55 protein-coding genes (1 of these 55 running past the window's edge) are annotated in these 56,177 nt (G+C 64.7%); 29 read left to right on the plus strand and 26 right to left on the minus strand.

Features of this window, described 5'->3' with window-relative positions; genetic code table 11:
- The 9 genes from KTQ37_RS08010 to mutM form a co-directional block, all read right to left on the minus strand.
- Window positions 1-2,345 (minus strand): hypothetical protein (locus KTQ37_RS08010; RefSeq protein WP_218629989.1); only part of this gene is annotated, 2,345 nt, incomplete at its 3' end.
- 604 nt (window positions 2,346-2,949) lie between these two features.
- Window positions 2,950-5,400 carry a DNA topoisomerase (ATP-hydrolyzing) subunit B gene (gene gyrB, locus KTQ37_RS08015; protein WP_218629990.1) on the minus strand — a complete coding sequence of 817 codons (2,451 nt, stop codon included), beginning with the start codon at window positions 5,398-5,400 and terminating at the stop codon, window positions 2,950-2,952.
- Between the two features lie 82 nt (window positions 5,401-5,482).
- Window positions 5,483-5,920, minus strand: coding sequence for a VOC family protein (locus KTQ37_RS08020; RefSeq protein ID WP_218629991.1), 438 nt, complete (start codon window positions 5,918-5,920; stop codon window positions 5,483-5,485).
- Window positions 5,917-6,978 carry a DNA replication/repair protein RecF gene (recF, locus tag KTQ37_RS08025; protein ID WP_218629992.1) on the minus strand — a complete coding sequence of 354 codons (1,062 nt, stop codon included), beginning with the start codon at window positions 6,976-6,978 and terminating at the stop codon, window positions 5,917-5,919. Before recF ends, KTQ37_RS08020 begins: the two co-directional genes overlap by 4 nt.
- Window positions 6,979-7,024: 46 nt before the next feature.
- Window positions 7,025-8,143, minus strand: coding sequence for a DNA polymerase III subunit beta (gene dnaN / locus KTQ37_RS08030; RefSeq protein ID WP_218629993.1), 1,119 nt, complete (start codon window positions 8,141-8,143; stop codon window positions 7,025-7,027).
- 114 nt (window positions 8,144-8,257) lie between these two features.
- The gene (gene dnaA / locus KTQ37_RS08035; RefSeq protein ID WP_218629994.1) at window positions 8,258-9,631 is read right to left on the minus strand and encodes a chromosomal replication initiator protein DnaA; all 1,374 of its coding nucleotides are present in this window, start codon (window positions 9,629-9,631) and stop codon (window positions 8,258-8,260) included.
- 477 nt (window positions 9,632-10,108) lie between these two features.
- Complete coding sequence (gene rpsT / locus KTQ37_RS08040; RefSeq protein ID WP_218629995.1) at window positions 10,109-10,375, minus strand: 30S ribosomal protein S20; 267 nt, start codon at window positions 10,373-10,375, stop codon at window positions 10,109-10,111.
- A gap of 164 nt (window positions 10,376-10,539) precedes the next feature.
- Window positions 10,540-11,316 (minus strand): enoyl-CoA hydratase, encoded by a 777-nt coding sequence (locus KTQ37_RS08045; RefSeq protein WP_218629996.1) that lies wholly within the window; start codon window positions 11,314-11,316, stop codon window positions 10,540-10,542.
- A gap of 83 nt (window positions 11,317-11,399) precedes the next feature.
- Window positions 11,400-12,245: a bifunctional DNA-formamidopyrimidine glycosylase/DNA-(apurinic or apyrimidinic site) lyase gene (mutM, locus tag KTQ37_RS08050; protein WP_218629997.1), complete on the minus strand. Its 846-nt coding sequence runs from the start codon at window positions 12,243-12,245 to the stop codon at window positions 11,400-11,402.
- A gap of 75 nt (window positions 12,246-12,320) precedes the next feature.
- On the opposite strand from mutM, the gene ubiE reads away from it, so the two are divergent.
- Window positions 12,321-13,073, plus strand: a complete 753-nt coding sequence (ubiE, locus tag KTQ37_RS08055; protein ID WP_218629998.1) for a bifunctional demethylmenaquinone methyltransferase/2-methoxy-6-polyprenyl-1,4-benzoquinol methylase UbiE — start codon at window positions 12,321-12,323, stop codon at window positions 13,071-13,073.
- Between the two features lies 1 nt (window position 13,074).
- Complete coding sequence (gene ubiB, locus KTQ37_RS08060) at window positions 13,075-14,604, plus strand: 2-polyprenylphenol 6-hydroxylase (RefSeq protein WP_218629999.1); 1,530 nt, start codon at window positions 13,075-13,077, stop codon at window positions 14,602-14,604.
- On the opposite strand, the gene KTQ37_RS08065 is transcribed toward ubiB, so the two are convergent.
- A complete protein-coding gene (locus KTQ37_RS08065) occupies window positions 14,601-15,263 on the minus strand; it encodes a flagellar hook capping FlgD N-terminal domain-containing protein (RefSeq protein ID WP_218630000.1) in 663 nt (220 codons plus the stop codon). The two genes, ubiB and KTQ37_RS08065, sit on opposite strands and share 4 nt — an antisense overlap.
- A gap of 14 nt (window positions 15,264-15,277) precedes the next feature.
- On the minus strand, window positions 15,278-16,102 hold the full coding sequence (locus KTQ37_RS16870) for a flagellar hook-length control protein FliK (RefSeq protein ID WP_218630001.1): 825 nt from the start codon (window positions 16,100-16,102) through the stop codon (window positions 15,278-15,280).
- A 688-nt stretch (window positions 16,103-16,790) separates the two neighbouring features.
- Here KTQ37_RS16870 and KTQ37_RS08075 point away from each other — a divergent pair.
- The 8 genes from KTQ37_RS08075 to KTQ37_RS08110 all read left to right on the plus strand — a co-directional run bounded on the left by KTQ37_RS08075 (window position 16,791) and on the right by KTQ37_RS08110 (window position 23,849).
- A complete protein-coding gene (locus tag KTQ37_RS08075; protein WP_218630002.1) occupies window positions 16,791-17,072 on the plus strand; it encodes a rod-binding protein in 282 nt (93 codons plus the stop codon).
- A complete protein-coding gene (locus KTQ37_RS08080) occupies window positions 17,065-17,409 on the plus strand; it encodes a hypothetical protein (protein WP_218630003.1) in 345 nt (114 codons plus the stop codon). The genes KTQ37_RS08075 and KTQ37_RS08080 overlap by 8 nt, the downstream gene beginning before the upstream one ends.
- A gap of 206 nt (window positions 17,410-17,615) precedes the next feature.
- On the plus strand, window positions 17,616-18,884 hold the full coding sequence (locus KTQ37_RS08085; RefSeq protein WP_218630004.1) for a flagellin: 1,269 nt from the start codon (window positions 17,616-17,618) through the stop codon (window positions 18,882-18,884).
- Between the two features lie 86 nt (window positions 18,885-18,970).
- The gene (gene flaF / locus KTQ37_RS08090; RefSeq protein ID WP_218630005.1) at window positions 18,971-19,351 is read left to right on the plus strand and encodes a flagellar biosynthesis regulator FlaF; all 381 of its coding nucleotides are present in this window, start codon (window positions 18,971-18,973) and stop codon (window positions 19,349-19,351) included.
- Window positions 19,348-19,752: a flagellar biosynthesis repressor FlbT gene (flbT, locus tag KTQ37_RS08095; RefSeq protein WP_218630006.1), complete on the plus strand. Its 405-nt coding sequence runs from the start codon at window positions 19,348-19,350 to the stop codon at window positions 19,750-19,752. The genes flaF and flbT overlap by 4 nt, the downstream gene beginning before the upstream one ends.
- Entirely contained in the window at window positions 19,749-20,567 is an 819-nt protein-coding gene (locus tag KTQ37_RS08100; RefSeq protein WP_218630007.1) for a DUF1217 domain-containing protein, read from the plus strand. Before flbT ends, KTQ37_RS08100 begins: the two co-directional genes overlap by 4 nt.
- A 172-nt stretch (window positions 20,568-20,739) precedes the next feature.
- Window positions 20,740-21,267 (plus strand): putative pterin-binding protein, encoded by a 528-nt coding sequence (locus KTQ37_RS08105; protein ID WP_236021136.1) that lies wholly within the window; start codon window positions 20,740-20,742, stop codon window positions 21,265-21,267.
- Window positions 21,268-21,434: 167 nt separating this feature from the next.
- Window positions 21,435-23,849: a hybrid sensor histidine kinase/response regulator gene (locus KTQ37_RS08110; protein WP_218630008.1), complete on the plus strand. Its 2,415-nt coding sequence runs from the start codon at window positions 21,435-21,437 to the stop codon at window positions 23,847-23,849.
- 23 nt (window positions 23,850-23,872) lie between these two features.
- Here KTQ37_RS08110 and KTQ37_RS08115 read toward each other — a convergent pair whose 3' ends face one another.
- Together KTQ37_RS08115 and KTQ37_RS08120 are read right to left on the minus strand one after the other, a co-directional pair.
- Window positions 23,873-24,490: a response regulator transcription factor gene (locus tag KTQ37_RS08115; RefSeq protein WP_218630009.1), complete on the minus strand. Its 618-nt coding sequence runs from the start codon at window positions 24,488-24,490 to the stop codon at window positions 23,873-23,875.
- An 84-nt stretch (window positions 24,491-24,574) separates the two neighbouring features.
- Complete coding sequence (locus KTQ37_RS08120) at window positions 24,575-25,891, minus strand: FliI/YscN family ATPase (protein ID WP_218630010.1); 1,317 nt, start codon at window positions 25,889-25,891, stop codon at window positions 24,575-24,577.
- 80 nt (window positions 25,892-25,971) lie between these two features.
- Between KTQ37_RS08120 and KTQ37_RS08125 the strand changes: the two genes are divergently transcribed.
- Genes KTQ37_RS08125 through KTQ37_RS08165 form a run of 9 tightly spaced genes read left to right on the plus strand, consistent with a single transcriptional unit; the run spans window position 25,972 to window position 30,508 of the window.
- Complete coding sequence (locus KTQ37_RS08125; protein WP_218630011.1) at window positions 25,972-26,358, plus strand: FlgB family protein; 387 nt, start codon at window positions 25,972-25,974, stop codon at window positions 26,356-26,358.
- Window positions 26,355-26,747: a flagellar basal body rod protein FlgC gene (gene flgC / locus KTQ37_RS08130; protein WP_218630012.1), complete on the plus strand. Its 393-nt coding sequence runs from the start codon at window positions 26,355-26,357 to the stop codon at window positions 26,745-26,747. Before KTQ37_RS08125 ends, flgC begins: the two co-directional genes overlap by 4 nt.
- A 17-nt stretch (window positions 26,748-26,764) precedes the next feature.
- Window positions 26,765-27,049 (plus strand): flagellar hook-basal body complex protein FliE, encoded by a 285-nt coding sequence (gene fliE / locus KTQ37_RS08135; RefSeq protein WP_218630013.1) that lies wholly within the window; start codon window positions 26,765-26,767, stop codon window positions 27,047-27,049.
- A gap of 2 nt (window positions 27,050-27,051) precedes the next feature.
- Window positions 27,052-27,318 (plus strand): flagellar biosynthetic protein FliQ, encoded by a 267-nt coding sequence (locus KTQ37_RS08140; protein ID WP_218630195.1) that lies wholly within the window; start codon window positions 27,052-27,054, stop codon window positions 27,316-27,318.
- A gap of 3 nt (window positions 27,319-27,321) precedes the next feature.
- On the plus strand, window positions 27,322-28,035 hold the full coding sequence (locus KTQ37_RS08145) for a flagellar hook-basal body complex protein (RefSeq protein ID WP_218630014.1): 714 nt from the start codon (window positions 27,322-27,324) through the stop codon (window positions 28,033-28,035).
- Between the two features lie 8 nt (window positions 28,036-28,043).
- Window positions 28,044-28,829 (plus strand): flagellar basal-body rod protein FlgG, encoded by a 786-nt coding sequence (gene flgG / locus KTQ37_RS08150; protein WP_218630015.1) that lies wholly within the window; start codon window positions 28,044-28,046, stop codon window positions 28,827-28,829.
- Window positions 28,829-29,248, plus strand: coding sequence for a flagellar basal body P-ring formation chaperone FlgA (gene flgA / locus KTQ37_RS08155; RefSeq protein WP_218630016.1), 420 nt, complete (start codon window positions 28,829-28,831; stop codon window positions 29,246-29,248). Before flgG ends, flgA begins: the two co-directional genes overlap by 1 nt.
- 10 nt (window positions 29,249-29,258) lie before the next feature.
- On the plus strand, window positions 29,259-29,987 hold the full coding sequence (flgH, locus tag KTQ37_RS08160) for a flagellar basal body L-ring protein FlgH (RefSeq protein ID WP_218630017.1): 729 nt from the start codon (window positions 29,259-29,261) through the stop codon (window positions 29,985-29,987).
- A gap of 8 nt (window positions 29,988-29,995) precedes the next feature.
- The gene (locus KTQ37_RS08165; RefSeq protein WP_218630018.1) at window positions 29,996-30,508 is read left to right on the plus strand and encodes a flagellar basal body-associated FliL family protein; all 513 of its coding nucleotides are present in this window, start codon (window positions 29,996-29,998) and stop codon (window positions 30,506-30,508) included.
- On the opposite strand, the gene KTQ37_RS08170 is transcribed toward KTQ37_RS08165, so the two are convergent.
- The 8 genes from KTQ37_RS08170 to KTQ37_RS08205 all read right to left on the minus strand — a co-directional run bounded on the left by KTQ37_RS08170 (window position 30,493) and on the right by KTQ37_RS08205 (window position 39,291).
- On the minus strand, window positions 30,493-30,849 hold the full coding sequence (locus tag KTQ37_RS08170; RefSeq protein ID WP_218630019.1) for a hypothetical protein: 357 nt from the start codon (window positions 30,847-30,849) through the stop codon (window positions 30,493-30,495). The two genes, KTQ37_RS08165 and KTQ37_RS08170, sit on opposite strands and share 16 nt — an antisense overlap.
- Window positions 30,846-31,925 carry a flagellar type III secretion system protein FlhB gene (flhB, locus tag KTQ37_RS08175; RefSeq protein ID WP_218630020.1) on the minus strand — a complete coding sequence of 360 codons (1,080 nt, stop codon included), beginning with the start codon at window positions 31,923-31,925 and terminating at the stop codon, window positions 30,846-30,848. Before flhB ends, KTQ37_RS08170 begins: the two co-directional genes overlap by 4 nt.
- Window positions 31,922-32,677 carry a flagellar biosynthetic protein FliR gene (locus KTQ37_RS08180; protein ID WP_218630021.1) on the minus strand — a complete coding sequence of 252 codons (756 nt, stop codon included), beginning with the start codon at window positions 32,675-32,677 and terminating at the stop codon, window positions 31,922-31,924. Before KTQ37_RS08180 ends, flhB begins: the two co-directional genes overlap by 4 nt.
- Window positions 32,674-34,758 (minus strand): flagellar biosynthesis protein FlhA, encoded by a 2,085-nt coding sequence (gene flhA, locus KTQ37_RS08185; RefSeq protein WP_218630196.1) that lies wholly within the window; start codon window positions 34,756-34,758, stop codon window positions 32,674-32,676. The genes KTQ37_RS08180 and flhA overlap by 4 nt, the downstream gene beginning before the upstream one ends.
- Window positions 34,758-35,510, minus strand: coding sequence for a transglycosylase SLT domain-containing protein (locus KTQ37_RS08190; RefSeq protein WP_218630022.1), 753 nt, complete (start codon window positions 35,508-35,510; stop codon window positions 34,758-34,760). Before KTQ37_RS08190 ends, flhA begins: the two co-directional genes overlap by 1 nt.
- A gap of 75 nt (window positions 35,511-35,585) precedes the next feature.
- On the minus strand, window positions 35,586-36,383 hold the full coding sequence (locus tag KTQ37_RS08195) for a 3'(2'),5'-bisphosphate nucleotidase CysQ (RefSeq protein ID WP_218630023.1): 798 nt from the start codon (window positions 36,381-36,383) through the stop codon (window positions 35,586-35,588).
- A complete protein-coding gene (locus KTQ37_RS08200) occupies window positions 36,370-37,719 on the minus strand; it encodes a TldD/PmbA family protein (protein ID WP_218630024.1) in 1,350 nt (449 codons plus the stop codon). Before KTQ37_RS08200 ends, KTQ37_RS08195 begins: the two co-directional genes overlap by 14 nt.
- Window positions 37,720-37,779: 60 nt before the next feature.
- Window positions 37,780-39,291 carry a DUF2125 domain-containing protein gene (locus tag KTQ37_RS08205; RefSeq protein ID WP_218630025.1) on the minus strand — a complete coding sequence of 504 codons (1,512 nt, stop codon included), beginning with the start codon at window positions 39,289-39,291 and terminating at the stop codon, window positions 37,780-37,782.
- Window positions 39,292-39,405: 114 nt separating this feature from the next.
- Here KTQ37_RS08205 and KTQ37_RS08210 point away from each other — a divergent pair, with 114 nt between their 5' ends.
- Window positions 39,406-40,017 (plus strand): enoyl-CoA hydratase/isomerase family protein, encoded by a 612-nt coding sequence (locus KTQ37_RS08210; protein WP_218630026.1) that lies wholly within the window; start codon window positions 39,406-39,408, stop codon window positions 40,015-40,017.
- 52 nt (window positions 40,018-40,069) lie between these two features.
- Here the strand turns inward: KTQ37_RS08210 and KTQ37_RS08215 are convergent, their stop codons facing one another.
- Window positions 40,070-40,411, minus strand: a complete 342-nt coding sequence (locus KTQ37_RS08215; RefSeq protein WP_218630027.1) for a DUF2853 family protein — start codon at window positions 40,409-40,411, stop codon at window positions 40,070-40,072.
- Between the two features lie 208 nt (window positions 40,412-40,619).
- Window positions 40,620-42,017, minus strand: a complete 1,398-nt coding sequence (ahcY, locus tag KTQ37_RS08220; protein WP_218630028.1) for an adenosylhomocysteinase — start codon at window positions 42,015-42,017, stop codon at window positions 40,620-40,622.
- 130 nt (window positions 42,018-42,147) lie between these two features.
- Between ahcY and KTQ37_RS08225 the strand changes: the two genes are divergently transcribed.
- Together KTQ37_RS08225 and KTQ37_RS08230 are read left to right on the plus strand one after the other, a co-directional pair.
- A complete protein-coding gene (locus KTQ37_RS08225; RefSeq protein WP_218630029.1) occupies window positions 42,148-42,738 on the plus strand; it encodes an HD domain-containing protein in 591 nt (196 codons plus the stop codon).
- 181 nt (window positions 42,739-42,919) lie between these two features.
- A complete protein-coding gene (locus KTQ37_RS08230; protein ID WP_218630030.1) occupies window positions 42,920-43,798 on the plus strand; it encodes a LysR family transcriptional regulator in 879 nt (292 codons plus the stop codon).
- On the opposite strand, the gene KTQ37_RS08235 is transcribed toward KTQ37_RS08230, so the two are convergent.
- The 3 genes from KTQ37_RS08235 to KTQ37_RS08245 form a co-directional block, all read right to left on the minus strand.
- Entirely contained in the window at window positions 43,799-44,113 is a 315-nt protein-coding gene (locus tag KTQ37_RS08235; protein ID WP_218630031.1) for an H-NS histone family protein, read from the minus strand.
- A 75-nt stretch (window positions 44,114-44,188) separates the two neighbouring features.
- Window positions 44,189-44,743 carry an ActR/PrrA/RegA family redox response regulator transcription factor gene (locus KTQ37_RS08240; protein ID WP_218630032.1) on the minus strand — a complete coding sequence of 185 codons (555 nt, stop codon included), beginning with the start codon at window positions 44,741-44,743 and terminating at the stop codon, window positions 44,189-44,191.
- Window positions 44,744-44,808: 65 nt separating this feature from the next.
- Window positions 44,809-45,444 carry an SCO family protein gene (locus tag KTQ37_RS08245; protein WP_218630033.1) on the minus strand — a complete coding sequence of 212 codons (636 nt, stop codon included), beginning with the start codon at window positions 45,442-45,444 and terminating at the stop codon, window positions 44,809-44,811.
- 109 nt (window positions 45,445-45,553) lie between these two features.
- Here KTQ37_RS08245 and regB point away from each other — a divergent pair, with 109 nt between their 5' ends.
- The 7 genes from regB to addA form a co-directional block, all read left to right on the plus strand.
- A complete protein-coding gene (regB, locus tag KTQ37_RS08250) occupies window positions 45,554-46,939 on the plus strand; it encodes a sensor histidine kinase RegB (RefSeq protein WP_218630034.1) in 1,386 nt (461 codons plus the stop codon).
- Window positions 46,940-47,021: 82 nt separating this feature from the next.
- Complete coding sequence (locus tag KTQ37_RS08255) at window positions 47,022-48,551, plus strand: PAS-domain containing protein (protein WP_236021137.1); 1,530 nt, start codon at window positions 47,022-47,024, stop codon at window positions 48,549-48,551.
- 42 nt (window positions 48,552-48,593) lie between these two features.
- Window positions 48,594-49,073 (plus strand): tRNA (adenosine(37)-N6)-threonylcarbamoyltransferase complex ATPase subunit type 1 TsaE, encoded by a 480-nt coding sequence (gene tsaE, locus KTQ37_RS08260; RefSeq protein WP_218630035.1) that lies wholly within the window; start codon window positions 48,594-48,596, stop codon window positions 49,071-49,073.
- A complete protein-coding gene (locus KTQ37_RS08265; RefSeq protein WP_218630036.1) occupies window positions 49,066-50,067 on the plus strand; it encodes an aminoglycoside phosphotransferase family protein in 1,002 nt (333 codons plus the stop codon). The genes tsaE and KTQ37_RS08265 overlap by 8 nt, the downstream gene beginning before the upstream one ends.
- On the plus strand, window positions 50,043-50,735 hold the full coding sequence (locus tag KTQ37_RS08270) for a nucleotidyltransferase family protein (RefSeq protein WP_218630037.1): 693 nt from the start codon (window positions 50,043-50,045) through the stop codon (window positions 50,733-50,735). The genes KTQ37_RS08265 and KTQ37_RS08270 overlap by 25 nt, the downstream gene beginning before the upstream one ends.
- Entirely contained in the window at window positions 50,728-53,658 is a 2,931-nt protein-coding gene (gene addB / locus KTQ37_RS08275; RefSeq protein WP_218630038.1) for a double-strand break repair protein AddB, read from the plus strand. Before KTQ37_RS08270 ends, addB begins: the two co-directional genes overlap by 8 nt.
- Window positions 53,655-56,177, plus strand: the 5' portion of a protein-coding gene (gene addA / locus KTQ37_RS08280) for a double-strand break repair helicase AddA (protein ID WP_218630039.1). The gene runs 849 nt beyond the window's last position; the window shows 2,523 of its 3,372 coding nt (coding positions 1-2,523); its start codon is at window positions 53,655-53,657; the stop codon falls past the right edge of the window. Before addB ends, addA begins: the two co-directional genes overlap by 4 nt.

The raw sequence follows: 56,177 nt of genomic DNA on the forward strand, positions 1-56,177 counted from the left end.
TCATCCGAAAGACCGTCGCCGGTGATATCCGTGTATTTCGTCCCAGAGATGTCGAACTTCTCGAAGTTCGCGAAGTCCAGACCCGTCTGGTCCGCGCCAGACGTCCCGGTGATCACATGCGTCGCAGACGTATCCGTGATCGTCCCGACCTGGCCGACCGTCTGAACATAGCCGCTCGGCGTGATCTCTTTGATCTCCTTGCCCGCAACCGTGTAGTCCAGATCCAGGAACGTCCAGAACCCTTCATCATCGATCACGCCGTCGCCATCGAGATCGTCCGTCGTCCCATTCGCCGTCACGACCGAGTAGCCGTCGTCATTCAGCCCGTTGCCGTTGACGTCGATGAAGATCGTCACGCCGCCAAGACCCGTGTCGTCATCCGAAAGACCGTCGCCGGTGATATCCGTGTATTTCGTCCCAGAGATGTCGAACTTCTCGAAGTTCGCGAAGTCGCTTGCCTCACCACCTTCATCGCCGAAAGTCTCGCCGCCCACGACGGTGACGGCGTGCCACGGAGTGGTCGTTGGCATCCAATTTCCGTCAGGGCCATCCATGTCCTCGATGACGAAATAGTCACCGACCATCACATCGCCGAAATAGTAGACACCCGAGCCGTTGGTTACCGTCGTCGCAACCGGCGTGCCGGTGCTTAGGGCCGCAGAAATCTCGGCTTCGCTCAGACCGCCGCTATTGTCGGTATCGATCGTGTCGTCGAACAGATAGATCGTCCAACCCGCGATGGGCGTATCCGTGCCGCCCGCACCGTCGCCGGCCACATCGTTGTATTTTTCACCGGTGATGTTTCCGGTCGGCTCGTAGTTTCCGAAATCGAACCCATCGAGGGTTTTGTTCAGATCGTTCTTAACCGGGTCGTAGACGTAGCCGAGCGGCCCGAGCTCTTCCGAGCCGGTATCCAGCGACGGGTCGAGCACAGACGCGCCGCCGGAGCCCTGCTCCCACCCGTCCTGCATGACCTCCACGATGATGAACTGGGCATCAGCAACATGCCCGCCGTTATTTGGAATCTGCGCATCAAGGAAGAAGTTCAGCTCGAACTCGCCGAATTCATTCGTGAAATCGGTCGCATAGGCGCCGAGCTCATACTCGTTTTGATCAAGCAGACCATCGCGATCAAGGTCGATATAGGCGCGGATTTCCCAGCCGCTCATCACCTCTTCGCCGTCATCCTGCACGCCATCGGAATCGATATCATTGAACTTGATGCCGACGACCTCGACGAATTGACGAACCGACCATTCTTCGAAACCGGAATTGTTGGTCCAGTCCGCGACAAGTTCGCCGTCAACTACATAGTCGTCCTGGTCGCCGAACTTGGAATAGAGCGTGACATAGGTGCCGTCGTTCAGATCAAAGTTCGCCTCCTCGAAACTCGAGAGCGGCACATACATGATCATGTCCGAAACACCGGAGCCCGCCTGCAGCGTGTAGTCGAGCGCGATCCAGTTATCGACCAGGATCTCGCCGTTCGCATCCAGTTCATCGAGCGACCAGACCAGTTCATAATCGGAAAGGTCGACCAAGCCCGGGTCGCCCGAGGGGACCTGTTCGTTCGAGAGATAGATCTGGACTTCGTCGAGCGAGAGATAGCTGGTCGCCCCTGAATCCGGCTCGTTGATATCAAGACGGAATTCAAGGTACTGAACGGCGTTACCCTCATCGTCGTAAAGCGTTACGACCGGGATATCGCCGTAGAACAGATCGCGCGTGAAATTCGGGCTGCTATTCTCGTCGTAATCAAGGGGCCGATCGGAGGTATTGTACCCTTCCTCCACCGGATCGTTGGTGCTGATCCGAACAAACGGATTGATCAGGCCAGTACCGGCGCCCGCCGCGTCGTTTGAGAAGAGGGCGCCATCAAGCTCGACGGTCGTGGGCGCAGGCCCCGTGAGATCGACATCAGCCCCCGCATCATCCCCGATGCCGTCCGTGAATGTCGCATAGGCGGTGTCGGAGCCGCTCGACGCGCTGACAAGGAAGCGCTCCCCCGCACTATCGTCCGGGTTCACGTACCATGACGTCACGACCGTTCCGTTTGCCAGACCGTCAAGGTCTCCGTCGCCGCCGTCGGTAACCGTCCAGCTATCATGGCCATCGCCGCCGAGGTCGATAACGACGTCGTCCGCGGTGCCCAGCACACCGTCCTCACCGGCGTCGCTGACATGCTCAACCTCGAAGGTGACACTGGCGCCGTCCTCAAGACCAGAGGCGGTGAAGAAGGCGGTCGATCCCGGCGCGTAATCATCTTTGTCGGTACTGACTGCCAAACCATCGTCAAGGATCTGGTCGTCTGACAGAATGACGTCGTTGTTATCTTCCAGTGCCATGTCTAGCCCCCACAAAATCAATTTCAAACGCATGCGATCGAAATGCGCGGCGGGCGCTCGGCCGGCCGCATCCAATCATCCTGATCGCTCTAGGAAGCCGGCCCATTCGCCGGTCGGCCCCGCCAAAACTCCATCAATACCGGCGACAGGCGCCGATGGTGCTCAGGTCGTGCTGTCTGACATGCCTCGTGGAGTTCGCTTGCTCACCCATGGAAACTCTGGATGCGACTACGAACTGCGTTGTTTCATTATTGGCTTCAATAATTCACGCCCTACGAACTTGTTCGGGCACGGTAGCAAGAAAGTTACGCAAACACTCCGTGTGCGTTTAATAGAATATGGCGAAAGTGTGGCTTTGGTGCGGCAAATTGTCAATTACGTAAAGGAAGCCATTGCCTCAGCCGGAGATTGTATCCGGGAGAGTGACAGCGCCGACAACGCGTAAGCACGGCGCCCAAACGACGCGAATCCCTCGGAATCGAGGAGGCAAGCCACATTGTGTGTATTTTGGCAACAATCAGCCCCCGGCGATTTGCGGCACCGAATGCCTCACCCCGAGATCGATTCGCCTTAGTGCAGGATCGCGTGCAATCCGACGGACACCTCAGAAGTCGAGGTGCTCCACGCTCAGCGCATTTTGCTGGATGAACTCGCGGCGCGGCTCGACAACGTCACCCATCAACTTGGTGAAGATGTCGTCGGCCTCGGCCACATCCTCGATGCGCACCTGCAACAGCGTGCGCGCCGAGGGATCGAGCGTGGTTTCCCACAGCTGCTCGGGGTTCATCTCGCCCAGACCCTTGTAGCGCTGCAAGGTCAGGCCCTTCTCGCCCTCTTGCAGGATCGCCGCCAGCAAGTCGAGCGGGCCGTTGATCAGCTGCTCGCGCTCCTTGCGGATCAGCGTCGCGGGGGTGCCGTAGGTGTCGCGCAGATCTTGCGTATATTGCCCCAGACGCCGCGACTCGGCGGCGCGCAAGACATGGCCGTCAAGGGTACGCACCTCTTCGACACCGCGCAGGATGCGGCTCAGGCGCAGGCCGTGATCCTGCGTCGGGCGGCCTTGCCAGCCGCGCTCATATTCCAGCGCTACCAGATCAAGGCGCCGCGCGACGCTATCGGCCACCGCCTGCGCATCGGCATCCATCGCCCCGGGCAGCATCGCCCCGGCAATCGCTGCCTGCTCAAGGATGTTGCGCGGGTAATGCGTCGGGAAGGTCGCGAGGATACGCTTGATCACGCGAGCCTCCTCGACCACGCGCAGCAGATCCTGACCGGTGATTTCCTCGCCGCTGCCAAGGCGCAGCATCGCGCCTTCGACGCCCTGATGCACCAGGAAGTCATCCAGCGCCGCCTGGTCCTTGAGATAGACCTCGGACTTGCCGCGCGCGACTTTGTAAAGCGGCGGCTGCGCGATGTAGAGATAACCGTGCTCGATCAGCTCGGGCATCTGGCGGAAGAAGAAGGTCAGCAGCAGCGTACGGATGTGGGCGCCGTCCACGTCGGCATCGGTCATGATGACGATCTTGTGGTAGCGCAGCTTGTCGATGTTGAACTCGTCGCGGCCAATGCCGGTGCCAAGCGCGGTGATCAGCGTGCCGATCTGGTCAGACGACAGCATCCGGTCAAAGCGCGCGCGCTCGACGTTCAGAATCTTGCCACGCAGCGGCAGCACCGCCTGGTTCTTGCGCTCGCGCCCCTGCTTGGCCGAACCGCCGGCCGAGTCACCCTCGACCAGGAAGACTTCGGACAGGGCGGGGTCTTTCTCCTGGCAGTCGGCCAGCTTGCCGGGCAGCGAGGCCACGTCCATCGCGGTCTTGCGCCGCGTCAGCTCGCGCGCCTTGCGGGCCGCCTCGCGCGCAAGGGCCGCCTCGACGATCTTGCCGACGATCTGCTTGGCCTCGCCGGGATGTTCCTCGAACCACTCGCTGAGCTTCTCGTTCACCAGATTCTCAACCGCGGGACGCACCTCGGAGGAGACCAGCTTATCCTTGGTCTGGCTGGAGAATTTCGGGTCCGGCACCTTGACCGACAGCACGCAGGTCAGGCCTTCGCGCGCGTCGTCACCGGTAAAATCGACCTTCTCGCGCTTGGCGATGCCGCTGTCTTGGGCATATTTCGTGATGGTGCGCGTCAGCGCGCCGCGGAAGCCCGCAAGGTGCGTGCCGCCATCGCGCTGCGGGATGTTGTTGGTGAAGGGCAGCACGGTTTCGTGGTAGCTGTCGTTCCACCACATCGCCACTTCGACGCCGATCCCGCGCACCTCGCCGACCATATAGATCGGCTCGGGCATGACGGCGGCTTTCGACCGGTCGAGGTATTTCACAAACTCGCGCACGCCACCTTCGTAATGCAACTCGGTACGCAGAGCGTCGGCGGGCCGGTCGTCTTCAAGAATGATCCGCACGCCCGAGTTCAGGAAGGCCAGCTCGCGCAGGCGGGTTTCGAGCGTCTTGAACACATAGTCGAGGTTCGAGAACGTGCCCTCGGGGTCGTTGATCTTGGACGAGGCCATGAAGCGCACCTCGGTGCCCTTCTCGCCGGGCGCATCGCCCACTTCGCGCACATGCTCAACGCATTCGCCCTTTTCGAAACGGGCGTAATATTCCTTGTCGTTGCGCCAGACGCGCAGTTCGAGCCAATCCGAGAGCGCGTTCACAACCGACACGCCCACGCCATGCAGACCGCCCGAGACCTTGTAGGCGTTGCCGCCCTCATCGGTGTTGTTGAACTTACCGCCCGCATGCAGCTGCGTCATGATGACCTCGGCCGCCGAGACACCCTCTTCGGCATGGATATCGACCGGAATCCCGCGCCCGTTGTCGCGCACCGAGACCGAGCTGTCGGCGTGAATCTTCACCGCAACGTAGTTGGCATGGCCCGCCAGAGCCTCGTCGATGCCGTTATCGACGACCTCGTAGACCATGTGATGCAGGCCCGAGCCATCGTCGGTATCGCCGATATACATGCCCGGCCGTTTGCGCACCGCTTCCAGGCCCTTGAGAACCTTGATGGAATCGGCGCCGTATTCGGCCTTGTTCTTGGTGTTCTCGGTCATGCCCGCCCATCCTCAATATCACCGGCGATTTATAGTGGGTCGGCGGGGGAATGTCACGTCCAAGACACAAGATTTGGTGGGCTTATGACGCAGGCGGAATGCTGAGCGCCCCATCGGCAGAGAGCGCCCAGAACGGGTTCATCGCCAATTCCCAGACATGGCCGTCGGGATCGGTGAAATAGCCCGAGTATCCGCCCCAGAAGACCTTTTCAGGCGCCTTCAGCGCCGTAGCCCCCGCCGCCAGCGCGGCAGCAAAAGCGGCATCCACCTCGGCCTCGGTATCGAAGTTCTGTGCCAGCGTCATCGCGCCGGTGCCAAGCGCGGCGCCCGGCCGCCCCTGATCGGCCGCCAGATCCGCGCGCCCGAAGAGGCCCAGGGCCATCCCGGAAAGCTGGAAAAAGACCACGCTATCGAGCGCCTGAACCGGGCGCCAGCCAAGCGCCTCGTAAAACGCCCGCGCCCGCGGGATGTCAGCCACGCCGAGGGTGATCAGGGTGACGCGCTGCTTGGGATAACTCATAGTGCGCTCCTTTCGTTGACCTGCGAGACACCTTCGTGCTCGACGACCTCGTAATAGCGCCCACGCGGCCCGAGGCTGTCGTAAAGCTCGGCCCCCGTCCCGGTCATCACGACCTGCGCGGGCAGGGTGCAGATCTCGTCATAAAGCGCCGCGCGCCGTCCCGCATCAAGATGCGCGGCCACCTCATCAAGCAGCACCACGACCGGCTCCCCCGCCAGCGCGCGGGCATTCGCCAGCACGAGCGAAATCAACAGCGCCTTTTGCTCTCCGGTCGAGCAGAGTGCGGCGGGCACGTCCTTCTCGGCATAGATCGCCTCAAGATCGACGCGGTGCGGTCCTTCGAGCGTCCGCCCCGCCGCCATGTCGCGCCGCCGCCCCTCGGCCAGCGCGGCGGCCAGATCCTCGGGGCCGCCATTGACGATGGCCAGATGCGCGGCGGGAAAGGCGGTTGCCGCGCCATCCTGCGCCGCTGAAATGCGGGCCAGTGCCTCGGCACGATTGGCGGCGATCAGCGCGGCGGCCTCGGCCATCTGGCCCTCCAGCGCGTGATACCAGCGCTGATCGCTGACCTGATCCTTGAGCAGCCGGTTACGCTCGCGCATGGCCTTCTCATAGGCCAGAACCGCCTCGGCATGGGCGGGCACGAAGGACAGGGTGATCCGATCGAGAAACCGTCGCCGTCCCTCGGCCCCCTCGATCCACAGCCGGTCCATCGCGGGCACCAGCCAGAGCACCCGCAGGATGCGCCCAAGCGCTACCTGAGGCGCCGCCTTGCCATCGATCAACACCTCGCGCGAGGCGCCGGGCAGGGCCGTGGTTTCGATCTCGTGCAACTCGGTCTCGGCGCGGATCTTCCAGCCCACCGCCTCGGCGCGGCGCATCAACTCTTCGGCCGAGGCCCGCCGCAACCCGCGGCCGGGGCTGAGCAAGGAAATCGCCTCAAGGATATTGGTCTTGCCCGCGCCATTCGGCCCGTAGATCGCCACCGGCCGCCCGTCGAACGCCAGATGCGAACGCCGATGCGAGCGGAACTGCAATAGAGTCAGCTCCCTCAGCATCGGCGCCCTTTCACTGCATTGGATCGCAGACCGGAACCGGCCCCGATCACACGCGCATCGGCATCACGACATAGACCGCCGAGGTGTCGTTGCCCTCGCGCATCAGCGTCGGATCGCCGGAAGAGTTGAACATGAAGACGGCGTTCTCGCGGTCCACCTGGCTTGCGATTTCAAGCAGATACTTGGCGTTGAAGCCAATTTCGAGCCGCTCGTCGCCATAGGCCACGGCCAGTTCTTCCTCGGCCGCACCCGCATCGGGGGCGTTGACCGACAGCACCAGCCGGTCTTCGTCGAGGCTGAGCTTGACGGCGCGCGAACGCTCGGACGAGACGGTCGCCACGCGGTCCACGGCCTTGGCAAATTCCGAGGCATCGACCTCAAGCCGGCGGGTGTTACCCATCGGAATGACGCGCGTGTAATCAGGGAAGGTGCCGTCGATGACTTTCGAGGTCAACGTGATCACCGGGGTGGCAAAGCGCACCTTGGTTTCGGAAACCGAAACCGCGATGGCGGTTTCGTCGTCATCCAGAAGCTTGCGCAGCTCGTTCACCGTTTTGCGCGGCACGATTACGCCGGGCATCCCCTGCGCACCATCGGGCAGGGGCGCATCGATCCGCGCCAGCCGGTGGCCATCGGTCGCCACGCAGCGCAGCGCCGGGCCATCTTCGCCCGTCGCGACATGCATATAGACGCCGTTGAGGTAATAGCGCGTCTCTTCGGTCGAGATCGCGAATTTCGACTTGTCGAAGAGGCGCCGCAGCACGCCCGCCTTGGCCGAGAAATTCGCCGTATATTCCGACGAGGCCATGACCGGGAAATCTTCCTTGGGCAGCGTGGCGAGGTTGAAACTCGACCGCCCCGCCTGGATCGTCAGCCGCCCCGCCGCCGCATCATCGGTCAGCGAGATAAGCGCGCCATCGGGCAGTTTGCGCACAATCTCATGCAGCATGACCGCCGAAACGGTGGTGGCGCCAGCGCGTTCAACCTGCGCGGGGGCCTTGTCGACCACCTCGATATCAAGGTCGGTGGCGCGGAACGATACCGTGCTGCCTTCCGCCTCGATCAGCACATTCGCGAGGATCGGAATCGTGTTGCGGCGCTCGACGACCGACTGAGCCTGAGCCACCGCCTTCAGAAGCGCGGCACGTTCGATGCTGAATTTCATTTCCATCCCCCACGGCAGACCGGAACGGAAAGGTAACATCTCTCCGCTCAGGCTCAAGATTTTTCAGGACATTCGGCCGCTTTGGCGCGGGCGTCAAGGGCTCGGCGTGTCGCGTCAGCTTTCCAGAAGCCGACGCAGCAGCGCGATATCCTCGGCCAGTTGCCGATCGCCGTCCTTCAATTCCTCGATCTTGCGGATGCCATGCATGATCGTGGTGTGGTCACGGCCACCGAAACGACGCCCGATCTCGGGCAGGCTGCGGGTGGTCAGCTGCTTGGACAGATACATCGCCACCTGACGCGGACGCGCGATGGTGCGCACGCGCTTGGGCCCGATCATATCGGACAGGCGGACGTTGTAATGCTCGGCCACCTTGCGCTGGATCTCCTCGATCGAAACCTTGCGATCCGAGGCGCGCAGGATGTCGGTCAGGCATTCCTGCGCCAGATCCAGCGTGATCTCGCGCCCGACCAGCGAGGCGAAGGCGAAGAGACGGGTCAGCGCGCCTTCCAGCACTCGAACGTTGGTCGTGATGCGATGCGCGAGGAACTCCAGCACGCCCGAGGCCAGCTTGAGGCCCGGATACTGGGCGCGGTAGGCCTCGGTCTTGGTCTGAAGGATGCCAAGGCGCAGCTCATAGTCGGTCGGGTGCAGATCGACCACGAGGCCGCACTGCAGACGCGATTTGATACGCTCTTCGAGATCCTTGATTTCTCCCGGCGCGCGGTCGGCCGAGATGACGATCTGCTTGCCCTGATCGACAAGCGCGTTGAACGTGTGGAAGAATTCTTCCTGCGTGCTGTCCTTGCCGGCGATGAATTGCACGTCATCGACCATCAGCACATCGACCGAGCGGAACAGCTCCTTGAAGTCCATGATCTGACGCTCACGCAGGGCCTGCACGAAGCGATACATAAACTGTTCGGCCGAGAGATAGAGCACGCGCAGGTCGGGGCGGCGGATCTGCAGCTCATGCGCGATGGCATGCATCAGGTGGGTCTTACCAAGACCCACGCCGCCATAGAGGAACAGCGGGTTGAAGGTAACCGGACCGCCCTCGGCCACGCGGCGCGCGGCGGCATGGGCCAGCTCGTTCGGTTTGCCGACAACGAAACTGTCGAAGGTGAAGCGCGCATCAAGCGGCGCGCCGGGAAGCTCGGCGCCATCGACCGGGCGCGCAACACGGGCGCGCGCCGGAGCCGGGGCCACGGCGGGTTTTGAGATTTCGGCTGCGGGAATCGCACGCAGGGCAGGCACACGGATGTCGATCCGCTCGGCCGCGACACCGGCCGCGCGCAGCTCGCGCAGAATCGGTTCGGCGAAATTGCGCGACACCCAGTCACGCATGAATTTGGTCGGTGCTTCGAAGGCCGCGATGCCTTCGGACATCTCGATCAGCCGAAGCGGCGCGATCCAGGTCGAGTAGTTGTTCTTGCCAACGCTCTTGAGAAGCTCATCACACACCCGCCCCCAGGTCTCGTCCGTCATTTTCTTGCCTATTCAAAACACACACGGTCAGCCGCATCCGCATCCCCTGGCATTGCTGGCCTTAACCCCGCGTGAGTGGAGCGCGCAGCCAGCGATTGGGACACAGAAAACCGGCCCGGGAATCCCGAGTCAGGCAGTATCTGCCGATGGCGAGGGCGCAGAGCCCTCAGGAATCGGATTCGCATCATTCGAGGCCAGGAGACCCGGCTGTTTTTACTTGTCGTGGCAGACGTTTATGCCTGCTCCAGTCCCGAAAAGATGCGTCATGTCCCCCAAGGCGACGTGAATCGCAAGTAGACGCTAGCGCGGCGCGGAGCCCCCACGCAACCGATCTTCACTCTTGACGCAGGATTCGTGTCACCGAATCTGCGCCAGTTGGTCAAACCTGCAACACCTCATTTTAAACATTTGAAAAACAACAAAAAATAAAAGGCGCCCGATTGGGCGCCTTTGGCAACAGTCTGTTTCAGCGGACAATCAGACCGCGAGAGCTTTCACGCGCGCAGCAAGGCGCGAGATCTTGCGCGACACGGTATTCTTGTGCAGCACGCCCTTGGTCACGCCACGGGCCAGTTCCGGCTGAGCGGCACGCAGAGCAGCAACGGCAGCTTCGGCATTGCCCGAAGCGATCGCTTCTTCGACCTTGCGCACATAGGTGCGGATGCGCGAACGGCGAGCTTTGTTGATGTCGTTGCGGCGCTCGTTCTGGCGGGCGCGTTTCTTGGACTGGGGCGTATTGGCCATGTGTTTTTCCGACTTTCCGGGTCTGTTACAATTTCGATTGCGCAACAAAGCCCGGTCGTCCCAGCGAACCGGTTGATTCTAGCCTGAGCGGGCTCCACGCGCATGTGAGGCGGCCTCATAAACGAGAATCGCCAAAAAGAAAAGCCCCGAAGGGGGCCTTTCGCTTATTTGTCGCGGAACTGCGGCTGGCGCTTTTCGAGGAAGGCCGACATCCCTTCCTTCTGATCCTCGGTCGAGAACAGCGAGAAGAAGATCCGGCGTTCGAAATGCACGCCCTCTTGCAGCGTGGTCTCGTAGGAGCGATTGACGCATTCCTTGACGACCATCGAGGTCAGCACCGACTTCTCGGCGACCTTCTGGGCCACGGCCATTGCTTCCTGCATCAGCTTGGCGGCGGGTACGACGCGGCTCACCAGACCCGAGCGCTCGGCCTCGGCGGCATCCATGAAGCGGCCGGTCAGGTGCATGTCCATCGACTTCGACTTGCCGACAAAGCGCGTCAGGCGTTGCGTGCCCCCGATCCCGGCGACGACGCCCAGGTTGATCTCGGGCTGGCCGAACTTGGCGTTGTCGGCGCAGATGATGAAGTCGCACATCATCGCCAACTCGCAACCGCCGCCAAGAGCATAGCCCGCGACCGCCGCGATGATCGGCTTGCGCGTGCGCAGGATGCTGTCGGAATTGTCGGAGAAGTAGTTCTGGGTATACATGTCGACAAAAGACTTGTCGGCCATTTCCTTGATGTCAGCACCGGCCGCAAAGGCCTTCTCGGAGCCGGTAATGACGATGCAGCGCACCTTTTCATTGGCGTCCGCCGCCTTCAGCGCCTCGGCCAACTCTCCCAGCAGGATCGAGTTCAGCGCGTTCAGGGCTTCGGGGCGATTCAACCGGATCAGGGCGACATAGTCTTCGATCTCGACGATCAGGGTCTGGTAGGCCATGTGGCGTTGCCTTTCCTTGTGATGGCAGGAGTCCTATCAGGACCGCCGCGATTATCAAGCCTGACTTCGCGGATGCAGCATCACTAGCGCTGGCAGCTGGGGCAGAAGAAGCTCGAGCGCCCCGACTGCACGATGCGCCGGATGGGCGTGGCGCAGGTGATGCAGGGTTCGTCCTCGCGGTCGTAAACGCGGAAGCTGTGTTGGAAATAGCCCAGCTCGCCATCAGCCTGGCGGTGGTCGCGCAGGCTCGATCCGCCCGCCTCGATCGCCTCGGCCAGAACCTCGCGAATGATCGGCACAAGGCCCGCTACCCGCCTTGCAGCGATCTTGCCGGCCTGGCGGCGTGGGTCGATGCCCGCGCGAAACAGCACTTCGGAGACGTAGATATTGCCCAAGCCCGCCACCACGCGCTGATCGAGCAGCGCGGCCTTGATCGGTGTCGCGCGGCCTTTCAGGCGCGCCACAAGGTAGTCTTCGTGGAAATCGTTGCCGAAGGGTTCGGGGCCAAGGCCCGCAAGCAGCCAGTAGGCCTCTTCGCGGTCGGTACGCACCAGATCCATCGCACCAAAGCGCCGCGCGTCATTGAAGGTCACCCGTGCGCCGCCCTCCATGTGCAGAACGACGTGATCATGCTTTTGCGGCGCGGGATGGTCGAGGTGAAAGCCCCCCAGCATCACGCCCGACACCAGCATCCGCCCCGACATGCCCAGATGGATCAGCAGGCTCTCGCCCCGGTCCAGATCGGCCAGGATATATTTCGAGCGCCGCCGCAACTGCACCACGCGCGCACCGGTCAGCCGCCCGGCCATGTTCTCGGGCAGGGGCCAGCGCAGATCGGGGCGATTAACCTCGGCCTGCACGATCAGCCGCCCCTCCATCGCAGGCAAAAGGCCGCGCCGGACGGTTTCTACCTCGGGCAGTTCGGGCATCGTTGCTCCTGTCGCATTGTCATGGCCGCTGGGGTCCCTATAAGAAGGGGGAGTTTTTCAGATCGGCAAGAGCGCATGAGCACGGATCAGACCAGGACCACGCATTTCGGCTTCAAGACCGTCGATGAAGGGGAGAAGGCCGGGCTTGTCCATGGCGTCTTCTCACGCGTGGCATCGAAATACGACATCATGAACGATCTGATGAGCCTGGGTATCCACCGGGTCTGGAAGGACGCGATGATGGACTGGCTTGCGCCGCGCCCCGGACAAAAGCTGCTCGACGTGGCGGGCGGCACGGGCGATGTGGCTTTCCGCTTCCTCAAGCGCGCGCCGGGTGCCAGCGCCACGGTCTGCGACATGACCGAGTCGATGCTGATCGAGGGCCAGAAGCGCGCCGAGGCCGAGGACATGGCCGATCGCCTCAAATGGGTGGTGGGCGATGCGATGGCCCTGCCCTTCGAGGACAACACTTTCGACGTCTATACGATCTCGTTCGGCATCCGGAACGTGACCCGTATCCCCGATGCGCTGCGCGAGGCCTACCGCGTGCTTCGCCCCGGCGGGCGGCTGATGGTGCTTGAATTCAGCCAGATCCCGAACGACATGCTGCAATCTCTTTATGACGCTTATTCGTTCAACGTCATCCCGGTGATGGGCCAGATCGTCGCCGACGACCGCGACAGCTACCAGTATCTGGTCGAATCGATCCGCAAGTTCCCGACGCAGGAAATCTTCGCCTCGATGATCCGCGAGGCGGGGTTCGAGCGCGTGAAATACCGCAACCTTTCGATGGGGATTGCGGCGCTCCATTCCGGCTGGAAGATCTGAGATGCGGGGACCTCATAACATCTGGCGGCTGATCCGCACCGGCGCCACCTTTGAGCGCACCGGGGCGATGAAGGTCGCGCTCGAGGCCGTTGAAGCGCCGCCGCGCCTGCGGTTGGTGGCACGCATCATGGGCTGGCCGTTCAAATGGCTAGGTTACAAGGGCGATCCGAATCTGCCGCCGGTGACCCGCGCGATCACCGCGCTCGGACCGGCCTATATCAAGTTCGGACAGGTCCTCTCGACCCGCCCCGATGTCGTGGGCGAGGAACTGGCCGACCAGCTGCGTGTGCTGCAAGACAAGCTGCCGCCCTTCCCGACCGAAGTCGCCAAACGCATGATCGCGGCCGAGCTTGATCGCCCGGTGGACGAGATGTTCTTCGATTTCTCGGAGCCCGTCGCCGCCGCTTCGATCGCGCAGGTCCATTCCGCGCGCCGCGCCGATACTGGCGCCTGCGTCGCCGTCAAGGTCCTGCGCCCCGAGATCGAGCGCGCCTTCCGCCGCGACCTCGACGCCTTCCATTTCGCCGCCGACATGATCGAGCGGCTCTCTCCCGCCTCGCGCCGACTGCGCCCGACCGATGTCGTCAAGCATTTCGAAGGCGTTGTGATGGGGGAGCTTGACCTGCGGCTCGAGGCCTCGGCCGCCTCGCAATTTGCGGCCAACACGGCAGGCGACACGGGTTTTGCCGTGCCGCAGCCGATCTGGTCGATGTCGAGCCGCCGCGTGATGACCATGGACTGGGCCGAGGGCGTGTCAATCGGCGACCCCGACGCGATCCGCGCCGCGGGCCACGATGTCGTGGCGATCTCCGAGCGCGTGCTACAACTCTTCCTCAGCCACGCGCTGCGCGACGGTTATTTCCACGCCGACATGCATCACGGCAACCTCAAGGTGGCCGCGAATGGCGATGTCATCGCCTATGACTTCGGCATCATGGGGCAGATCGACGAATATACCCGTCGGGTCTATGCCGAGATCCTGATGGGCTTCATCCGCCGCGATTATCGCCGCGTGGCCGAGGTGCATTTCGAGGCGGGCTACGTGCCCGCCGACCGCGACGTGAACGAATTCGCCCTGGCTCTGCGCGCCGTGGGCGAGCCGATCTTTGGCATGGACGCCACGCATATCTCGATGGCGCGCCTGCTGGCCTACCTCTTCGAGGTGACCGAGCGCTTCGGGATGCAAACCCGGACCGAGCTGATCTTGCTGCAACGCACCATGGTCGTGGTCGAGGGCGTCGCGCGTTCGCTCAACCCCGCGATCAACATCTGGGAAACCGCGCAGCCGGTGGTCGAGAAATACATCCGCGAGAACCTCGGCCCGCGCGCGGCGATCCGCGATCTGGTGCGTACGGTAATGATCCTGGGCGATTTCGGTCCGCGCCTGCCCGAGCTTCTGCGCTCGGCGCTGGAACGGCAGGCCGCGCCGGTCGCGCCGCCCGAGCCGAAAAGCCGGATGCACATTGCCGGGCTAGCGGCAGTCGGTCTCGCGTTGCTGGCGGTTGGCGTGGCCGTCGGGCAGATCCTCTAGGACCTGCCCGCCTCGCGCAGCGCGGTGACGTCGCTGGCCGCAACGGTCGCACCCCCTTCAAGCACCAGCATCGTTCCGTTGCCGGTGCCTTGCGCCTCGACGATCCGGCTATAGACCTCGACCGTGTCCGTCGAGATCAGCGTGCCGTTATTGTAGCTTTCCAGCCGGAACGAATAGTTGCCCGCAGGCAGCGGTGCGCCATTCGCATCCGTCCCCGCCCAGTCGAGCGTCTCGGCGCTGGCCGCGATCGTCTGGCGCATGACCTCGGCCCCGCTTGCTTCATAGGTAACCAGCACCGCCTGATCGGCCCCAACCGCCGGGTTCGGCGCCAGGGTAATCGGCGCGCCATCGAATCGGGCGGGTGCGGCGACGCGCGCCTCCATCCCGACCCAGCCGGCCATCTCTGCCATCCCTGCGACCCCAATCTGCGCTGCAAGCGCCTGCAGCAGCGTATTGGTCTGGACCTGCTGCTCGACCCCCGAGAAGGTCGCCAATTGCACCGCGTAATCCGAGCTTTCGATCGGGTTCAGAGGGTCCTGGTTTTGCATCTGCACCGTCAGCATCTTGAGAAACGTCTGAAAGTCCGAAGTCAGCGCACCCTTGCTTTGGGTCGCCGTGCTGGTGGCGGGGGTGCTGGTAACCGGGGCAACGCTGGTCATGGCGGAAAGCTCCTTCACATTCGCAAATCGAGGCCGCGTCCTGCGGCGGAGGGTTTCGGCGGGATCTGCACGGGTCGGACGGGATCGATCGTCGGGGCCAACTCCATCCCTTCGTCGGGATCGGGAGGCGGGGCGGGCCTCTGCCCGGAATGCTCGGCAAAGCTGAAAGCCACGTCGCGAAATCCGAGGTCGCGAAAATCGCGCGCCAGAAGATCCGCATGGCGGCGCATGAGGTCCAGCGTTTCGGGGCGTTCGGCCTGAATCGAGACGCTCATGACCCCGTCATGGGCCTGCAATCGCAGTTTTACCTTGCCCAGTTCCTCGGGGGCCAGCGCCACTTCAACCATGCCGTCGCGCTGCGCGCCCGCTGCCTCGGCCAGTTGCCGGGAGACGTGAACCGGGGTTGCGGGCGGTTCGGCAACACCTGGGCGCGGCGACAGGGGTACAGTCTGAACCTCGAGGGCGAGACCGCGCGCGGTCGGGGCCACCACCTCGGCAATCCCCCCGAGGCTTTCCGTATCCCCCCGCCCGCGCTGCTGGCGCTGATCGACCCCGCCCCCCGCCAAGAACGCCTGCGTTGGCATTTGCGGCGAACCTGCCGCCCCTGACACGGGAGAGGAGGCGGTCTGGTCCTCCGGCTTGTCGGGGGCAGGTGAAAAAGGCACGACCATCGCGCCGGAGGTTTCGCCCTTCGGCACATCAGGCACGTTGCGCGGCGAGATTTCTGCAAGACCCGGCGCGGGCACGCCGCCGTTTGCAAGTTCCGCGCGGCGGGCCGATTCCAACGCCGTCGCGGATGTAGGGTTTTGCGCCGCAGCGGGCGCGGGATCACGTGCCACCCGCTGCGTAGAACCGGGCGTGAATGCTGGCCCAAACGCCACCGCAGCCGCAAGCGCGGCGGCCGCCGCCGGAAGCTCCGAACCTGCCGGGGGCGGATCAACGCTGGCAGCGGGCCCCACAACGCAGGCGCTATCGGCAGGCTCTGCAGGAACCATGGCAGCGAGCTCCGGGCCAAGGGAAACTGTGTTCCCAACGACATTACTCCGGGCTGCTGGTGGCTCTGAAGCGGGGGGGTCGGATGGGACCTGATCCGACGTGACCAGCGCCCCCCTGTCGGGCAGCGGGGATGTTCGGATGAGCGCTTCGGCGCTGCCCCCCGCGCCGGGCGCGGCCGGGTCAGGCATGGCAGGGGCGGAGGGCAACAGCAGGACAAGCGCCGCGCAACTCAGCGGCTCGGGGCGCGGGCCGACATCCGTTTTCGCCGGATCGTCCTGTCGCGGCGCGGAGGGATCCGCCCCACCCTCAAGCAAATTCCCGAACGCGCCGTCTGGCAGGCCAAGGCCTTTCGCCTTGCCTCCCGGATTGGCGGCAAGCGGTGCTCCCGTCGCCGGGCGGTCTGCGGGTGTCAACTGCGGCATCGTCCCCTCGACTTCTGTCGATCCGCCGCCAGCCTGTCAGCGAGAGGTTACTGCTTCTTTACTCCTGACGCGGATAGTGGACGAAATCGATTCAATTGGAGCGACCGCCATGTTCGATCCGACCGCCCGCACCGGTGCCGCGACAGCGCCGAGCGCCCCGAAACCCGCGCTGCGGCAAGCCGCGCAGGATTTGGAGGCTGCTTTCCTGGCCGAGATGCTCAAACAGGCGGGCCTTGGCAAAAGCCAGCAGGCCTTCGGCGGCGGCGCTGGAGAAGAGCAGTTTTCCTCGTTCCTCGTGCAGGAACAGGCAAGCCTGATGGCGCAGCGCGGCGGCATCGGCCTGGCAGAGCGGCTGTTCGCGGCCATGCAGAAGGATCAGGCCAATGGCTGAGCCCAAATCCCCCGCCGATCAGATGCGCGCCGTGTTGCAGGCTGAACGTGAGGCCATCCGCAGCGGCGATTTTGCTGCGCTCGAGACGCTGGTCCGGTGCAAGACCGACCTGCTTGCGCGGCTTGAAGGCGAATCGGGGACCGCGCTTTCAGCCCTGCGTGATGCCGCGCAACAAAACGGCCGAATGCTGGCCGCCGCGCTCGAAGGCGTGCGCGCCGCGCAACGCCGCCTTGGCCTGATCCGCGAGGCCGCACGCGGCTTCCAAAGCTATGACAGCGCCGGGCGCGCGCAGCGCATCAGCCGCGAGGGCGGCTCGGGCCTCGAGCATCGCGCCTGAGACAATCGACTAAAATCCAAACGATTCAGGGGCCGGCAACTTGCCGGCCTTAGCTTTCTGTTAGGTGATCCGCTGCAAGGATCGCCTTGCATCCTTGGGATGGCGCGGCACCCGACTCAGCGCCGCATCGGTCAGAACGCCACGAGCGCCGTTTGAAAACGGCAAGCGAAACCCGGCGCAAAGCGCCGTTTTTGGAAGGACATGACATGTCGAGCATTCTGACGAACTCCAGCGCGATGGTGGCGCTGCAAACGCTCAAGGGCATCAACTCGGGTCTGGCCAAGACCCAGGCCGAGATCTCGACCGGCAAATCCATCGCCTCGGCCAAGGATAACGCGGCGATCTGGGCCATCTCGAAAGTGATGGAATCGGATGTGAAGGGCTTCTCGGGCATCTCCGACAGCCTTGCGCTTGGCGAATCGACCGTTGCTGTGGCGCGCCAGGCTTCAGAAACCATCACCGACCTGCTGACGGACATGAAGGGCAAGATCGTCGCCGCGCAGGAATCGAACGTCGATCGCGGCAAGATCCAGAACGACATCAACGCGCTCAAGGATCAGATCAACTCGGTCATCGGCGCGGCGCAGTTCAACGGGCTGAACCTGGTCGATGGCAGCAATTCGAGCGTGAACGTGCTTTCGTCGCTCGACCGCACCGCGACCGGGGTGAATGCTGCCCATATCCAGGTCGACGGGCAGAACCTGTCGACCGGCGGCTACACCGCCAAGGCGGTGTTCAGCTCGGCCAACGCCTCGACGACCAAGGATGTGGCTGCGGCCACGCTGGCCAAGGCTGATACCAGCACCGTCTCGTTCACCCTCGACCGGACGATCACCTATGCCGAGGGCGACGCGATCTCGATGCGGATCGGCGAGCAGGAGGTGCGCTATACCGTCAGTGCGGGCGACGCGGCGCAGACGGCGACCGAACAGTCGAACCGGATCCTGGCGGGGCTTGCCTCGGCGATCGACGCGCTCGGCATTGCCGACCTTGAGATCACCACCAGCGCGGCGGACGGCTCGAACGACGGCGCGATCACGCTGACGGTTACCGACACCGCAATCGACGGTCTTGCCACCGATACCCCGGCCGATGTGGTCGGGCTGGACCAAGACCTCAACATCACCGCGCAGTTCCACTCGGCAGGCGCGGGTGGCCTGTCGGCGCTGACCGGCCTTGATGTCACGACCAACACCGGCGCAACTGCGGCGCTTGGCGCGATCGAATCGCTGATCGACACGGCCACCAATGCCGCGGCCAACTTCGGTTCGATCGAGGGGCGCATCCAGACCCAGTCGGAGTTCATCTCGAACCTTTCGGACGCGATGAAGACCGGGATCGGCTCGCTCGTCGATGCGGATATGGAAGAGGCCTCGGCCCGCCTGCAGTCGCTGCAAACCCAGCAGCAGCTTGGCATCCAGGCGCTGTCGATCGCCAACCAGCAGCCGCAGAACATCCTGTCGCTGTTCCGCTGAAACGAACGGGGGGCGCCTGACACGGGCGCCCCCTTCTTCGCGGCAAAGCCGCGTTCCGATGCATCCAGCCACAGGAAGGACTTCCCGTGTACGCAACGACTCTGGCCAAAACGGCCTATGGCAACCCCGCTCAGCCGACCCGCACCCTGCGCGGCACCGAATATGAACTGTTCGCCCGCATCACCCATAGTCTCAAGCAATCGAGCGCGGGCGGGCCGACGCAATTCGCAGCGCTTGCCACGGCGCTCTATGAAAACCGCCGCCTCTGGACGACGCTGGCCGCCGATGTGGCCTCGCCCGAGAATGGCTTGCCGTCCGAACTGCGCGCGCGGCTTTTCTACCTGAACGAATTCACGCAGATCCACAGCCGCAAGGTGCTTGCGGGCGCGGCCTCGGCCGATGTCCTGGTCGAGATCAACACCGCGATCATGCGCGGTCTGCGCCATGAAGACGGGGCCGCAGCATGAGCGGCCTTGTCCTGAAACTCGCCCCCAAGGAGCGGGTGCTGATCAACGGCGCGGTGATCGAGAATGGCGACCGGCGCTCGCGCCTCGCGATCATGACACCCAATGCGCATATCCTGCGCCTGCGCGATGCGATCCACCCCGAAGAGGTCAACACGCCCGTGCGCCGCGTGTGCTACATCGTGCAGCTGGTACTGTCAGGGGATGCCGACCCGCAAGAGGCGCGAATGCAGCTCTTGCGCGGGATCGAACAACTCAGCCAGGCCCTGACCGATCACGACAGCCGGGCGCAACTGACTCTGGCCACCGAGGCGGTACTTGAGGCGCAGTATTACCAGGCACTCAAGGCCCTGCGCAGCCTCTTGCCGCGCGAGGCGCGTCTGCTGGCGGCAGCGCGGGCATGAGCTACACGCCGGTGATACCGATGGGCGGCTACGCCGGCTGGAAGTTCCTCAACCGGACGATGGAGAAGCAGCAGGCGGCCTTTACGGCCTCGGCCCAGATCCAGCGCAACGAAGATTATTTCCGCGAAAAGATAGGCTCGGTGACCACGGCGGCCGAGCTTGTCGCGGATCGGCGTCTGCTGTCCGTGGCCCTTGGTGCCTTTGGCCTCGATGACGATATCAACAACCGCTATTTTATCCAGAAGGTGCTGGACGAGGGGTCGCTTGACGGCGACGCATTGGCGAACAAGCTGGCCGACAAGCGCTATCTGGCCCTGACCAAGGCCTTCGGTTTTGGCGATTTCTCGACCCCGCGCACGGTGCTGAGCGACTTTCCCGACGAGATCGTGGCGCAATACCGCGAGCGCCAGTTCGAGATCGCGGTGGGCGAGGCAGATAATTCGATGCGGCTCGCGCTGTCGCTGCGGCGTGACCTGCCCGAACTGGCGGCGCAGGGCTCTTCGGAAAAGACCAAATGGTTCACCATCATCGGCTCCAACACCATGAGCACGGTGTTCCGCACCGCTCTAGGGCTACCCGAGAGCGTCTCGTCTCTCGATGTCGATCAGCAGCTTGAGATCTACCGGAGCCGGACCGAGCAGGCCTTCGGCTCATCCGATCCCGGCCAGTTCGCGCAGCCCGACCGGATCGAAGAACTGATCAAGACCTACCTGCTGCGCGCGGAACTGGGGAGCGGCGCGGCTGCAAGCTCGCAATCGATTGCGCTGCAATTGCTCAGCGCCTCGGCAGGATCGGGTCTGTCCATCTTGCTCTAGCGCGGCATTGCGTCGAATCTGATGCGCCCCGTGCGGGTTTGCGGCACTATCCCAAAGAATAGGCCGCTAGCCTTCTGCCCAGATAGCAGCGGCATCCTGTCAAAGCTAGGATTTCCGGGTGCCGGAGGTGCTCCGGTGCGGCGCGGCTGATTTGCTGCCCCACGAGGTGAAAATGAATTTTGAACTGCGAATTGGTAGGGGCGGCATTTTGCAGGCAGTCGCATTTGGCTGCCTGATGTGCGGCGGGGCATTTGCCGGAACCCTGCCCACGCCGCAATCCAATGTCTTGCTGACCATTGCGGGGGAAATCGCCAATACCAACGCCGAAGGGCGGGCCGAGTTTGACATGGCGCTGCTGCAGACGCTGCCTGCGGTGACAATCCGCACGAACACGATCTGGACCGAGGGCGTTCAGGAGTTTCGCGGCGTTCAGCTAAGCGACTTGCTGGAGGTCGTGGGCGCGCAGGGCGACATGATCTACGCCACCGCAGTGAATGACTATGCGATCGAGATCCCCGTGAGCGACGGAGTGGACGGGGGCCCGATCATCGCCTACCAACAGAATGGTCAGCAGATGTCCGTCCGGACGCAGGGGCCGCTGTGGTTGGTGTATCCGTATGATGCGAACGCCGCTTACCAGAGCGAGGTGATCTACTCGCGCAGCATCTGGCAACTGGTTCGAATGGACATAAGCGATTGACAGAACACAGGAAAAGATAGCCGAAAACCACTGTTTTGACTCACGGAACAGAAAAACCAACAAGCTATCTCAGAGAGCTCAGGGGAATCACTCTTCTCCTGGCTCTCGCTATTTTTTTACTCCCCATTCTTTACCTGGCGCGTGATGTAAAAGCTCAGCTCGACCTTTTGGCGGCGTCGCGCTCCGACAACGTGCAGTGGTCGCTCTCGCAGGTCGAGCTTGAGTACTACCGCTACGAGAACAACCTGCTGATGGCACAGGAGAGCCCGGAGGACTCGCTCGACGAGTTGCGCCGGTCGTTCGACGTGTTCTTCAGCCGCATCCGGATCGTAAAGAGCGGCGATGCCTATTCGTCGATCCATGACGAACCCCAGATCGCCGAGGCACTGAACTCGGTCAGCACCTACCTTGAATCGGCCGCCCGCCTCATGGACGGCGACGACCAGACGCTTGTTGCGGCGCTGCCGACACTTCTGAGCAACGCTCGCGCCCTGCACGCGCAGCTTCGGGCGATATCGCTGCGCGGCATCATGGTTTCCGCCGCGCGTTCGGACCAGCAACGCGAGGATATCTCGCACACCCTTCTGCGACTGGCGGCCGGTACGCTGTTTCTGATCTTCGCGCTGACCGCGCTGCTTTTGTGGCTGATCCACCTGACCCGGCTGAACGCAAGGCGCGAACAGCAGCTCAAGCGCTCCAGCCAGCAGACCGAGGCGATCGTGGCGACATCGCTTGATGCCGTCATCGTGGCAAACCGCTGTGGCCAGATAATCGAGTTCAACGGCGCCGCCGAACAGATCTTTGGCTATGCCCGGGCCGAGGCCATCGGCCAGCCGATGCAGGAACTGATTATCCCCGACGATCTTCGCGCACGCCACAAAGGGGCGATGGAGCGCTACCTGCGAACGGGAGAGAAGCGCTTTCTGGGCGCTGGCCGGATCAGATTGCGCGCCAAGCGCAAATCGGGCGCGGTCTTTCCGGTCGAGGTGTCGGTCTCATCGGTGCTGGCCGGCAAGGATGAGATCTTTGTTTCCTATATCCGCGACATCACCAAAAGCCTCGAACACGAGGAGGCCCTGCAGAGGGCGCGCGACGATGCGCTGGTGGGCGAGCGCGCCAAGACGCAATTCCTCGCGGTGATGAGCCACGAGATGCGCACCCCGCTCAACGGTCTTTTGGGCACGCTGGAGCTGATGGACGATACCGCGCTGACGCCACAGCAGCGCAAATACCTCGACACGATGCGGGTCTCGGGGCGCCTGTTGCTGCACCATGTGAATGACGTGCTGCAGATTTCGCGTTCGGACTCGGGCACCGAGACCCTGTCCGAAGCGCCGTTCGATATCGACACCACCGTCGCCGAAATCGTCGAGTCGCAGCGTGCACTGGCGCATCGCAACGGCAATATCATCCGGACAGAACGGATCGGCGCCTTGCCGCGCGCCGTCTCGGGCGATGAGCGCAAGCTGCGTCAGATCCTGCTGAACCTGGTCGGCAACGCGGTGAAGTTCACCACGGACGGCACCATCACCATCGAGATCGAGCGCGTCGGCCAGATCCGGGGCGCTGCCATGATCGAGTTTCGCGTGATCGACAGCGGTATCGGCATCGCCGAGGCCGACCTGGCGCGCATCTTCGACGATTTCGTGACGCTGGACACGACCTACGGCCGACGCGCCGAGGGCACCGGTCTGGGCCTAGGCATCGCGCGCCGCTATGCCGAGGCGATGGGCGGCGAGATCGGTGTGGAAAGCGAGGAAGGAGAGGGTTGCGCCTTCTGGCTGCGCGTGCCTCTGACCGAGGTCACGAAAGCCACCACTACCGAACCCGCACAAGAGCCTGTGCCGCGGGTTGCCGCCAAGCCGCTCGACATCCTGATCGTCGAGGATAATGAGATCAACCGCTTCGTGCTGCGCGAGTTGTTGCACAAGATGGGCCATCGCGTGGACGAGGCGCATAACGGGCGCGACGGCGTCGATAAAGCCGCCTCTCGCCATTATGACGTGATCTTCATGGATGTCTCGATGCCGCAGATGGACGGTTTCGAGGCCACGCACGCGATCCGTTCGGGCAATGGCCCCTCGCACGCCACGCGCATCGTTGCCGTGACCGCCCATGCCCTGCCCACCGAGGTCGCGCTGTTCGAAGCGGCGGGCATGAACGACTGGGTCATCAAGCCGGTCAGCAGACAGAAGCTGCAGGCACTCTTCGGTGCGCCGCCGACGGCGACAGCGCGCAAGGCCACTGGTGCCGCGCCGAGAACGCTGGACCACGACGCCTTGCAGGAACTGCGCGACAGCCTGCCCGCAGGCAGCTTCGCCAAGCTGCTTCGGGGTTTCATGGAGGAAACAGATGCGGCCATCGCGGCGCTGCCAGACCGTGTCTCGGCCAGCGAAACGCCCGAGGCGGTGTCACTGATCCATCAGACCGCCGGCGCCTGCGGCACCTTTGGCGCTGAACGCCTACGCAAGGCCCTGAGCGGGATCGAAACCCGCTGCAAGGCTGGCGAGACGGTCGAGATTGACGGCAAGCTGACCCCGATCTGGAACGAGACCCGCGAAGCCCTGCGACCGCTGCTGTAGCGCGCGCAGGCCGCAGCCGGAAACTAGTGGAAATGCGCTTCCTTGGCGATGATCGCCGCCTGCGTGCGGTTGCGCGCGCCGATCTTGCGGCACAGCGTTTTCACATGCAGCTTCACGGTCACTTCCTGAATGCCCATGTCGCGCGCGATTTCCTTGTTCGACTGACCGCGCAAGAGCCCGCGCATGACCTCGCCTTCGCGCTCGGTCAACTGCTTGGCCAGTTCGGTCTTGTCGTCATCCTCATCGCCCGCGAGGAATTCGAAGGGCGCATAGACCTCGCCCGAGGCCATGAAGCGCACCGCGTTGATCAGGGATTTCGCCGAGAGGCTTTTGGGCAGGAAACCCGCCGCCCCAAGTGCCAGCGCCTCATTGGCCACATGGCGCGTCGCGGTGCCCGAGATCAGGCCCACCGGGCGCCCGCCATTGGCGCGCATCGCCTCTTGCAACCCGTTCAGACCGTTCATGCCATGCATCGTATAATCCAGCAGCACCAGATCGAAGCCGCCGTGATCGACGGTCTTTCTCAGTGCACTGGGCATGTCTTTCGCGACTTCGGTCTGAATATCCTGTTCGTTCTCAAGATATGCCGCAATCGAGTCGCGTACCATTTCATGATCGTCGGCGATCAGGACCGTGATCATTGTAATGCCTCTTGGATCAAATGACTTGTCTTACGAACGATATAATACACCGCCGAAGCGCGCGACCAAAAATCTTAATGAATTCTACCGTTGCGTCAGAATCCCCGCCAGGGTTCGGAAGCTTGCCTGAATATCGGCCGGCTCATCTTGCGAAATGAACCCGTCGAGTGCGGGCCAGAGCGCAATCGCGCGATCCACCTGCGCGTCCGAACCCTGCGCATAAAGCCCCGCCTGAACCATCATCTCGGCCCGGTCATAAGCACCCAGCAAGCGCCGCGCCGTTCCGATCAGATCGTTCTCCTCGGCGCTGGCCGCATCGGGCAAGGATCGAGAGACCGAGCGCAACAGATCGATCGCGGGAAAGCGTCCGCGTTCGGCGATCGCGCGATCCAGCACGACATGCCCGTCAAGCACACCGCGCAGGATATCGGCCACCGGCTCGTCCATATCCGACCCCGCGACGAGCACGCTGAAGATCGCGGTGATGTCGCCCGTGCCCTCCGGCCCCGGCCCCGCGCGTTCGGCCAGCGCCATGATCTGATGCGAGGTAGAGGGGGGAAAGCCCCGCAGGCTTGGCGGTTCGCCCCCGGCGAGGGCAACCTCACGATGCGCCTCGGCGAAGCGGGTGACGCTGTCGGCAAGAAACAGTACGTGCTGCCCCTGATCGCGGAAATGCTCGGCCACGGCCATCGCACTCCAGGCGCAGCGGCGCCGCACGAGGGGCGACTGGTCCGAGGTTGCCGCCACGACGATCGAGCGCGCCATCCCCTCGGGGCCAAGAACGCCCTCGACGAATTCACGCAGCTCGCGTCCGCGTTCACCCACCAGGGCGATGACGACGACATCGGCACGCACCCCACGCGCGAGCTTTCCAAGCAGCGAGGATTTGCCCACGCCCGAGCCAGCGAAAAGCCCAACGCGCTGCCCGCGCACCAGCGGCAGAAGCGTGTTGAACACCGCCAGCCCGGTCTCAAGCCGTGCGCCAAGGCGTCGTCGCTGCGCGGCTGGCGGCGGCGGGGCGCGCAGCGCCCGTTCATGCTTGCCGCGCGCCAGCGGCCGACCGTCGAGCGGACGCCCGAAAGGATCGACGATCCGCCCGACCCAACTGTCATCCGGCGCGAGGCCAGCCTGCCCCATCAGTTCAACCCGGTCTCCGATCGCCAACCCCTCGGCGCCGCCATCGGCCAGAAGCGTCACGACCTGCGGTCGCAGCGCCAGAACCTCGGCCCCGACCACGCGGCCCTGACACCAGATCCGCGCGCGATCCCCAAGCGCCGCATGCGCCGCGAGGCCCGACACCTCGATCATACCCCGCCCGACCTCGCACACGCGCCCGACCGGGCGGGCCACGACAAGATCCGAGATCTCGGCCTGCAAGGGTTCAAACCCGATGAATGCCATTCTGGCCTCCCTGCTGCATGAAACGGTTTCTAAACGATTCGCTCTTAAGCCTTGGTTGATAGTTCGGAGGAGAAGCCCCGATGTTCGACAGGCTCGAAATCATGCAGATGGCCCAGTCCATGGCGCGCCACGCCGCGCTGCGCCAGACCGCCGTCACGCAGAACATCGCCAATGCCGATACGCCCGGATACCGGGCGCGCGATGCGGCATCCTTTGCCCAGACCTACGAGGCGGACGATGCCATGGCCCTGCGTCAAAGCCGGGCGAGTCATCTGGGCGCCGAGGTCTCAGCCAGTGCAAAACTGCTGGTTCAGGACGGCACGCCCTCGCCCAATGGCAATTCGGTTTCGCTGGAGGAAGAGATGGTGCGCGCGGTCGATATCCGGCGCGAACACGATCTCGCGCTGAGCATCTACAAAAGCTCGCTCGGTATTCTGCGCAACTCTCTGGGCCGGAGTGGAGCATGAGCGATTTCTCCAACGCCCTCTCACTCTCGGCGTCCGGCATGAAGGCCCAGGCGGCGCGCCTGCGCCATGTGTCCGAGAACATCGCCAATGCCGACACGCCCGGCTACCACCGCAAGACCGCCGCATTCGAAGAGGTGGTGGCAGAGGGCCAACGGACAGGCGCCGTGGCGCTCGGCCCCGTGACGCTCGATCCGCGCGCGCTGGAGCGGGTCTATGACCCCGGCCACCCGCTGGCCGATGACGCTGGCTATTACGACGGATCGAATGTCGATCTCGTGCTTGAGATCGCCGACGCTCGCGAAGCGCAGCGTAGCTACGACGCAAATCTGAGGATGTTCGACCAGACGCGGCAGATGTCGTCCTCGCTGCTCGATCTCCTGCGCCGATAACCGGAAGGCTGTTCAGAATGGACATCAAGACCTCATTCGCAACACAGGGCTATACGCAGGCCCGCGCGGCAGCCGCAGCCCGCCCCGAGGCCGCGCAGCACAGCATCGGAAAGGTCGCGACCAGCTTTGCCGAGACGCTGCGCGCGGGCGAAGAAACCGCCAAATCCGCGATGCTGGGCGGGGCCGACCCGCACGCGCTGGTGCAGGCGCTGGCGCAGACCGAACTCGCCGTCGAGACGGCGGTGACCCTGCGCAACAAGGTGGTCGAGGCTTATCAGGAAATCCTTCGGATGCCGGTGTGATGATGCAGGAGGCCGTCTTCTTCGACACGATGCGCCAGGGGCTGTGGATCGCCGTGATGATCTCAGCGCCGATGCTGGGTGTGGCGCTGGTCGCCGGGGTGGCAATCGGCCTCTTTCAGGCGCTGACCTCGGTGCAGGAGATGACGCTGACCTTCGTGCCCAAGGTGGGAGCGATGCTGATCGTCTTCTGGGTGTCGATGTCCTTCATGTCGGACACGCTGGTGGATTTCTTCACCACGCGGATCGTGCCGCTGATCGCGGGGGGCTGATCCATGGACAACGCAATCTACGCCACGCTCTCGCGCCAGTCCGGCCTGATGCAGGAAATGCAGGCCGTCGCCAACAACATCTCGAACCTCTCGACGTCCGGGTTCCGCCGCGAAGGCGTGATCTTCTCGGAACATGTGAAGGCGCTTGAGGGCGATGAGAGCCTGTCGATGGCCTATGCGCATGGGCGCAATGTCTCGCTCGCGCAGGGGCCTCTGACGCAGACCGGCGGCAGTTTCGATTTCGCGATCGAAGGCGAGGGCTTCTTTCTGATCGAAACGCCCGAGGGCAACCAGCTGACCCGCGCGGGCAGTTTTTCTGCGAACCCCGAGGGCGAATTGGTGACGCCCGACGGGCACCGGCTGCTCGATATCGGCGGCGCGCCCGTGTTCGCGCCCTCCGACGCCGGGCCGATCACGCTTGCACCCGACGGCACGCTGTCGGCTGGTGCCACGCCGCTGGCGCAGGTCGGCATCTACCTGCCCGCCGATCCGACGGGCCTGATCCATACCGGCGGCACCCGGTTCACCGTCGAGGCTGGCGTGATCCCTGCCGAGGGCGCCACGCTGCTGCAAGGTTTCATCGAGGAATCGAATGTCGATCCGGTCGCCGAAATCGCCCGGATGATAGAGGTCCAGCGCGCCTATGAGATGGGCCAGACCTTCCTCGACCGTGAAGACGAACGTATCCGCAGCGTGATCTCGACGCTCAGCCGATAGGAGGCCCCATGCGTGCCCTGCAAATCGCCGCAACTGGAATGAGTGCCCAGCAGATGCGGGTCGAGGTGATCTCGAACAACCTCGCCAACATGTCCACCACGGGCTACAACGCCCGCCGCGCCGAGTTCGCTGACCTGCATTACCAGCAGATGACGCGCCCCGGCACGATCTCGGCCAGCGACGGCACGGTGATCCCGGCCGGGGTGCAGCTTGGCCTTGGGGTGCGCCCCAGCTCGGTCACCGTGAACCTCGCGCAGGGATCGCTGTCGCAAACCGGCGGAGATCTCGATGTGGCGATCGACGGTCAGGGCTATCTGGAGGTGACGCTTCCCTCGGGCATTTCGGCCTATACCCGCGATGGCGGGCTCAAACGCTCGCCCGATGGCCAGGTCGTCACCTCGGACGGCTATCCCGTCGCCCCCGGCATTACCATTCCCGAGGACGCGCGCACCCTGTCGATCAACGCCGCGGGCGAGGTTTACGCCTATTTCAGCGACCGGGTCGAGCCCGAGCTGCTCGGACAACTGACGCTGGCGGGGTTCCCCAATGAAAAGGGGCTTGAGGCGACGGGCTCGAATCTATTTCTGGAAACCGGCGCCTCGGGCCCGCCGCAGGTTTCGACGCCCGGCGAGAACGGGCTGGGCACCCTGCGCCAGGGCTATCTGGAGGAAAGCTCGGTCGATCCGGTGCGCGAGATCACCGAGCTGATCAAGGCACAGCGCGGATATGAGCTGAACGCCAAGGTCATCACTGCCGCCGACCAGATGCTGGGCGCAACGACGCAGGTGCGCTGATGCGCTGGCTGCTCTTCATGTTTGCGCTGATACCGGGTAGCGCGCTGGCCGACACGCTGATCGCAACCCGAACCCTGCGCGCGCAGACCGTTCTCACCCCCGCCGATCTTGCGCTTGAGCCGGGCACTCTGCCGGGTGCGCTGACCACCCCCGAAGAGGCCATCGGGCTGGAAACCCGCGTCGCAATCTATGCCGGACGGCCGCTGCACCCCGAGGAACTCGGCCCCCCCGCCATTGTCGAGCGCAACCAGATCGTGCCGCTGACCTATCGTCAGGGCGGACTTCTCATCCAGACCGAGGGGCGGGCTCTCGACCGCGCCGGGGTCGGCGACACGATCCGGGTCATAAATGTCGGCTCGCGCTCCACCGTCTTAGCCCGGATCGCCGCCGATGGCACGGCGATCGTCTCAACCCAGTGAAAGGCCCATCATGCGCCCCTTTGTGATCCTGCTTGCCGCCACCGCGCTTGTTGCCTGCCAGCGATTGGAAGACGTCGGCAAGGCGCCCGGCTTCACCCCGGTCGAGAACGGCAGCGAGTTCTTCGCGATGAACACGCGCCCCCTGCCCGAGACCCTAGGCTACCCGCAACCCGCCGCGCAGGAGGCCTCGCTCTGGTCCGGAACGCGCGGCTCGCTGCTCGGAGACCGGCGGGCGGCGCAGCGCGGCGACATCCTGACCGTCGTGATCGAGATCGACGACAAGGCCGAGATCTCGAACAGTTCGGGGCGCAGCCGCAAGGGGTCGGATTCGATGGGGATCCCCGCGATGCTCGGCTTGCCGCAACGCATCGACGCCGAACTGCCCGAGGGCGCCAGCATGGCCGATGCCTTCTCGACCAACTCACGCTCATCCTATCAGGGCGATGGTTCGGTCAGCCGGAAGGAAAAGCTGACGCTGCGCATTGCCGCAACCGTGCTCGACCGGCTGCCCAATGGCGCCTTGCAGATTCAGGGCAGCCAGGAGGTGCGCGTGAACTTCGAGATGCGCGAGCTGATCGTGACCGGCTTCGTGCGCCCCGAGGACGTCAGCCGCCAAAACGAGATCACCTATGACAAGATCGCGGGCGCACGGATCTCCTACGGCGGGCGCGGACAGATCACCGATGTGCAGCAACCCCGGATCGGCCAGCAGGTCGCCGATGTGCTGCTGCCGTTCTGAGGCCCCTCATGCGCAAGCTCTTGCCCATCCTTCTTGCCCTGATCGGGGTTCTCGCCGGTGGCGGCGCGGGGTATTTCCTGCGCCCGCCCCCCGCTGACGAGATCAGCCCCGCGACGGACGCACATGCGCCGCCGCCCGAGGTGCATCCGACCGACCACGCCGCACCCGAGGGCGACGGCCATGGCGAGGGCGCGACGGTTGAATACGTCAAGCTCAACAACCAGTTCGTCGTGCCGGTGGTCGAGGATGCCCGGGTTGCCTCGCTCGTCATCTTGTCGCTTAGCCTGGAAGTCGGGCTTGGCGCGACCGAGCGTGTCTATGCGGTCGAGCCGAAGCTGCGCGATGCCTTCCTTCAGGTTCTGTTTGACCACGCCAACGCCGGTGGCTTTCGCGGCGCATTCACCGATGCCAGCCAGCTAGACGACCTGCGCCGCGCGCTATTGGAGGCCGCACGCAAGACCCTCGGGGCCGAGGCGAAAAGCGTCCTGATCTCGGATATCGTGCGTCAGGATAACGGCTGACGCCGCCCTTTTGTCGCCTGTCGAGCGGCAAGCTTTTCCAGCGCCTCATTGCGGCCGAATGCCTTCGCGGCGGCCGCGCGCTGTTGCGCGATTTCCGGGGCAAGGGCCGCCTCTTGCCGCGCAAGTGCCGCGCATTGGCCCTGCACCCAATCGAGATACTTCCCGAGCGTAGCCGGGTCGGACAACCCCGCGCCCTCCTGAGCACCAAGACCCGCGCGCAGGGCCCGCTGCTGCTCGCGCAGATCTGTTTGCTGTTGCGCAAGCTTTGCCAAGCGGGCCAGTTCGATCTCTTGGCGAAGCTGTGCGAGCATCTGCAGATTGGCCAGCTTCTTGCCTGTCATCTCCGCATCCCTTTCGCGCGTCGACGCATCTTCTCGGCAAACCGGATCGCGGCGGCCACGGGCTTGTAATGCTCGGGCCGGATCTCCTCGCCCACCTGCATCGCCGCGTGCAGGGCCCGCGCTGTGGGCGGATCGGAATGGATCGGAACGCCGCTTTCCATTGCCACGGCCCGGATCCGCGCGGCGAGCTCATCAACGCCCTTGGCCACGCAAACCGGCGCGCGGCCGCTTGACCGCTGCCATTTCAGCGCAACCGCGTAATGGGTGGGGTTCACGATCACGACGTCTGCGGTCTTTACATCGGCAATCATCTGGCGTGTCGCGATCTCGACGCCTTTCTGGCGGCGCTGCGCCTTGAGATGCGGATCGCCCTCCGATTGCTTCATCTCATCCATCAGTTCCTTGCGGCTCATGCGATTGCGGCGCAGGAACTCGGCCCGCTGCCACAGGAAATCGAGCGCGCCGACGACCAAAGCGATCAAAAAGACCAGGGCCAGGAACTCGCGCAACATGACCATCGCCGCGACCGAACTGATCCCCGGCGCGGTGCGTTGCATCGCCAGGATCCCCTCGATCCGGCTGCTGAGGAAGACCCCGAGGATACCCGCGATGACGATCAGCTTGACGAAGCTCTTGGCGAATTCAAACAGCCCCGCGCGGCCGAACTTCTGCGCCGCATTGGCGAACGGGTTGATCCGGCTCAGCTTCGGCTGGATCTTGTCGGGGACAAAAACCAGTGCCCGCTGCGCCGCGAGAGCCGCAAGCACCAGTACCAGCGGCAGCGCGAACCACGGGGCAATCGCCATGACGATGCCGCCGATCATCCCGCCGACCGGCGCGGTGGAAAAGCCGAAGACCAGGCTCGAAAGGCTGTCAGCCTGATCGAGCAGCACCATCGCGCGTTGGCCGAACAACGTCAGGCTGCTCGCACCCAACCCCATCGCGAGCAGCAGAACACCGCCATAGCTTGCCGCCACGCTCAGCTCGGCCGAGCGGATCAGATCGCCTTTGCGCCGCGCCTGCTCAAGCTTTTGCGGGGTCGGTTCGAACTCCTTTTCGCTGTCGTCCTCGCTCATGGGGCCACCTCGAAGGGGTTGCCAAGAAAACCCTCGAACGCGCCGAGCCAGACCATCAGCCCGGTCGGCGCGGCGATCATCAGCAAGACGAGCCCCCCGGCGGTCAGCGCAGGCGCACCCACGAAAGCCACCATCAACTGCGGCATCGCCCGGTTGATCGCGCCAAGGGCGACGTTGTAGATCAGCCCCGCCACCACGAAGGGCGCGGCGATCGAGAAGGCCAGCGCGAAAGCCTGCGCAACCCCCGCCAGCCCCCAGGCGCGCACCAGCGCCGCATCGGGAAAACCGCCGGGCGGCAGTGCGTCATAGGACCCTATCATCAGCTGGGCAAAGCGGATATGCAGCCCCGATTGCACCGCCAGCGCCAGCCCGCCCAACATCAGCAGATGGCCGATCGCGGGCTGCGGCTCTCCGCTCGAACCCCCGAAAAGCTGCGAGAGCGAGGTCGCCTGCGCGGCAAGCGTGCCCGCGATCTGCAAGGCGATGACGAAAAGCCGAAGCACCGCGCCGATCAGCAGCCCGATCATCACCTCGGCGGCACAGATCAGCGCGGTTGGCACGGGCACCTCGACGGCGGGCAGAACGACGACGGTGAAGGCAAGACCAAGCGCAAGGCGCACTCGCGCCGGGATGCTTTGTTCGCCGAAGGCCGGAAGCAGGGCCATCATGCCGCCGATCCGCAGGAACACGACAAAGCCCGTAACAAGCAGCGTCTGGCTGATCTGCAGCAGCTCGGCCAGTGCGGCGCTCATGCCGGCACCACGCCGACCATGGCGGGTTTTGCGTCGATGCCGATCTCTTCGAAGCTAAGCACCGGGGCCGAGATGCCCTTGGCCGCCAGCACCGTGCGCAGGAAACGGCGGCGGCGGGTCGAGGTGATGATGGCGGGAAAAACGCCGCTCTCGCCCGCACGCGCGATCTTGTCCGAGACATTGGCGACCAGCCGGTTGAACTTGTCGGGCGGCAGGGCGACATCGGCCGGGCCGCGATCAGTCTGGAGCTGGTAGGAGGCAAAGGTGTCCTCCCACTCGGGCGCGAGTTGCAGCAACGGCAGAGTGCCATCCTCGCGCCGGTATTCAGCCACCAGCTGGAACCCGAGGCGCTGGCGCACATGCTCACAGATCGCCTCGGGCGATTGCAGCCCGCGCACCTCGGCGATGGCCTCGACGATCAGCAGGAGGTTGCGGATCGACACACGCTCTTCCAGTAGCAGGCGCAACACCGCCAGCAGCAGATCAAGCGGCACCTTGTCGGGGATCAGCTCATCGAGGATGCGGCGGTTGGCGTCGGCGCGAGCGGGATCGGAGAGGTTCGCGGTCTCTTCCAGCAGGCGGCGCAGCGCGCGCAGACCCATGAGGCGCGCGAAGTTGCGCTTGATGACCTCAAGCAGATGGGTTGCCAGCACCTCGGTCGGGGACACCACGGTCGAGCCGGTCAGCACCGCCTCTTCCTGCGCGGCGGCGGGAACCCATCGCGCGGGGGCGCCATAGACCGGCTCGCGCACATCCTCGCCTGCGGGCAGCAGATCGCGGTTGTCAGCGATCAGGGCCAGCACGCGCTCGGGGCGGAGGCGGTCGCGCGCCTGCTCAACCCCCTGAATGCGGATGCGATAGGTTCCTGGCGGCAGGGCGCCATCATCGGTCAGGCGGATCTCGGGCAGGATCAGCCCGAAGGAGGCCGCCACGTGGTTGCGCATATTGGCAATCCGCACATCGAGGCCCGTCGCCGGATCCAGCGCCATCGCGACTAGGTCGGGCGCGAATTCGACGTGGATGTCATCGACATCCAGAATGTCGCCCATGGATTTGCGCCGCGCGGGCTCGGGCGGGGGCATCTTCATCGCCTCGCGCCGCGCGCGTTTCTGATCAGCGCGGCGCAGCAGTTGCGCGGCGCCCCCCAGCACCAGCGCCCCCACCATGAAGGGCAGGAACGGCAGGCCCGGCACCAGCGCGAACAGCGCCATCAGCACGCCCACCGTCATCAGGGCGGGCGGATATTTCCCGAGCTGGCGAAACAGCTCCATATCAGCCGAACCCTTCGCGCCCCCCCGCGACAGCAAGATGGCCGAGGCAATCGAGATGATGACCGCCGGTATCTGGCTGACCAGCCCGTCACCCACGGTCAGGATCGCATAGGTTTCAAGCGCCCGGCCAATCGGCATACCATGCACCGCAGTGCCGATGATCAGCCCCATCACAAGATTGAGCAGCGTGATCAAAAGCCCCGCCACCGCATCGCCCTTGACGAATTTCGACGCCCCGTCGAGCGAACCGAAGAAGGTCGTCTCGGCCTGTTCGCGTTCGCGCCGCGCGCGCGCCTCGGCATGGTCGATGGCGCCCGCGTTCATGTCGCTGTCGATGGCCAATTGCTTTCCCGGCATCGCGTCGAGGGCAAAGCGCGCGCCCACCTCGGCCATGCGGCCCGCGCCCTTCGTGATGACGATGAAGTTCACGATCAGGATGACGCCGAAGACCACGAGGCCGATCAGCACCGACCCGCTCATGATGAAATTGGCAAAGCCCTCGATCACATCACCCGCCGCCCCGGTGCCGGTATGCCCCTGCCCGATGATCAGCTTGGTTGACGAAACGTTAAGCGACAGCCGCAGCATCAGCGAGGCAAGAAGCACCGTCGGGAAGGCCGAGAAATCGAGCGGCCTCTCGATGAACAGCGTCACGGTGAAGATCAGGATGGCGATGGCGAAGGACGCCGCCAGACCCACGTCGAGCACCCAGGCAGGCACCGGCAGGATCATCATCACGATGATCGCCATCAGCGCAAGCGCGAGCAGGATCGTCGGCTGAAAGATCGCAAGCAGCGTGACGCGCGGCATCATTCGGCCTCGACGCGCCGCACCGCCGAGGCAAACAGGCTCGCCCCCGGCGCACCGCCCAGAGGCGGGCGCACATCGCCGCTGCGCTGCAAGAGCGGATAGGTGTTCACCCGGGGCGGGCCGACCTCTAGCCCACCGCCATTCGCCGCCAGAACGATATCGGGAATGTCGGGGATCGCATCGCCCGGCTGGATCGGCGCCTGCCCCGCATCCTCTGCCAGATAGCGGCGGCGCAGTTCGGCGAAGCGAGCGGCGTAGCGATCCGCATATTCGCGGGTGCGTGAATGATAGGCCCCCGCGGCGGCGTTCCAAGACCCTGTTTCAGCGTAAAGCTCGCGCAGAAAGCGCGCGGCATAGAGCGCGTTGGCCATCGGATCGAACATCTCGTCGATCGAGGAGAACCCCTCCTTGTGCCATTTGTAGTTGATCTGGAAGCAGCCGACATCGAAGCTGCGCGCGCCGCGCTGGTATTCGCGCACGACAAAGGCGCGCGCCTCGGGGAGGGTGTCGAACCAGTGTCCCGCCCCCTCCATGTTCACCGTCCAGGGCCAGGGGCGGAACTGGCCTTCAAGCTTGCGGCCCGTCTCGGTCAGCGAGATCGCCTTCATCACCGACACCGGCACACCCGAGCGCCGCGCGGCTTCGGCCGCGACCTGCTCGCAGACCGAGGCGAGGCGCGCGTTGCTGGCCAGCGCCCATGACGGCGCCAGCAGCGACAGGATCACGATGAGAATGCGCCCGATACCCGGCATGGGATTCGCCCCGCGACAGCAGTTCTTGCTGGGGGCAGGCTAGGGGCCAAGTCTTGCCAATTGGTTAGCCGCGTCTCACTCGGGCCAGTGACGCAGTTGCGCGATGTAATCGGCGTGCAGCCGAGGCGCGGCGACGACAAGGCCGTTCGACTGCGCATTGGGCCGGTTGAAGCGCAGCGGGCAGCCGTTGCGATCGGTCGCCATCGCGCCCGCGCATTCGGCGATCAGGCTGGCGGCGGCGATGTCCCACTCCCATGCGGGCCGCAGCGAGATGGTCGCGTCATAGCGCCCCTCGGCCACCAGGCACAGCCGCCACGCCAGCGAGGGCCGCAGGCTACGCCGATAACGCGGCACGCCCCGCCGCCAGTGCCCCGGATCATCGGACAGCTTCGAGGTCAGCACGGTGCTACCCTCGACATGCTGCGCCGTGCTCGGGCTGATGGGTTCGCCATTGAGCAGCGCCGGGCCGCCAAGCGCCGCCGCATAGGTCAGTTCGAGCGCGGGCAGATGCACCACACCAGCCACCGCGCGGCCATCTTCAACCATCGCCAGCGCATGGGCAAAACCGCCGTCATGGGCAAGGAAGGCGCGCGTGCCGTCGATCGGATCGACGATGAAGACCCGCTTGGCCGCGAGGCGTTCGGTACTGTCGGCGCTTTCCTCGGACAGCCATCCGTAGTCGGGCCGCGCGGCGCGCAGATCGCGCTCCAGCATCGCGTTGACGGCCAGATCGGCCTCGGACACCGGTCCGGCGCCACCGCCCTTGTCCCAGGCCTCGGGGCCCTGCTTCCAGTAACCAAGCGCGATTTCACCCGCAGCCTTCGCAGCCTCGGTCAACAGCGCCAGATCATCCTGATAATCACTGGCCGGCAAGCGTCAGCCCCTCGACCAGAAGCGACGGCACCAGATGGCTCAGATGCGCGCGGGCATCATTGGCGGGGATGATCCGCATCAGTATCTCGCGCAGATTGCCCGCCACGGTGCATTCGTTGACCGGATACTGGATCTGCCCGTTCTCGACCCAGAAGCCCGAGGCACCGCGCGAATAATCGCCCGTATTGGGGTTGACCGTCGCGCCGATGAACGAGGTCACCAGAAGCCCCGTGCCCATGTCGCGCAGCAACTCCGCGCGGCTCTGCACGCCCGGCGTCAGGGTGACATTGCCCACCGAGGGCGCCGGCGGCGAGGCCGTCCCGCGCGTGGCATTGCCGGTACTGTCCAGCCCCAGCTTGCGCGCCGTCGCCAGATCCAGCGTCCAGCTGCGCAGCACACCGTTTTCCACGATTGCACGGCGGCGCGTCGCCAGCCCCTCAGCGTCAAAGGGGCGCGAGCCAGAGATACGCGGGCGGTGCGGCTCTTCGGTCAGCGAAAGCGCCTCGGGCAGAACCGGCGTGTCCATCGCGTCGCGCAGCCACGAGGCGCCGCGCGAAATCGCCGAGCCGTTGATCGCCGCCAGCAGATGCGCGATCAGGCTGCCCGAGATGCGTTCATCGAACAGCACCGGATAGGCGCCGGTCTTGGGGCGGCGGGGGTTCGCGCGCTCGACCGCGCGCTGTCCCGCCTGAGCGCCGATCGAGGCTGCATCGGGCAGATCGGCCTGAAAGGTGCGGCTTTCGGCGGCCCAGTCGCGCTCCATCGACAGCCCCTCGCCCGAGATCGCGACGGCCGACACCGCGCGCGAGCTGCGCCCGTAGCCGCCGGAAAACCCGTTCGAGGCCGCGATATGCACGCGCTTGCGCGAGTAAGAGGCTGAGGCGGATTGCACCTGCGAAACCCCCGCAACCGCCAGCGCCGCAGCCTCGGCGGTACGCGCATCGGCCTCAAGCGCGCTCGCGGCGGGTTCGGCGGAATTATCCTCAAGCTCGAAGGCGGCGATGTCCCAGTTCCGGGCCAGTTGCGCGGGATCGGCCAGACCCGCATAGGGGTCGTTCGGCGCCTCGCGCGCCATGGCAACCGCACGCTCGGCCATGTCCGACAGGGTCCGCGCCGAGATATCCGAGGCCGAAACGCAGGCCTGACGCCCGCCGATCAGCACACGCAAACCGATCTCGACACCTTCCGACCGCTCGGCCTGCTCCAGCTTGCCACCGCGCACATCGATCGAGATCGAACGGCCATCAACCGCCATGGCATCCGCGGCATCCGCCCCGGCGCGCTTGGCCACTTCCAGCAAGGCCTGGGTCAGGTCGGACAGGCGAGTATCGGACATGCTATCTCCGCAATGAAAAGGCCGCCCGGAACGCCCGGGCGGCCTGACGTGTCGATTGTCTTACTGGATACGCTGGCCGTTGGCGAGGATTTCGCCGCCCTCGTTGAACTCGATGGTCGAGGTATAGGCATCGTCACCCGCGGGATTGGCGTAAAGGCCCAGCATCATGTTCACGAACATGGTCTGATCCTGCGGCACCATGCCCATCGCCACCAGCTTCTCCATCAGCGCATTGCTGCCGGTCAGATCCAGCGTGATCGACCCCAGAGGCATCGGCACGCCCATGGTGTTGTCAAAGGTCAGCGCACCCTTGCCCGACAGGTCGGCGCCCAGCAGGGTCAGCTGCACCTTGTTCACATCGAGGCTCTGAAGCTCGGCCGGCGGGCCTTCCAGCGTCGCCATCTCTTCCGAGAAGAAGTCCACGAGCGGGCGCAACGAACCGGTCAGATCGATGATCAGCGTGGCCGGATCATGCGGCAGTTGCCCGGTCGGGTCGAACAGACCCCAGATATCGTCCGAAACGGTCAGATCCTTCATCGTCAGCTTGGCGGTATAGGGCGCGGCCTCTTCGCTTTTCGCGACCGGAGCGGCCAGGCGGAACTCGCTGTCGCCCATGGCGCCTGCAATCGGGAAGGGCACATCGGGCGAGCTGAGGCTGAAGGTCGAGGGGCCGGATTTTACGCCGTAATCGAAGGTCTCGCCGTTCAGCAGAACGTCGATGCGCCCGGATTCAGCGGCGCTTTCCATATAGACCGGGCCCTCCGCCGCGGTGCCCTCGATCACGAATTTCGACGCGCCATAGCCGACGTAGCCTTTAACCTCGGCACCGCCCGCCATCATGCTGAAGAAATCCGCCTTGCCCGGCACAAGGTTCATACGGCTCGTGCCCTCGGTGCGCAGGTCTGCCATCTGGCCGCTCATCGTGAAGTTCTCGGAGGCCGTCGGGTCACTGACTTCCATCGAGAACTTGAGCGCCGACATGCTCATGTCCGAGAGCGTCTCGGTCATCTCGCCCTGCGTCACCTCATAGAAGCCCGAGGTGCCGGTCATCGTGGCCGCCAGCTTCATCGCAGGTTGATCCCCTTCGGCCGAGGATTCCATGTCCCCTTCCACGACCATCTCGGGCGCGGTGATATCATAGCGGATCTTCTCGGGGCTGCCCGAGGCCACCGCGACTGCACTCGCCTGCGTCATCACCATGTTCATCTGCGTGGTGACGGTCTCCTCTCCGGCCTGCACCGCCGACGAGGTCGCAAGGGTGATCTTGTCTGCACCGGTGATTTCCACCGTGCCGTCGCCACGCTCGCGCAGGCGCAGCTCTTCGGCGGCCATCTCGGTGCGGGTCTGCACGTTGAACTCTTCCTGGTTCTGCTCGGTCACCACCTTCAGGCCGCTCAAGATCAGCGTATCGCCGGAACGCTCGCTTTTCTCGGTCGTGACCACCGAACCGTAATCCGCATAGGTCTTCTGAATGCTTTCCCAGACCTGCTCGGCGGTGACATCGGCATAAAGCGCGGTCGTACCCATCAGGGAGAAAATGGCGCCGAGACTGGCGAGACGCGTCGATTTCATCTGAAATTCCCTTTCGAATTTAATGTCGGCGGCATCCTCTTTTGATGCCGGGCAATGGTCAAGACCCGATGGCCTTGTTAACAGGGAAACAGCGTTGCCTCACAGGGGACAGTGATGATCCGACTTGACCAGACCGACGGGCTTTGGACCGTCACCATCGACCGGCCCGAGAAGGCCAACTCGCTGACGCGCGGGATGCTTGCCGAGATCGCCGATATCGCCGAACGCGCCACGGCCGAGGGTGCGCGCGTCTTCGTGCTGCGCGGCGAGGGCAAGGTGTTTTCCGCCGGCGCCGACCTTGACGAGGCCCGCGCGGGCCTCGCGACCGACCCGGTGTGGGAGCGCTTGTCTGGCGCCATCGCCGCCCTGCCCTGCCTGAGTATCGCGGCGCTCAATGGCACGCTCGCGGGCGGCGCGATGGGGATGGTTCTGGCCTGCGATCTGCGCATCGCGGTGGCCTCGGCCAAGTTCTTCTATCCGGTGATGAAGCTGGGCTTCCTGCCGCAGCCCTCGGACCCGAAACGTATGGCCGCGCTGATCGGCCCCGCACGGGCCAAGATGATCCTGATGGCAGGCCAGAAGGTCGAAGCCGAAGAAGCGCTGATCTGGGGCCTGATCGACCGCATCGTCGCCCCCGAGGCGCTGATGGATACGGTGACGGCACTCGCCGCCGATGCCTGCGGCGCCAGCGCCGCCCATGTCGCCGGGATCAAGAACCTGATCTGAAACGCAAGACGCCCGGAGACCGGCCCCGGGCGTCGCATCCATTCGCTTCGGCTCAGCCGTAAGCGGCTTCTTTGCGGAAATGCTTGGTCAGCATGTAATAGACCACGGCGCGATACTTGTTGCGCTCCGAGCGGCCATAGGTTTCGACCACGGCGTCGATCGCATCCATCAGCTCGGGGCCATCGGCCAGGCCCAGCTTCTTGACGAGGAAATTGTTCTTGACGGTCTCGAGCTCGCTCTTGTCCGAGGCGGCGACGGTTTCGGCGTCGGCATTGTAAATCGCCGGGCCACAGCCGATGGTCACCTTGGTCAGAAGATCCATGTCGGGCTCCATCCCGCATTTGGATTTCAGATCCGCGGCATATTTCGCGATCAGCTCGTCACGTTTTCCCATTTATCCACTCCCACAAAGTCCGGTTGATCAAAATGCACAGGCAGCCCCCATGTCGGTGCAGAGGGTAAGGCGAAACTTTGGCCCTCTCCAAGGGAAAACTGACGCGAACTTCCCCCGATGGCGAAAAGCCGCAAGCGCGCCTTCGCGCGGCAAAAAGAAAGGGCGGCGCCCTGCGGCTCCGCCCCTTCCTACGCAATCGGTGCGACAATCAGTAGCGGTAGTGCTCCGACTTGAACGGGCCTTCGACGGTGACGCCGATATAGGCGGCCTGGTCGGGGCGCAGTTCGGTCAGCTTGACGCCGATCTTGGCGAGATGCAGGCGGGCGACTTTCTCGTCGAGATGCTTGGGCAGGATATAGACGCCGGGGGCGTAGTCGTCGCCCTTGGTCCAGAGCTCGATCTGCGCCAGCACCTGGTTGGTGAAGGAGGCCGACATCACGAAGCTCGGGTGGCCGGTTGCGTTCCCGAGGTTCAAGAGGCGCCCTTCCGACAGCAGGATGATCCGCGCGCCCGAGGGCATCTCGATCATGTCCACCTGGTCCTTGATGTTGGTCCATTTGTGGTTGCGCAGGGCGGCGACCTGGATCTCGTTGTCGAAGTGGCCGATGTTGCCGACGATCGCCATATCCTTCATCGCGCGCATATGCTCGATGCGGATGACGTCCTTGTTGCCGGTGGTGGTGATGAAGATGTCGGCGCTGTCAACCACGTCCTCAAGCACGACAACCTCGAAGCCGTCCATCGCGGCTTGCAGCGCACAGATCGGGTCGACCTCAGTCACCTTCACACGGGCGCCGGCACCACGCAGCGAGGCAGCCGAGCCCTTGCCCACGTCGCCATAACCGCAGACCACGGCGACCTTGCCCGCCATCATCACGTCGGTTGCGCGGCGGATGCCGTCCACCAGCGATTCCTTGCAGCCGTACTTGTTGTCGAATTTCGACTTGGTGACGGAATCGTTCACGTTGATCGCCGGGAAGGGCAGCAGGCCCTTCTTGTGCAGGTCATAGAGGCGATGCACGCCGGTGGTGGTCTCTTCGGACACGCCCTGGATCGCGTCGCGCTGCTTGGTGAACCAGCCGGGGCTGGCGGCAAGACGCTTCTTGATCTGGTTGAACAGGCACACTTCCTCGTCCGAGGTCGGCACGGCGATCAGGTCGGTCTCGCCTGCCTCGACGCGCGCGCCCAGAAGGATGTAGAGCGTCGCGTCCCCGCCATCGTCGAGGATCATGTTGCAGGTGCCGCCCTCGCCGCCGAACTGGAAGATCTTGTCGGTATATTCCCAATATTCCTCAAGGGTTTCGCCCTTGACCGCGAAAACCGGCGTGCCACCCGCCGCAATCGCCGCCGCCGCGTGATCCTGCGTCGAGAAGATGTTGCACGAGGCCCAACGCACATCCGCGCCAAGCGCCTTGAGCGTCTCGATCAGCACGGCGGTCTGCACCGTCATGTGCAGCGAACCCGCGATACGCGCGCCCTTGAGCGGCTGCGACGTGCCGAATTCCTCGCGGCAGGCCATCAGACCCGGCATTTCGGTTTCGGCAATGTCCAGCTCCTTGCGGCCGAATTCGGCCAGAGCGATGTCCTTGATGATGTAATCAGCCACGGAAGGCCCCCATTCCTTGATTTGGGCGCTATGTAGCACCGCCACCCCTGCGCGGCAATGCAACGCCGGAAGGGCGGTTTACAGCCAACCGCGCATTCGCTAGCACCATTGCCAGAAACAGGGGGCCGCGATGGCACGCGCATGGCAAAGGATGCTCTCGGGGCGCAGGCTTGACCTGCTGGACCCGACGCCGCTCGATATCGAGATCGAGGACATCGCGCATGGGCTGGCCTTCGTTGCGCGCTGGAACGGGCAGACGCTTGGCGATTTCGCCTATTCGGTGGCCGAGCACTCGCTACTGGTCGAAGAGATCTTCGCCCGTCAGAACCCTGGCATCGGCGCGCGCTGGCGTCTGGCCGCGCTGCTGCACGACGCACCCGAATATGTTCTTGGCGACATGATCAGCCCAGTGAAGGCCGCGATCGGGAAAGGGTATAACGAACTCGACACGCGGCTGACGGCTGCGGTTCATCTGCGCTTTGGCCTGCCCGCCACCCTGCCCGCCCCCATCAAGAAGGCGATCAAGGTGGCCGACCTGATCTCGGCCCGGCTGGAGGCCGAGCAGATCGCAGGGTTTTCCAAGGCTGAGGCGGATAGGTTGTTCGGAAAGACCGATGTGTCGGTCATCCGGGGGCTGACGATCCGCCTGCGTCCGCCCGCCGAGGTGCGCGCGGCCTATACCGCGCGCCACACAGAGTTGCTTGCCGAAATCACCGCGTGAATTTCTGGACGCGGTTCCGCGGCGCACGCTGCGCCTGGCCACCCATGGCAAGAGTGAGCACATCTGCAAGAATCCGGATCATTTTCTGATCTCCTTTGTTATGGTCATGTCCCTTATTTGCATTGACTTGCGGAGATTTGCGAGTCAGGAATTTTTCATCATCTGTTAGATTAATTTACATATGAGCGAAATCGACTGGAGAAAGATGCCGGCCCTGACCTCATTGCGCGCCTTCGCGGCGACCGCACGCGAGGGGGGATTCAGCGCCGCCGCGCGGCGGCTGAACGTGACCCATGCGGCCATCGCCCAGCAAGTGCGTGCGCTGGAATCCGACCTCGGGCTGAGCCTCGTGTGGCGCGAGGGGCGCAACCTGAACCTCACCCCCGAGGGCGAACGCCTGGCCACCGCGCTTGAGGATGGTTTCGGGCAGATCCAATCGACGCTTGAGGCGCTGCAAAGCCAGAAGACCGACAAGCCACTGACCATCACCCTGCCGCCGACCTTCGCGGCCGAGTGGCTGATGCCGCGTCTTGCCAAGTTCTGGAAGGCTCACCCCGAGATCGCGCTGTCGCTGCTGCCCGACCCGCGCAATGTCGAGCTGCGCGAGGTGGGCGCAAGCCTCGGCATCCGCTTTGGCACCGGACGCTGGCCCGGTGTGGTCTCGGAATATCTGACCGCCGCGCCGCAGGTGGTGGTGGCCGCGCCGGAATTGCTGAACGGGCGCTCGAAGCTCTCGCTGCGGGAAATGTCGATGATGCCCTGGATCCGCGAGCGCGGCTGGCCCGAGCTAATGCAATTGCTGGAATCTATCGGGCTAAAACCCGCTGCGCTGAAATTCACCGATTTCCCGAATGAGGAATTGGCGCTTTCGGCCGCGCGCGAGGGGATTGGCCTGCATCTCGAAACCGAGGCCCTGATTGAGGAAGATCTCGAGAACGGCTGGCTCGTGAAAATCCACGAGATGAATGACGAAAGCCTGGGGTATTATGTGGTCAGGCCACCGGGGCCAATAACCCCGGCAGCCCGAACGCTGATCGACTGGCTCAGATCGCAGGTCTGATCAGATCGCCAGATCCTCAAGCGATTTACCGGCATCGAGTGCGGCCTGCACCCATTGCGGCTTGCGCCCGCGCCCGGTCCAGGTTTGCGAAGGATCGGCCGGGTTGGCATATTTGGGCGCGACGGGCTTGCGGGTTTTCGCAACTGAAACCCCGGTCAGTTCCGCGAGGGTAAAACCCATTTTCTTCGCGGCTTCTTCCAGCTCGGCAAGAGCCTCGTTTTTCTTGCGCTCTTCGAAAGAGGCAATCGCACGATCCACCTTGGCGCGCAGCGCCTTGAGTTCGTTCATCGAGAGGTCGTCGAGTTTGATATCCATGATCTTCCCTGAAATGTTTTTTCAGAGATAACCATTTAATGCCCGAAAAGGCCAATTGTACTTTTGTCAGCTTAATTAACGCGGACTGCGCTTGGCCAGAATACGCTGAAGCGTCCGGCGGTGCATATTCAGACGCCGCGCAGTTTCCGAAACATTGCGGTCGCAAAGCTCGTAAACGCGCTGAATATGTTCCCAACGCACGCGATCCGCGCTCATGGGATTTTCCGGCGGGGGCGGCAGGGTTTCCCCCTTGGCCAGCAGCGCATTGGTAATATCGTTGGCGTCCGCGGGCTTCGACAGATAATCGGTCGCGCCCATTTTCACCGCCGCCACGGCGGTGGCGATGGCGCCATAGCCGGTCAGCACGACGATCCGCGCATCGGGGCGCCGCTCGCGCAGCGCCTCGACCACGTCGAGGCCATTGCCGTCCTCCAGCCGCAGATCCACGACCGCATAAGCCGGCGGGCGGCTTTGCGCGATGGCCTTGCCCGCCGAAACCGTCTCGGCCGTTTCGGTCTGAAAGCCGCGTTTCTCCATGGCGCGCGCGAGGCGGGACAGGAAGGGAACGTCGTCATCCACCAGCAAAAGCGTGCGGTCAGACCCGAGTTCGGCAAATTGATCGTCGGCCATGTGCTCTCCCCATGCGTTCCGAAAGTCTTAGGCGGTCGGAACCGTCTGGTCAAATTCCCTTTATGTTACTGGGAGTTTTTCCATGCATCGACGAAACAGGAAACCTGCTCCGCCATTTGCTCGGGCGTCGTGTCACGATTGAAGAATTCGACGAAACCGATTTCGGGGAACACCAGATAGGTCTGGGTCGAATGGTCGATCAGAGTATAGGGGTCGCCGGGGTTCTGAACCTTGAAATAGGTCCGATAGGCTTTGGAAGCGACCGCGATCTGCTCGGCCGAGCCCGACAGGCCCAACATCTTCGGATGCATGATCTCGGTGAATTCGGTCAGAAGCTCGGGCGTGTCGCGCTCGGAATCGACCGAGACGAATACCGGCGTCACGTCATAGCCGCGCTCATCAAGCAGGGTGACCGCTTCGGCATTGCGCGAGCTGTCCAGCGGGCAGACATCGGGGCAATAGGTATAGCCGAAGTAAAGCAGGCTCGGTTTGGTGAAGACATCCTTGTCGGTAACCGTCGCGCCGGTTTCCGAAACCAGCGTGAACGGCCCGCCCAATTGGCCCGTCCCGCCCACCACGCCACGACGGCACTGGGCGAAAATATCCTCATCGCCGCCCTGCGTGAACAGCACGGTTGCGCCAAGACCGGCGACGACGGCGGCCGAGGCCAGAATGGCGGCGAAGCGCGGAGTAAGTGCCATGGGTAGTTCGTTCCTTGTCCTGCATTGATCGCTTGGGCGCACCCTACTATCAAGTTAGGCGGGATAAAATGTGACAACCAGACCCATCTTTGGGTCGATCGGGGGCAGAATGGCGGAACGGCTTGAGGCGGGCGCGCAATTCGCCGAGGCGCATCACGACTGGGTTCGCCTGCGCACGCTGATCTTTCTGCGCTGGACCGCGATCATCGGGCAGCTCGGCGCGATCTTCGTGGGCTGGTGCTGCTATGATATCGCGCTGGATCTGCCGCTAGCGCTGGCAACGGTGGGCGCGGCGGTCGCGGCCAATATCGTGGCGATCTTCCTGTTCCCGCACAGCCGCCGCCTCAGCCAGGCCGAGGTGACCGCGACGCTGCTCTTTGATACCGCGCAGCTTGGCCTGTTGCTGGCGCTCACGGGCGGGCTGAACAACCCCTTCGCGCTGCTGATCCTGGTGCCGGTCACCATCGCCGCCACCGCGCTTGAACGGCGCCCGACCATCCTGCTCGGGATCGCGACGATCCTGATCATCTCGATCGTCAGCCAGTTCCACCTGCCGCTGATCACCCGCGACGGCACCATGATCGAGATGCCCAGTGTCGTCGAGTTCGGCTTCTGGGTCGCCATCGTGATCGGCGTCGTCTTTCTGGGCGCCTATGCCCATCGCATCTCAAGCGAGATCCACTCGATGAGCGATGCACTGCTGGCCACGCAGCTTGCGCTGGCGCGCGAGCAGAAACTGACCGATCTGGGCGGGGTTGTCGCGGCGGCCGCGCATGAATTGGGCACACCGCTGGCGACGATCAAGCTGGTGTCCTCCGAGCTTGCCGATGAGCTGACGGACAGCCCCGATCTGCACAGCGACGCCATCCTGATCCGCGAACAGGCCGACCGCTGCCGCGATATTCTGCGCTCGATGGGTCGGGCGGGCAAAGACGATCTGCACCTGCGCTCGGCCCCGGTTCTGGCCGTGCTTCGCGAGGCGGCAGAGCCGCATCTCGATCGCGGCAAAGAGATCCTGTTTGACGTGAACCCAGGCGAAGCCGGCGCCGAACGCCAGCCAACCGTCTACCGCTACCCCGAGGTGATCCACGCCCTGCGCAACCTGGTGCAGAACGCCGTGGATTTCGCGCGCAGCACCGTCTGGGTCGAGGCCGAATGGACCGACCAGACAATCCTCGTGCGGATCACCGACGACGGGCGCGGCTATGCGCCGGGCGTGAAAAACCGGATCGGCGATCCGTTCCTGCAAAACCGCTCGGGCGACCGGAGCCAGCGCCCGGAGTACGAGGGCATGGGCCTTGGCCTCTTCATCGCCAAGACGCTGCTTGAGCGCACCGGCGCCCATCTGCGCTTCAGCAACGGCCCCGAATCCTTCATCCCCGAGGTCAGCCACGCGACCCGCTCGGGTGCCATGGTCGAGGTCAGCTGGCCGCTCGCGCGTCTTGTGGTTGAGGATGGCACCGGGCTTGGAGAGAACCAGCCGATCACCGCGTGAGGCTCGGTTTTCCTACGGATTAACCGGCTGTTAACCATTCTCTCGCGAAACTCCGCCGGATGTGGGGCGGAAGGGCGCGCGGATGCAGTTCGAGTGGATGCAGGCACTGGTCATCGTGGTGACCTCGGTCGGTGCGGCCTTTCTGGCCCTGTTTGGGCTCAGCGTTCTGACGCCGCGCAGACCCGCCGGGCTGGCGCCGAGCGAGGGTTATCTGGAACCCGTCGTCTTCCTGTTTGACGAGCACCGGCTTGTCGATGCCACCGCTCCGGCCCGCGCGCTGCTTGACGGCGCCGCCACGGGGCAAAGTGAATGGGCACGGCTGTCGGCCTTCCTTGCTCCCCGCTTCGACGATTTCACCCAAAGCCTCGCGCAACTGGCGCAGCGCGGGCGGATCGAGTTGACCGGGCGCGACGGCGAGGATGCGCTGCGCCTGACCGCCGAGGATGTGAACGGCCTTGCCCGCATCACCCTGGCCGATCCCGCGGCTGAAGGGTGCGGCGTGACGGTTGACGGGCTGTCACTTCGCGCGCAGGGGCTGGAACTCGATCAGTTGCGCCAGACGTTTGATCACGCGCCCTGCCCGATCTGGCGCGAGGATGCAGGCGGAGCAGTCATCTGGGCCAACCGCGCCTATGCGCAGCAGGCGGGTGTGCTGGACGCGCTGACATGGCCCCTGCCCCGGCTGTTCGAGAAGCCGGGCAGCCCGGTCTCGAACCCCGCCCGGCTGCGCAGCATCATTGACGGCCATTGGTTCGATTGCCACAGCCACGCTCTCGGGCGCGAGGCGCTGCATTTCGCCCTGCCCGCCGATGCCACCGTACGCGCAGAGACCAGCCTGCGCGAATTCGTCCAGACCCTGACCAAGACCTTCGCCGACCTGCCCATCGGCCTTGCGATCTTCGACCGCCAGCGCCAATTACAGATGTTCAACCCCGCGCTTCTGGACCTGACGCATCTGACGCCGCAGTTTCTCTCGGCCCGGCCCACGCTTTACGCCTTCCTCGACCGGCTGCGCGAGGCCCGCATGATGCCCGAGCCACGCGACTACGCCAGCTGGCGCCAGCAGATGAGCGCGCTCGAACAGGCCTCGGCCGCCGGATACCATACCGAGACTTGGTCGCTGCCAAACGGCCAGACCTACCGCGTGACCGGGCGACCGCATCCCGATGGCGCGGTGGCCTTCCTGTTCGAGGATATCACCTCCGAGATTGGCCTGACCCGCCGCTTCCGCGCCGAGCTTGAGATGGGGCAGGAGGCGCTTGACCTGATGCCTGATGCGCTCGCGGTGTTCCTCCCTTCGGGCGAGCTTGTGCTGTCGAACACCGCCTATGGCGCGCTTTGGGGGGTAGAGCCAGAGACGACGCTTGGCATCCTGACGCTACAGGACTCGCTTAGCCAGTGGCGCGCGCAGTGCGAGATCGAGGGGCTTAGCACGGCCTTACGCAATCGCACCGCGCAGGGCGGACGCGGGGAAGCGGTCGAAGGCTTGGTGCAGATGCATGGCGGCCAAAGCCTGCGCTGGCGCGTTGCCCCGATGAGCGGGGGCGCAACACTGGTCAGCTTTACCCCCGCCATGGTGGCCGCCGCGCCCAAGGAGGCCATCGTGCCGTGATACGGGCTTGCGGCAGCTACCGGGCAGGGTAAAACTGCCGCCATGCCCGATTTGCTGTTTCGCCTGCCCCTGCCCGACGCCGATGCCACCGCCCGTCTGGGTCAGCGGATGGCGCAGCTTGTCCGGCCCGGCGATGTGCTACTGCTCGAAGGCCAGATCGGCGCGGGCAAGACCCATTTCGCCCGCAGCCTGATCCAGACCCGTCTTGCCGCGCTGGACCGGAGCGAGGATATCCCCTCGCCCACGTTCACGCTGGTGCAGGTCTATGATGCTGCGCCCGAGATCTGGCACGCCGACCTTTACCGGCTTACCCATCCCGACGAGGCGATCGAGCTTGGGCTGGAGGAGGCGTTCGACACCGCGATCTGCCTGATCGAATGGCCCGACCGGCTGGCCGAGCTGGCGCCGCGCAAAGCCCTGACCCTGCGCTTCGAGCTGGCCAATGCCGGAGCCTCGCGCTGTGTGAGCTTTCTGGGTGATGCCGACTGGGCCGAGCGCCTGACGGATCTGCGCGATGCCTGATCGCGCCGCACAAATCACGCGCTTTCTGGCGCAGGCCGGGTGGGGCGAGGCACAGCGGGCACCGCTCGCAGGCGATGCCTCGGCCCGGCGCTATGAACGGCTGACGCAGGGCGCGACGCGTGCCGTGCTGATGGATGCCCCTCCGGGTGATGAGGTAATGCGCTTCCTGCGCATGGCGCGCTGGCTGCGGCAAAACGGGTTTTCCGCCCCAGAGATTCTGGCAGAAGCGCCGGAACAGGGTCTATTGCTGCTTGAGGATCTGGGCGATGCGCTGATCTCGCGCTTGGTCGCGCAAGACCCCGCGCGCGAGGGTGCGCTTTACGCCGAGATCACCGGCTTTCTGCTGGCCCTCCACCGCCTGCTTCCGCCCGATTTCCTCGCCCCGCTCGATGGCCCCGCACTGGCCGAACTGCTGCGCCTGACGCCGGAATGGTATCCGGTGCTCTCGCGCGACGCGGCCGAGGCCCTGCCCGACCTGATCGCGCAGCACTACGCGGCGCTGAATCGTGAGGCCCCGGTCACCTGCCTGCGTGACTTCCACGCCGAAAACGCGCTCTGGCTGCCCGACCGCCAAGGGGTCGCACGACTGGGGCTGCTCGACTTTCAGGACGCTGTGGCCGCGCATCCGGCCTATGATCTCGTCTCGGCGCTGCAAGACGCGCGGCGCGATGTCTCGTCCGAGACCGAAACGCGCGAGCGCCGCCGCTATGCCGAGGCCACCACCATCGATTTGCCCCGGTTCGAGGCGCTCTATGCCCTGCTTGGCGCGCAACGCGGGCTGCGGATCATAGGTGTCTTCGCGCGGCTCTGCATGGCCATGGGCAAGGCGCATTACGTCGATCTGATGCCGCGCACCTGGGCCCATATCGCGCGCAACCTGACCCACCCGGCCCTGGAAGACGTCGCCCGCACCGTCCGCGCCGCCTTCCCTGCCCCCACGCCCGACCTGATGCAAAGGATCAAGGAGCAATGCGCACAACGCCCGATGCATTGATGCTGTTCGCGGCCGGATTCGGCACGCGCATGGGCGCGCTAACCGCGAACCGCCCCAAGCCGCTGATCCCGGTGGCGGGCAAGGCCCTCATTGATCACGCGCTTGATCTGGCGGTCGCGGCCGGGATGGCGCGGGTGGTCGCCAATGTGCATTACCTGGGCGAGCAGGTCGTGCAGCATCTGGCCGGGCGCGACGTGCTGATCTCGGATGAGACCGATGAGATCCTTGAAACTGGCGGCGGGCTGCGCAAGGCGCTGCCGCTTCTGGGGCAGGGGCCGGTTTTCACACTCAACACCGATGCGGTCTGGAGCGGGCCGAACGTCATCTCGACCCTGCGCAGCCAGTGGGACGGGGCGCGGATGTCGGCGCTTCTGGCGCTGATCCCGGCGGAAGAAGCCGTCGGTCATCGCGGCACGGGCGACTTCGCGCTGGATGCCGACGGGCGGATCTCGCGCGGCGGCCCCTATGTCTATACCGGTGCGCAGATCCTCAATCCCGCTGGAATAGAGACGATTTCTGAGACTGCTTTCTCGCTCAACCGGCTCTGGGATCGCATGATCGCCGAGGGGCGCGCTTATGGCGTGCTGCATCAGGGCGGCTGGTGTGACGTTGGCCGCCCCGAAAGCATCCCTCTGGCCGAAGCCATGCTGGAGCGGGCCGATGGCTGAGGGCACCGTCTTCGCTCTGCCCCCCGGCGTCGATTTCGCGCGGGAACTGGTGCAGGGCCTCATCGCGCGGATGGAGGGCCAGCCGCCCGAGGCGATGGCCCGCGTGCAGCTAATCGTGAACACCGGGCGGATGCAGCGCCGCGTCCGCGAGGAGTTCGACCGCCACGGCGCGCGGCTGCTGCCACGCCTGCGGCTGGTCACCGACCTCGGGCGCGATCCGCTGGCAGGCCTTCCGCCTGCGGTGCCCTCGCTCCGGCGGCGGTTGGAACTGGCGCAACTGGTCGCGCGTATGGTCGCGCACCTGCCTGGGTTTGAGGCGGGATCTGGCATTTTCAGCCTTGCCGACAGCCTCGCCGACCTGATGGCCGAGATGCATAACGAAGGCGTCACCCCCGACCGTTTCGAGCAAGTCGAAATCGCCGAAACCCATGCCGAGCACTGGCGCCACGCGCTGGCCTTCATCCGCATCGTCACCCGGTTTTTCGAGGATGAAACCATCCCCGATGCCGATGCCCGCCAGCGCCGCGTGATCGAGGCGCTGGAGCGCAGCTGGCCCATCGATCCGCCCCAGGATCCGGTCATCGTGGCAGGCTCGACCGGCTCACGCGGGACAACGGCGCTCTTGCTGCGGGCCGTGGCGCGACTGCCCAAGGGGATGATCGTCCTGCCGGGGTTTGACTTCGATATACCCGAAAATGGCTGGAATAGTCTCTATTCCGGCGATGTTCCGATCGAGGATCACCCCCAGTTCCGCTTCCATGCGCTGCTGCAAAGTCTGAATCTGCCGCGCGATCAGGTCGCGCGCTGGACCAAGGCCGCACCCCCCGCACCCGCGCGCAACGTGCTGCTGTCGCTGGCGTTGCGGCCTGCACCGGTCACCGATCAGTGGCTCAGCGATGGGCCGACGTTGGGCGATCTGCGCCCCGCTTGCGAGGGGATGACCCTGATCGCCGCGCCCGATCCGCGGCGCGAGGCCAATGCCATCGCCCTGATCCTGCGCGAAGCCGCCGAAACCGGCACGAAAGCCGCCCTGATTACCCCCGACCGGATGCTAAGCCGCCGCGTCACCGCCGCGCTCGGCCGTTGGGGCATCATCCCCGACGACAGCGCGGGGGCGCCGCTGCATCACACCGCGCCGGGACGTTTCCTGCGCCATATCGCGACCATGCGCGGGCGCCGCCTGACGCTGGAATCGCTGCTGATCTTGCTCAAGCACCCGCTGACGGCGACCGGCTCGACCGAGCGCGGCAACCACTTGCGTTACACGCGCGAGCTGGAACTGCGCCTGCGCCGCTACGGCCCTGCCTTCCCCGATGGCGACGCCCTGCGCGCCTGGGGTCTGCGCGGAGATATCGCGCAACAGCAATGGGCCGACTGGCTTGCGGGTGTCATCGCCGGGCTGGACGACGCGCCGCGAATGGCGCTTTCCGCCTGTATAGAGACACATTTGCACTTCGCCGCCGCCCTTGCAGCAGGTCCTGGCGGAACGGTCGATGCCTCGGGTCTTTGGGGGGGTGACGCGGGGATGGCCTGCCTGCGCACGATGAATGAGCTGTCCTCCGAGGCCACCCATGCCGGGGATTACTCGGCCGGCGATTATGCCGATCTGATCAGTCGCCTTCTGCAACGGGGCATGGTGCGCCAGACCGGTGCGGCGCATCCCGGCATCGCTATTCTCGGCACGCTCGAGGCCCGCGCCCATGCGGCGGATCTGATGATCCTGGCCGGGCTGAACGAGGGAAGCTGGCCCGAAACGCCCGCGCCGGACCCCTGGCTCAGCCGTCGGATGCGGCTGGAATCGGGTCTATTGCTGCCTGAACGGCAGATCGGCCTGTCCGCGCATGACTTCCAGCAAGCAATGGGTGCGCGGCGCGTAGTGATCAGCCGCGCCCGCCGCGATGCCGAAGCCGAGACGGTGCCCTCGCGCTGGCTGAACCGTCTGACCAACCTTCTGGGCGGGCTACCCGCGCAACACGGCCCCGAGGCGCTGGCCGCGATGGAGGCGCGCGGCAAACACTGGCTGGACCTCGCCGAGGCGGTGGAAACACCGCGCGAACCGATCCCGCCCGCACCGCGCCCCTCTCCCCGCCCGCCGGTCGCCGCGCGCCCGCGCGAGCTGCCCGTCACCGCGATCCGCAGCCTGATCCGCGACCCTTACGCGATCTACGCCGGGCGTATCCTCCGCCTGCGCCCGCTTGACCCGATGCGCCCCGCACCCGACCCGCGCCTGCGCGGGCAGGTGCTGCACCTGATCGTCGAGCGGTTCATCCGCGAGCGCACGGACAACGAGCCGCCCGAAGCCGCCGAGGCCCGCCTGATGCAGATCGCGCAAAGCGTGATGGAAAGCGAGATCCCCTGGCCCAGTGTGCAACGCCTCTGGCTTGGCCGGATCGCGCGCATCGCCCGCAAGTTCCTGCGCGACGAGGCCGAGCGGATGCAGCGCGGCACCCCCGCCGTGATTGAGAAAAAAGGCTCTGTTCCGCTGCAAACTAGCCTTTTCACCCTTACCGCCAAACCCGACCGGATCGACATTCTCGAAGACGGGCGGGCGCAGATCTACGATTATAAATCGGGCAAGCCCCCCAGCGACGATGCCGTGCTGCATTTCGACAAGCAGATGCTGCTGGAAGCCGCGATGGTCGAACGCGGCGGGTTTGACGCGCTCGGGCCTGCCGGGGTCGCGGGGATGACCTATATCCGGCTTGGCGGCGATGGCGAGACGCGCGACATCAAGCCCAAGGAGACCCTTGATGAGGTCTGGGACAAGTTTGAGACTCTGATCGCGCGCTACCTGACGCCGGAGCAGGGCTACTCGGCTCGCCGCGCGTTGCAGAAATCGACCGACGCCAGCGATTACGACCACCTCTCGCGCTTTGGCGAGTGGGAGATGAGCGACGACCCGACCCCGGAGGATCTGGAATGAGCGCCCCCGACCAGGCCACGCAGCGCCAGATCGCGGCGGCAAACCCGGTAGCATCGACCTGGCTCTCGGCCAATGCTGGATCGGGCAAGACCAAAGTGCTGACGGACCGCGTCGCACGTCTGCTTTTAGGCGGAACAGAGCCGCAAAAGGTGCTTTGCCTGACCTACACCAAGGCCGCCGCCGCCGAGATGCAGAACCGCCTGCTCAAGCGCCTCGGCTCCTGGGCGATGCTAGGCGATGCCGAGCTGCGCGCCGAATTGCGCAAACTTGGCGAAGAGGGCGAGATCAGCCCCGAACGCCTTGGCCGCGCGCGGCGCCTGTTCGCGCAAGCCATCGAGACGCCGGGCGGGCTGAAGATCCAGACGATCCACTCGTTCTGCGCGGCGCTGCTGCGGCGCTTTCCGCTGGAGGCCGGCGTTGCCCACGGTTTTCGCGAGATGGATGACCGCACGGCGGCCGTGCTACGCCACGATATCCTCGAAGAGATCGCCGGGGGCGAGGACCGCGTGGCCTTCGACGGGCTGGCGCGGTATTTCTCGGGTGACGATCTGACCAAGCTGATCAACGATATCAGCCGTAATAGACACGCTTTTCCGGCTGATTTCGACCATTCGGCGGCGCTTGAGGTCTTCGGCCTGCCGCCCGATTACACCATCACGCAGTTGCTCGACGATGCGTTCGGGCCGGGCGATCTGAGGCTGCTGCATGACCTCGCACCGATCCTTTTGGCCAGCGGCCCAAGCGATACTAAGCTGGGCACCGTCTTCGCCGGGATCGAGGAGTTGACGCTTGAGGCCCTGATCAAGCTCGAATCCGTCCTACTGTTCGGCAGCGGACCTAACGCCACCCGGCCCAAGATCGGCTCGATCCCCACGAAAGCGCTGCGCGAAGGCCCCGCCGCCCCCTTTATGAGCGGACTGAGCGCACTGATGGAGCGCGTGGCCGATGCGCGCCCGCACCGCCTTGCTCTTGCCGCGGCCGATCGCACCCTGGCCCTGCACCGCTTCGCCCGCGCCTTCCTGCCGCGCATGGCCGCGCGTAAGGCCGCGCAGGGTTGGCTTGATTTCGACGACCTGATCGAACGAGCGGCGCATCTGCTGTCCACCCCCTCGGTCGCACAGTGGGTCCTGTTTCGTCTAGACGGCGGGATCGACCATATCCTTGTTGATGAGGCGCAGGACACGAGCCCCGAGCAATGGATCGTCATTGAGCGCCTGACCGACGAGTTCACCGCCGGCGAAGGCGCGCGCGGCGTGCAGCGCACGATCTTTGTCGTCGGCGATCGCAAACAGTCGATCTATTCGTTCCAAGGCGCGGATTTGCGGCGTTTTGAGGCGATGCAGAGCCACTTTTCAGCAAAGTTCGCAGCCGTTTCGCGCCCCTTGCAGGAAACCGCACTGCTGCACTCGTTCCGCTCTTCCGAGGCGGTTCTGCGGCTGACAGACCTGACCTTTGCCGGCGCCGCGCAGGGCCTTGGCGGCGCGCCCGAGCACATCGCCTTCCACAACCTGCTGCCCGGGCGCGTCGATCTGTGGCCGCCCGTCGAGAAGCCCGAAAAGCCCGAGGATGGCCATTGGGAAGACCCGGTGGATCAGCGCGGCGCCAGCGATGCGCCGCTAGTGCTGGCACGCGCCATCGCGGCCGAGATCCGCGCGATGATCGACGCCGGCACGCAAATCCCCGGCAGCCCCGCGCCCCGCCCCGTGCATGAGGGTGATTTCCTGATCCTGGTGCAGCGCCGCTCGGCGCTGTTTGCCGAGATCATCCGCGCCTGCAAGGCCGCTGGCTTGGCGGTTGCGGGGGTCGATCGGCTCAAGCTTGGCGCGGAACTCGCCGTCAAGGATATCCGTGCGACGCTGGCCTTCCTGGCCACGCCCGAAGACGATCTTGCGCTTGCGGAGGCTCTGAAATCGCCGCTTTTCGGCTGGAGCGAGGCGATGCTCTACCGCCTTGCGCAGCCCCGCAAGGGCTACCTGTGGGAGGCTCTGCGCAACAGCGACATCGCCCCGCATACCGTCGAGGTGCTGCAAGACCTGCGCGATCACACCGACTTCCTGCGCCCCTTCGACCTGATCGAACGCCTGTTGACCCGCCACGGCGGCCGCCAGCGGCTGATCGCGCGGCTCGGGATCGAGGCGGAGGACGGCATCGACGAGCTGATCTCTCAGGCGCTGGCCTTCGAACATATGGAGGTGCCAAGCCTCACCGGCTTCCTCGGCTGGCTCGATGCCGAGGATATTGAGGTCAAGCGCCAGCTTGCGGGCGGCGGCCGCGCGATCCGGGTGATGACCGTGCATGGCGCCAAGGGGCTTGAGGCGCCCATCGTCATCCTTCCCGATACGGCCAAGCGCAAACCGCCGCAGGGCTCGGAGATCTACCGGCTCAACGACCGGATCGGCGCCAGGAGCACGGCGAAGGCGGAGATGCCCGATGTGCTGGCGCAAGCGCAGGCTGACGAGGTCGCGCGCGCCGAGGAAGAACGTATGCGCCTGCTTTACGTGGCGCTGACGCGGGCCGAG

The organism is Sedimentimonas flavescens, assembly GCF_019264375.1.
Lineage (GTDB): Bacteria > Pseudomonadota > Alphaproteobacteria > Rhodobacterales > Rhodobacteraceae > Rhodobacter > Rhodobacter flavescens.

Coding starts and splice junctions, on each gene's coding strand:
- gyrB (WP_218629990.1), bottom strand. CDS start 5,400: ATGACCGAGAACACCAAGAACAAGGCCGAATACGGCGCCGATTCCATC.
- KTQ37_RS08020 (WP_218629991.1), bottom strand. CDS start 5,920: ATGAGTTATCCCAAGCAGCGCGTCACCCTGATCACCCTCGGCGTGGCT.
- recF (WP_218629992.1), bottom strand. CDS start 6,978: ATGCTGAGGGAGCTGACTCTATTGCAGTTCCGCTCGCATCGGCGTTCG.
- dnaN (WP_218629993.1), bottom strand. CDS start 8,143: ATGAAATTCAGCATCGAACGTGCCGCGCTTCTGAAGGCGGTGGCTCAG.
- dnaA (WP_218629994.1), bottom strand. CDS start 9,631: ATGACGGACGAGACCTGGGGGCGGGTGTGTGATGAGCTTCTCAAGAGC.
- rpsT (WP_218629995.1), bottom strand. CDS start 10,375: ATGGCCAATACGCCCCAGTCCAAGAAACGCGCCCGCCAGAACGAGCGC.
- KTQ37_RS08045 (WP_218629996.1), bottom strand. CDS start 11,316: ATGGCCTACCAGACCCTGATCGTCGAGATCGAAGACTATGTCGCCCTG.
- mutM (WP_218629997.1), bottom strand. CDS start 12,245: ATGCCCGAACTGCCCGAGGTAGAAACCGTCCGGCGCGGCCTTTTGCCT.
- ubiE (WP_218629998.1), top strand. CDS start 12,321: ATGAGCACGGATCAGACCAGGACCACGCATTTCGGCTTCAAGACCGTC.
- ubiB (WP_218629999.1), top strand. CDS start 13,075: ATGCGGGGACCTCATAACATCTGGCGGCTGATCCGCACCGGCGCCACC.
- KTQ37_RS08065 (WP_218630000.1), bottom strand. CDS start 15,263: ATGACCAGCGTTGCCCCGGTTACCAGCACCCCCGCCACCAGCACGGCG.
- KTQ37_RS08075 (WP_218630002.1), top strand. CDS start 16,791: ATGTTCGATCCGACCGCCCGCACCGGTGCCGCGACAGCGCCGAGCGCC.
- KTQ37_RS08080 (WP_218630003.1), top strand. CDS start 17,065: ATGGCTGAGCCCAAATCCCCCGCCGATCAGATGCGCGCCGTGTTGCAG.
- KTQ37_RS08085 (WP_218630004.1), top strand. CDS start 17,616: ATGTCGAGCATTCTGACGAACTCCAGCGCGATGGTGGCGCTGCAAACG.
- flbT (WP_218630006.1), top strand. CDS start 19,348: ATGAGCGGCCTTGTCCTGAAACTCGCCCCCAAGGAGCGGGTGCTGATC.
- KTQ37_RS08100 (WP_218630007.1), top strand. CDS start 19,749: ATGAGCTACACGCCGGTGATACCGATGGGCGGCTACGCCGGCTGGAAG.
- KTQ37_RS08105 (WP_236021136.1), top strand. CDS start 20,740: ATGAATTTTGAACTGCGAATTGGTAGGGGCGGCATTTTGCAGGCAGTC.
- KTQ37_RS08115 (WP_218630009.1), bottom strand. CDS start 24,490: ATGATCACGGTCCTGATCGCCGACGATCATGAAATGGTACGCGACTCG.
- KTQ37_RS08120 (WP_218630010.1), bottom strand. CDS start 25,891: ATGGCATTCATCGGGTTTGAACCCTTGCAGGCCGAGATCTCGGATCTT.
- KTQ37_RS08125 (WP_218630011.1), top strand. CDS start 25,972: ATGTTCGACAGGCTCGAAATCATGCAGATGGCCCAGTCCATGGCGCGC.
- flgC (WP_218630012.1), top strand. CDS start 26,355: ATGAGCGATTTCTCCAACGCCCTCTCACTCTCGGCGTCCGGCATGAAG.
- fliE (WP_218630013.1), top strand. CDS start 26,765: ATGGACATCAAGACCTCATTCGCAACACAGGGCTATACGCAGGCCCGC.
- KTQ37_RS08140 (WP_218630195.1), top strand. CDS start 27,052: ATGCAGGAGGCCGTCTTCTTCGACACGATGCGCCAGGGGCTGTGGATC.
- KTQ37_RS08145 (WP_218630014.1), top strand. CDS start 27,322: ATGGACAACGCAATCTACGCCACGCTCTCGCGCCAGTCCGGCCTGATG.
- flgG (WP_218630015.1), top strand. CDS start 28,044: ATGCGTGCCCTGCAAATCGCCGCAACTGGAATGAGTGCCCAGCAGATG.
- flgA (WP_218630016.1), top strand. CDS start 28,829: ATGCGCTGGCTGCTCTTCATGTTTGCGCTGATACCGGGTAGCGCGCTG.
- flgH (WP_218630017.1), top strand. CDS start 29,259: ATGCGCCCCTTTGTGATCCTGCTTGCCGCCACCGCGCTTGTTGCCTGC.
- KTQ37_RS08165 (WP_218630018.1), top strand. CDS start 29,996: ATGCGCAAGCTCTTGCCCATCCTTCTTGCCCTGATCGGGGTTCTCGCC.
- KTQ37_RS08170 (WP_218630019.1), bottom strand. CDS start 30,849: ATGACAGGCAAGAAGCTGGCCAATCTGCAGATGCTCGCACAGCTTCGC.
- flhB (WP_218630020.1), bottom strand. CDS start 31,925: ATGAGCGAGGACGACAGCGAAAAGGAGTTCGAACCGACCCCGCAAAAG.
- KTQ37_RS08180 (WP_218630021.1), bottom strand. CDS start 32,677: ATGAGCGCCGCACTGGCCGAGCTGCTGCAGATCAGCCAGACGCTGCTT.
- flhA (WP_218630196.1), bottom strand. CDS start 34,758: ATGCCGCGCGTCACGCTGCTTGCGATCTTTCAGCCGACGATCCTGCTC.
- KTQ37_RS08190 (WP_218630022.1), bottom strand. CDS start 35,510: ATGCCGGGTATCGGGCGCATTCTCATCGTGATCCTGTCGCTGCTGGCG.
- KTQ37_RS08200 (WP_218630024.1), bottom strand. CDS start 37,719: ATGTCCGATACTCGCCTGTCCGACCTGACCCAGGCCTTGCTGGAAGTG.
- KTQ37_RS08205 (WP_218630025.1), bottom strand. CDS start 39,291: ATGAAATCGACGCGTCTCGCCAGTCTCGGCGCCATTTTCTCCCTGATG.
- KTQ37_RS08210 (WP_218630026.1), top strand. CDS start 39,406: ATGATCCGACTTGACCAGACCGACGGGCTTTGGACCGTCACCATCGAC.
- KTQ37_RS08215 (WP_218630027.1), bottom strand. CDS start 40,411: ATGGGAAAACGTGACGAGCTGATCGCGAAATATGCCGCGGATCTGAAA.
- KTQ37_RS08225 (WP_218630029.1), top strand. CDS start 42,148: ATGGCACGCGCATGGCAAAGGATGCTCTCGGGGCGCAGGCTTGACCTG.
- KTQ37_RS08230 (WP_218630030.1), top strand. CDS start 42,920: ATGAGCGAAATCGACTGGAGAAAGATGCCGGCCCTGACCTCATTGCGC.
- KTQ37_RS08235 (WP_218630031.1), bottom strand. CDS start 44,113: ATGGATATCAAACTCGACGACCTCTCGATGAACGAACTCAAGGCGCTG.
- KTQ37_RS08240 (WP_218630032.1), bottom strand. CDS start 44,743: ATGGCCGACGATCAATTTGCCGAACTCGGGTCTGACCGCACGCTTTTG.
- KTQ37_RS08245 (WP_218630033.1), bottom strand. CDS start 45,444: ATGGCACTTACTCCGCGCTTCGCCGCCATTCTGGCCTCGGCCGCCGTC.
- regB (WP_218630034.1), top strand. CDS start 45,554: ATGGCGGAACGGCTTGAGGCGGGCGCGCAATTCGCCGAGGCGCATCAC.
- KTQ37_RS08255 (WP_236021137.1), top strand. CDS start 47,022: ATGCAGTTCGAGTGGATGCAGGCACTGGTCATCGTGGTGACCTCGGTC.
- tsaE (WP_218630035.1), top strand. CDS start 48,594: ATGCCCGATTTGCTGTTTCGCCTGCCCCTGCCCGACGCCGATGCCACC.
- KTQ37_RS08265 (WP_218630036.1), top strand. CDS start 49,066: ATGCCTGATCGCGCCGCACAAATCACGCGCTTTCTGGCGCAGGCCGGG.
- KTQ37_RS08270 (WP_218630037.1), top strand. CDS start 50,043: ATGCGCACAACGCCCGATGCATTGATGCTGTTCGCGGCCGGATTCGGC.
- addB (WP_218630038.1), top strand. CDS start 50,728: ATGGCTGAGGGCACCGTCTTCGCTCTGCCCCCCGGCGTCGATTTCGCG.